This window comes from Pseudomonas sp. ZL2 (assembly GCF_054788455.1).
The window spans coordinates 114689-170562 of record NZ_JBGOGX010000005.1; the positions used below are offsets into that span (position 1 = coordinate 114689).

The following is a 55874-nucleotide window of genomic DNA, read 5'->3' on the forward strand; positions in this document are numbered from 1 at the left end:
CTGGACCTGCCAGCGCCTGCCCGGCAGCTACCACGGCTCCGGCTGCACCCTGGCCAGCACCCTGGCCGGCCGCCTGGCCCTTGGCGAACAACTGCAGAGCGCCGTGCGCACAGCCCTGGACTACACCTGGCGAACCCTGCGCGACGCCGAGCAACTGGGCAAAGGCCAGTTCGTGCCGCGCCGCCTGCCCCTGGATTTCTGTTCCTGATCTTCGCTTGAGGTCTACACCATGAAGTTACGCGGCCTGTATGCCATCACTGACAGCCAGTTGCTGGCCGGCAAGTTTCTGCCCTATGTCGAAGCGGCCCTCGAAGGCGGCGTGACCTTGCTGCAGTACCGTGACAAGAGCCAGGACGAGTCCCGCCGGCTGCGCGAAGCGGAGGCCCTGGCCGAGCTGTGTGCACGCTACAACACTCAGTTGATCATCAACGATGACGCCGAGCTGGCCGCGCGCCTGGGCGTCGGCGTCCACCTGGGCCAGACCGACGGGCCGTTGACCCCGGCGCGAGCCTTGCTCGGGCGCAACGCCATCATCGGTTCCACCTGCCACGCGCAAATTGACCTGGCCGAGCAGGCCGCCCGTGAAGGCGCCAGCTACGTCGCCTTCGGCCGCTTCTTCAACTCGGTGACCAAGCCGGGCGCACCCGCCGCCGACATCGCCCTGCTGGAGCAAGCGCACGACCGCATCCATCTGCCGATCTGCGTGATCGGCGGCATCACCCTCGACAACGCCGCCCCGCTGGTCGCCCACGGCGCCAGCCTGCTTGCGGTGATTCATGGCCTGTTCGGCGCCGACAGCACGCAGGAAGTCACCCGTCGTGCCCGCGCCTTCAACGCCCTGTTCGCATCTGCCTGATTGAGAGAGCCCATCATGTCTCGTTCCGAAACCCTGTTTGCCAACGCCCAGAAACACATCCCCGGTGGCGTCAACTCGCCGGTGCGGGCGTTCAAGAGCGTTGGCGGCACGCCGCTGTTCTTCAAGCACGCCGCCGGTGCCTATGTCACTGACGAAGACGACAAGCGCTACGTGGACTACGTCGGCTCCTGGGGCCCGATGATTCTCGGCCATAGCCACCCGGACGTGCTCGAGTCGGTACGCAAGCAACTGGAGCACGGCCTGTCCTACGGCGCCCCCACCGCCATGGAAACCGAAATGGCCGACCTGGTCTGCTCGATCGTGCCATCGATGGAAATGGTGCGCATGGTCAGCTCCGGCACCGAAGCGACCATGAGCGCCATCCGCCTGGCCCGTGGCTACACCGGCCGCGACAGCATCATCAAGTTCGAGGGCTGCTACCACGGCCACTCCGACAGCCTGCTGGTAAAAGCCGGTTCCGGCCTGCTGACCCAGGGCGTGCCAAGCTCCGCTGGCGTTCCGGCAGCCTTTGCCAAACACACCCTGACCCTGCCGTTCAACGACATCGACGCGGTCGAGAAGATGCTTGCTGACGTCGGCCAGGAAGTCGCCTGCATCATCGTCGAGCCGGTCGCCGGCAACATGAACTGCGTGCCGCCGGCGCCTGGTTTCCTCGAGGGCCTGCGCACACTGTGCGACCAGCACGGCGTGGTGCTGATCTTCGACGAAGTGATGACCGGTTTTCGCGTCGCCCTGGGTGGCGCCCAGGCGCACTACGGGGTCACCCCCGACCTGTCGACCTTCGGCAAGATCGTCGGCGGCGGCATGCCGGTGGGCTGCTTCGGCGGCAAGCGCACGATCATGGAACAGATCGCGCCGCTGGGCCCGGTCTACCAGGCCGGTACCCTGTCGGGCAACCCGCTGGCCATGGCCGCCGGCCTGACCACCCTCAAGCTGATCAGCCGCCCGGGCTTCCATGACGAGCTGAGCGCCTTCACCAGCCGCCTGCTCGATGGCCTGCAACAGCGCGCCGATGCCGCTGGCATCCCGTTCGTCACCACCCAGGCTGGCGGCATGTTCGGCCTGTACTTCAGTGGCGCCGACGATATCGTCACCTTCGATGACGTCATGGCCAGCGATGCCGAACGCTTCAAGCGCTTCTTCCACCTCATGCTCGAAGGTGGCGTGTACCTGGCGCCAAGCGCCTTCGAGGCAGGTTTTACCTCGATTGCCCACGGTGAAACCGAGCTGCAGATCACCCTGGATGCGGCTGAGCGAGCGTTCGCCAAGCTCTGATTTTTGCAGCCCTCGCGGGGCAAGCCCGCCCCCACAGTGATCATTGTGGGAGCGGGCTTGCCCCGCAATGGGGCCTTGCAAAGCAGAAAATCGAGTAAAGACTTTGTAAGGTAGGCGCTGCTTATCCCATAATGTGCCACCAGACACTTTGGCCGCAGCTTTGCAGAGGTATGTCGATCCCCATGAACCGCACCGGCCGCGCCCTTGCCCTGGGCTGCCTGTTGCTTCTTCAGCCCCTGCTGGCCACGGCAGGCGGTAACTCGTTGCTGATTCCAGCAACGGGCCGCTGCACCCTCGATTCCCAGCCCGAAGACCTGCCGCAAGCCCTCGCCGCCTGCCAGGACGCGGCCAAGTCCGGGGATGCCCAGGCCCAGTACGAGCTGGGTGAGTTCTATTACGAAGGCACCCATACCCCACGTGACCTCAACCAGGCCCTGAGCTACTTCGAGCAAGCCTCGCTGCAAGGCCACGCCGAGGCTCAATACCGCCTGGGCACCATGTTCTACAAGGGTGAAGGTGTGGCAGCCAACAATGTGCAGGCCTACATCGTGCTGAAGATGGCCGCGGTCAACGGCGCAGAAGACGCGCTGGACATGGCCGACGAGGTGTCTGCCAAGATGCCCCGCGATGAGCTGGAAGTCGCTACCCAGGTGCTCGGGCAGATTTTCCGCAAATACCTGCTGGAGCTGCAGACCGCCGAAGGTCGCACGCCCTTCTCACCGCTGCCCTGAAACGCTCGCCTACTTCTCCGGCATTGGCATCGGGAACGGCATTACATTGCCAGTACCGCGCGCCTCGCTGATCTTGGGCGTGCCCAGACGCTCGACCTCGTCGATGCGCACGATCGAATGCATTGGCACAAAGCTGCGCACCACGCCTTCGAACTGGGCCTTGAGCTTTTCTTCGCTCGGGTCGACCACCACCTGGGTGCGCTCGCCAAAGACAAATTCCTCGACTTCAAGGAAGCCCCACAGATCGCTTTGATAGATCTGTTTGGCGTACATCTCGTACACCTGGCCCTGGTTGAGAAAGATCACTTTGTAGATCGGAGCTTCGCGTTTGGTCATTTTTGGCGGGGACAATCACGGGTGGTAAAGAAGGCGCAAACTATAACATAGGCACCGGGCCGACAACGCTAGGATCCAAAGCCCCAGGCCCTTATAATGTGCGGTTCTTCGAATCACCAGATGATCTCCCATGGCCAAGAAGCTTTACATCGAAACCCACGGTTGCCAGATGAACGAGTACGACAGCTCGCGCATGGTCGATCTGCTGGGTGAACATCAAGCCCTTGAAGTCACGGCCCGCGCCGAAGACGCCGACGTCATCCTGCTCAACACCTGCTCGATCCGCGAGCGCGCCCAGGACCGGGTGTACTCCCAGCTGGGCCGCTGGCGTGAACTCAAAGACCTGAAGCCGGACATGGTCATCGCCGTCGGCGGCTGCGTGGCCAGCCAGGAAGGTGAGTCGATCCGCAAGCGCGCGCCCTATGTCGACGTGGTCTTCGGCCCGCAGACCCTGCACCGCCTGCCGGAAATGATCGACGCCGCGCGCACCACGCGCCTGCCGCAGGTCGATGTGTCGTTCCCGGAAATCGAGAAGTTCGACCACCTGCCCGAACCGCGCATCGATGGCCCCACCGCTTATGTCTCGGTGATGGAAGGCTGCAGCAAGTACTGCACCTTCTGCGTGGTGCCCTACACCCGTGGCGAGGAAGTCAGCCGGCCGTTCGATGATGTACTGGCCGAGGTCATTCACCTGGCCGAGAACGGCGTGCGTGAAATCACTTTGCTGGGGCAGAACGTCAACGGCTACCGTGGCCAGACCCACGACGGGCGCCTGGCGGACCTTGCCGAGTTGATCCGCGTGGTCGCCGCCGTCGACGGTATCGAGCGCATCCGCTACACCACCTCGCACCCGCTGGAATTTTCCGACAGCCTGATCCAGGCCCACGCCGAGGTGCCGGAGCTGGTCAAGCACCTGCACCTGCCGGTCCAATCGGGCTCCGACCGGGTACTGGCGGCGATGAAGCGCAACCACACCACCCTCGAATACAAGTCCAAGCTGCGCAAACTCAAGGCTGCGGTGCCAGGCATCTGCATCAGCTCGGACTTCATCGTCGGCTTCCCCGGCGAAACCGAGAAAGACTTCGAGCAGACCATGAAGCTGGTGGCCGACGTCGGTTTCGACTTCTCCTACTCGTTCGTCTACAGCCAGCGTCCGGGCACCCCGGCTTCGGACCTGCCGGATGAAACCCCGGAAGAAGTGAAAAAAGAGCGCCTCAAGGCCTTGCAGCATCGCCTCGATACCCAAGGCTTCGAGATCAGCCGACAAATGGTCGGTACCGTCCAGCGCATTCTGGTCACCGACTACTCGCGCCGTGACCCCGGCCAGTTGCAGGGACGCACCGAGAATAACCGTATCGTCAACTTCCGCTGCGACAATCCCAAGCTGATCGGCCAGTTCGTCGACATCCATATCGACGACGCGCGTCCGCACTCGCTGTTCGGCTCGCTGGCCCATTGACCTGTCCTGCCGGGCCTTGTTACAGGCCCGGCGACCCTTGATCGTTTCAGCGCTTTCGCCCTGCAGCGGCTAGGGTTATCCTTGAGACCATATCCTTTGCCGTTGGGCGGCTGAAAAACGACCTTGAACGCACCTATCGAACCACATCGCTTCATCCTAGAGCCCTTCGAGGCCCATCGCTTCGCCAACCTGTGCGGGCAGTTCGACGAGCATCTGCGCCTGATCGAACAGCGCCTGGCCATCGAAATCCGCAACCGCGGCAATCAATTCGAGCTGATCGGCGAACCCAAACACACCTCCTCTGCCGAGCAACTGCTGCGCCGGCTCTATCGCGAAGCCAAGGCCACCGACCTGTCGCCGGAAATGGTCCACCTGTACCTGCAGGAATCGGCCGTCGAAGAGCTGGAAAATCCGGCCGTCAACGAAGTCAGCGTTTCCCTGCGTACACGCAAGGGCATGATTCGTCCTCGCGGGCTGAACCAGCAGCGCTATGTGAAGGAAATCCTCAGCAACGACATCAACTTCGGCATCGGCCCGGCCGGCACCGGCAAGACGTACCTGGCCGTGGCCTGCGCCGTCGATGCCCTGGAGCGTGAACAGGTGCGGCGCATCCTGCTGGTACGCCCGGCAGTCGAAGCGGGCGAAAAGCTCGGCTTCCTGCCTGGCGACCTGGCGCAGAAGATCGATCCGTACCTGCGTCCGCTGTACGACGCGCTGTACGAGATGCTCGGCTTCGAGCACGTGGCCAAGCTGATCGAACGCCAGGTGATCGAGATCGCCCCGCTGGCCTACATGCGCGGCCGTACCCTGAACAACAGCTTCATCATCCTCGACGAAAGCCAGAACACCACGGTCGAGCAGATGAAGATGTTCCTCACCCGTATCGGTTTCGGCTCCACCGCCGTGATCACCGGCGACATCACCCAGGTCGACCTGCCACGTGGCACCAAGTCGGGCCTGACCCAGGTCATCGAGGTGCTCAAGGGTGTGCCGGGCATCAGCTTCACGCACTTCCAGCCCAAGGACGTGGTCCGCCACCCGTTGGTGCAGCGGATTGTCGAAGCCTACGAGCGCTTCGACAGCCAGCAGCAGAACCCGACCGAAGGCAAACAACGCGATGCTTGAGCTCGATCTGCAGCTGGCAAGCGATGCGAACCACCCGAGCGAAGAGCAGTTCCGCCAATGGTGCGAGCTGGCCCTGCGCCAGCGCACGGCCGATTCGGAGCTGACCATTCGTCTGGTCGATGAAGCCGAAGGCCGTGAACTGAATCTCACCTGGCGAGGCAAAGACTACGCCACCAACGTGCTGTCCTTCCCGGCCGACGTGCCTGATGAACTGCTCGACATCCCGCTGCTGGGCGACCTGGTGATCTGCATCGCCGTGGTCGAGCGCGAAGCCGCCGAACAGAGCAAGGCGCTCGACGCCCACTGGGCGCACCTGGTCATCCACGGTTGCCTGCACCTGCTGGGCTACGACCACATCGACGACGATGAGGCCGAGGAAATGGAAGCACTGGAACGCACGTTGCTTGCGGAACTGGGCCATCCGGACCCGTACGCCGACGACGAACACGACGACATTTCAACACTGATATCTGCAAAGGATCACGAGTAACCGCCATGAGCGAAGATCGATCGAGCAACGGGCAAAAGTCCTGGCTGGGCAAACTGACCCAGGCTTTTGCCCACGAGCCGAAAAACCGTCAGGAGCTGCTTGAGCTGCTGCGCGAAGCCCATCAGAACAAGCTGCTCGACAGCGAGGCGCTGACCATTGTCGAGGGCGCCATCCAGGTCGCCGACCTGCAAGTGCGCGACATCATGGTGCCGCGCTCGCAGATGATGAGCATCAAGGCGACCCAGTCGCCACGTGAGTTCCTGCCGGCGGTGATCGACGCCGCGCACTCGCGCTACCCGGTCGTCGGCGAAAGCCATGACGACGTGCTCGGTGTGCTGCTGGCCAAGGACCTGTTGCCGCTGATCCTCAAGGAGAACGGCGACAGCTTCAACATCAAGGACCTGCTGCGCCCGGCCACCTTCGTGCCCGAGTCCAAGCGCCTGAACGTACTGCTGCGTGAATTTCGCGCCAACCATAACCACATGGCCATCGTCATCGACGAATACGGCGGCGTGGCGGGTCTGGTGACCATCGAAGACGTACTTGAGCAGATCGTCGGCGACATCGAAGACGAACACGACGTCGAGGAAGACAGCTACATCAAGCCGCTGCCCAGTGGCGACTTCCTGATCAAGGCGCTGACGCCGATCGAAAACTTCAACGAGTTCTTCGACAGCCAGTTCTCCGACGACGAATTCGACACCGTCGGCGGCCTGGTCATGAGCGCCTTCGGCCACCTGCCCAAGCGTAACGAGACCACCGAGATCGGCCCGTACCGTTTCCGCATTCTCAACGCCGACAGCCGCCGGATTCACCTGCTGCGTCTGACCCCTATTACCCGTTAAGGACAACCATGCGCTGGATCACCCGCCCCGGCTGGCCCGGTAACCTGCTGGCCGTGGCGGCCGGTGCAATCACCACCCTGGCCCTGGCGCCGTTCGACATCTGGCCGCTGGCATTGCTCGCGGCCGGCCTGTTCTACCTCGGCCTGCGCGAGCTTAGCCCGCGCCAGGCCCTGGGCCGCGGCTGGTGCTTCGGTTTTGGCTTGTACGCCGCTGGCACCAGCTGGATCTACGTCAGTATCAACACCTATGGCGGTGCCACGCCGCTGCTGGCCACCGGGCTGTTGCTGGCGTTCTTCGCCGCCATAGCCTGGTTCTTTGCCCTGCCCGCCTGGCTCTGGGCACGCTGGCTGCGCCGCAACGAGGCGCCGTTGGCCGATGCCCTGTGCTTCGCCGCCCTGTGGGTAGGCCAGGAAGCTTTCCGCGGCTGGTTCCTTACCGGTTTCCCCTGGCTGTACTCCGGCTACAGCCAGCTTGACGGCCCCCTGTCGGGCCTGGCACCGCTGGGTGGCATGTGGCTGATCTCCTTCTGCCTGGCCCTGTGCGCGGCGCTGCTGTGCAACCTGCCACGCCTGCGGGCGCGCAAATCGTTCCTGGCGGTGGCCATCGTCCTGCTGCTGGCACCCTGGGCAATCGGCCTGGCGCTGAAGAACCACGCCTGGACAAGCCCTGCGGGCAAGCCGCTGACTGTCGCTGCGCTGCAAGGCAACGTCGAGCAGGAACTTAAATGGAACCCGGAACACATCAACGCCCAGTTGGCTCTGTACCGCGACATGAGCTTCAGCTCGAAACCGGTCGACCTGCTGGTATGGCCGGAAACCGCGGTGCCGATCCTCAAGGAACAAGCCCAGGGTTACCTGGACATGATGGGCAACTTCGCCGCCGAGCGTAATTCGGCGCTGATCACCGGGTTGCCGGTGCGCGAAGTGGTGCACGAGCAACGCCGCTATTACAACGGCATCACCGTAACCGGCGAAGGCGATGGCACTTACCTCAAGCAAAAACTGGTGCCGTTCGGCGAGTACGTGCCGCTGCAGGATATGCTCCGCGGCCTGATCGCCTTCTTCGACCTGCCAATGTCGGACTTTGCCCGCGGGCCGGCTGACCAGCCTCTGCTGCAGGCCAAGGGCTATCAGATCGCGCCATATATCTGCTACGAAGTGGTCTATCCGGAGTTTGCGGCGAGCCTGGCGGCGCGCAGCGATATTCTCCTGACCATCAGTAATGACACCTGGTTCGGCACCTCGATCGGCCCCCTGCAGCACCTGCAGATGGCCCAGATGCGCGCGCTGGAGGCCGGACGCTGGATGATCCGCGCCACCAACAACGGCGTCACCGGCCTGATCGACCCGTTCGGGCGGATCACCGCGCAGATCCCGCAGTTCGAGCGCGGCATCCTCTACGGCGAAGTGGTGCCGATGCAGCAACTCACCCCGTACCTGCAATGGCGCTCCTGGCCACTGGTGATTCTCTGCGCACTGCTGCTGGGCTGGGCCCTGCTGGCCAGCCGGATCGCCAAGACCGTCTAGTAGAACAGTTTGTAGCCGAGCAGGCCGACTGCCTCGTTGAGCAGTTGGCCGCTCTGCCACATGGACTTGCCTTCCGGCAGCCAGCCACCGAAAGGCCGGGCGTGATCGCGGCCGAGAAAGCCCACCGGTGCCGGCACGACTTCAAACCCCGCCTGCTCGAAGCTCCAGCGTGAACGCTGCATGTGCCAGGCCTGGGTTACCACCACCACGCGCTTGATCCCCAGGGGCTGCAACAGCTCGGCGCTCATTTGGGCGTTTTCCCAGGTGGTGCGGCTGCGCTCTTCCTTCCAGCGTACAGTCACGCCCAGGTCACGTTGCAGGGCATCGGCCATCAGTTGCGCTTCGCTGGGTGGCGTATCGTAGTGCAGGCCGCCGCTGGTCAACACGGGCAACCCCGACGCCTTCGCCAACTGCGCGGCGTACCGCATGCGTTCCATGGCAACGCCCGTGGGCTGGTCCTGCGAATCCCAGGCCGGATCGCCGCGTTCGCGGCCGGCGCCGAGGATGACGATGGCATCGGCATGCTGGCTAAGCCCTGCCCACTGGCTGGTGGCCAGTGCCGGTTCGCTTTCCAGTCGATAGGCGGCCTGCTCCACCACGATCGGCAGGCTCATCACCCACAGCCCGCCCAAACCCAGGACGAAGCACAGGGTCGACAGCCGCGGCCAGGACCTGCGCAGCCACCAGGCAACTATAAGTAAGAGCAACAGAATGCCAGGCGGCATGATCATTTGTTTGATGAGATAGCGAAACGGCACAGGACACCTCCTTGGAGGTGCGCAGCCTAAGACGATCGGCACCTGGCAACAATAGCCAGGTGCCGATCAGAGAAGTTATTGACTCAGTGGCGCACTCCGCATTGCGCCGGAAAAACCCGAACGGCTACTTGAATTGCAGCGTCCTGGACTTTGCTGTGGTAGCGGAACGCTTGTCCTTGAGCCAGACGACTCTGGCCGCAGGCGGCGACTCCGGTTGTGGCAATGCGCCGACGCGTCCATGCCCGCCTTCCGGAAGGGATTCCAGATAGGCCTTGATCACTTCGAATTCAGCGCGGCTCAGACCACGCAACTCCAATTCAGCAGGCACTTCATCGCGTAATCGAACGGAAGTTCTGGCGACCTCGAGGGCCAGGCCCAGACGATCGATCAGCCGTTCGTAAAGCTCCGGTTTCGTTGCTTGTTGCTGCGACTCTCCCATCCGTTCACCTCATTGAAGGTAAATGTATCTCCCCCCACACATGAGCTTAGCGTTACTCGTAAAAGCAGCAGGACGCCGCGACCAACGGCCCGCCGCGCCACAGGCGGTGCAATCAGGGTTTCCCTCGATGGACAGGGGTCATGTATGCTAGGCCGTTCACCATACTTGACACCGGATTGCCGATGCAGCGGTTTGATCGCTGCCTGGATAAGGTCTCCCATTTCTCAGCGCAAAGTAGCCATGCACGAACTCTATCAGCCCCGCGAAATCGAAGCCGCCGCCCAGTCTTACTGGGATGAGCGAAAGTCTTTTGAAGTCAGTGAACAGCCAGGCAAGGACACGTACTACTGCCTATCGATGTTCCCGTACCCAAGCGGCAAGCTACATATGGGCCACGTGCGCAACTACACCATCGGTGACGTGATCGCCCGTTACCAGCGCATGCTCGGCAAGAACGTGCTGCAGCCAATGGGTTGGGACGCCTTCGGCATGCCGGCGGAAAACGCCGCGATGAAGAACAACGTCGCCCCGGCCAAGTGGACCTACGAAAACATCGAATACATGAAAACCCAGCTCAAGAGCCTGGGCCTGGCATTCGACTGGTCGCGAGAAGTCACCACCTGCAAGCCGGACTACTACCGCTGGGAACAGTGGCTGTTCACCCGCCTGTTCGAAAAAGGCGTGATCTACCGCAAGAACGGTACCGTGAACTGGGACCCGGCCGACCAGACCGTACTCGCCAACGAGCAGGTCATCGACGGCCGCGGCTGGCGTTCGGGCGCGCTGATCGAGAAGCGCGAAATCCCGATGTACTACTTCAAGATCACCGACTACGCCGACGAGCTGCTGGAAAGCCTCGATGAGCTGCCGGGCTGGCCTGAGCAGGTCAAGACCATGCAGCGCAACTGGATCGGCAAGTCCCGCGGCATGGAAGTGCAGTTCCCCTACGATCAGGCCAGCATCGGCCACGCCGGGGCCCTGAAGGTCTTCACCACCCGTCCGGACACCCTGATGGGCGCCACCTACGTGGCCGTTGCCGCCGAACACCCGCTGGCCACCCAGGCCGCCCAGGGCAACCCCGAGCTGCAAGCCTTCATCGATGAGTGCAAGAGCGGCAGCGTCGCTGAAGCCGACATCGCCACCCAGGAGAAAAAGGGCCTGGCCACTTCGCTGTTCGTGGAGCACCCGCTGACCGGCGAAAAACTGCCGGTGTGGGTCGCCAACTACGTGTTGATGCACTACGGCGACGGTGCGGTCATGGCTGTTCCGGCTCACGACGAACGCGATTTCGAGTTCGCCCACAAGTACAACCTGCCGGTCAAGGCGGTGATCCGTACCAGCGCTGGCGATGAAGTCGGCAGCGAGTGGCTGGTCGCCTACGGCGAGCATGGCCAGCTGATCAATTCCGGCGCATTCGACGGCCTGGACTTCCAGGGCGCCTTCGACGCCATCGAAGTGGCACTGATCAAGAAAGAGCTGGGTAAATCCCGCACCCAGTTCCGCCTGCGCGACTGGGGCATCAGCCGTCAGCGTTACTGGGGCTGCCCGATCCCGATCATCCACTGCCCAGCCTGTGGCGATGTTCCAGTACCGGAAGACCAATTGCCGGTCACCCTGCCAGAAAACGTCGTCCCCGATGGCGCCGGCTCGCCGCTCGCGCGCATGCCCGAGTTCTACGAGTGCAGCTGCCCTAAATGCGGCACCGCGGCCAAGCGCGAAACCGACACCATGGACACCTTCGTCGAGTCGTCCTGGTACTTCGCCCGCTACGCCTCGCCTAACTACGAAGGCGGCATGGTCGACCCGAAAGCGGCCAACCACTGGCTGCCGGTCGACCAGTACATCGGCGGTATCGAACACGCGATCCTGCACCTGCTGTACGCGCGCTTCTTCCACAAGCTGATGCGCGACGAAGGCCTGGTCACTTCCAACGAGCCGTTCAAGAACCTGCTGACCCAGGGCATGGTCGTCGCCGAAACCTACTACCGCGTTGCCAGCAATGGCGGCAAGGACTGGTTCAACCCGGCCGACGTCGAAATCGAGCGCGATGCCAAGGCCAAGATCATCGGCGCCACGCTGAAGACCGACGGTCTGCCGGTCGAGATCGGCGGCACCGAGAAGATGTCCAAGTCCAAGAACAACGGCGTTGACCCGCAGGCGATGATCGAAGCCTACGGCGCCGACACCTGCCGCCTGTTCATGATGTTCGCCTCGCCACCGGACATGAGCCTGGAATGGTCCGACTCCGGTGTCGAAGGTGCCAACCGCTTCCTGCGCCGCGTCTGGCGCCTGGCTCAGGCCCACGTAGCCCAGGGTCTGCCGGGCAAGCTGGACATCGCCAGCCTCGATGACGGGCAAAAAGTGATCCGCCGCGCCATCCACGCTGCCATCAAGCAGGCCAGCACCGATGTCGGTCAGTTCCACAAGTTCAACACCGCCATCGCCCAGGTGATGACCCTGATGAACGTGCTGGAAAAGGCCCCGCAAGCCAGCGAACAGGACCGCGCCCTGCTGCACGAAGGCCTGGAAGCCGTCGCCCTGCTGCTGGCACCGATCACCCCGCACATCAGCCATGAGCTGTGGCAGCGACTGGGTCACCAGGGCGCCGTGATCGACGCCGCCTGGCCGGTGCTGGACGAAAGCGCCCTGGTCCAGGACAGCATCGTCCTGGTCATCCAGGTCAACGGCAAGCTGCGTGGCCAGATCGAAATGCCGGCCGCGGCCAGCCGCGAGGAAGTCGAAGCCGCCGCCCGCAGCAACGAGAACGTGCTGCGCTTCACCGAAGGCCTGAGCATCCGCAAGGTCATCGTGGTACCGGGCAAGCTGGTCAACATCGTCGCCAACTGACAGGAAACGCCGGCCCGCCATAGCGCGGGCCGGCGCACAGAATCGGCCCACAAGGGAGCTACAACATGATCAAACGCAATCTGCTGGTAATGGGCCTGGCCGTCATGCTCAGCGCCTGCGGTTTCCAGCTGCGCGGTACTGGCAACACGGAACTGGCGATAAAGGAACTGGACCTGAGCGCGCGTAACGCCTACGGCGAAACCGTGACCCAGCTGCGTCAGGCCCTGCAGAGCAGTGGCGTCAACGTCCACGCCGGCGCTCCTTACAAGCTGGTGCTGACCAACGAAGCCGAGAGCCAGCGTGCCGCTACCTATGCCGGTGGTTCAGGTCGGTCCGCCGAGTATGAGCTGACCACCGTGCTGAGCTACAGCATCGAAGGCCACAACAACACCAACCTGCTCAACGACAAGCTCGAAGTGCGCAAAATCTATGTGCATGACGGCAACAACATCACCGGATCGCAACAGGAAGCTACGCAAGCCCGTGGCGAAATGCGTCGCGATCTGGTGCAGAACATGGTCGTGCGCCTGCAGTTGCTGACCCCGAGCCAGCTCGACAGCCTGCAGCAAAAGGCTGACGAACGCGCCAAGGCCGAAGCCGACGCCCTGGAAGCCGCCCGCCGTGCCCAGGACGAAACGCCTCAGCAATCGCCGCTGCAACTGCCGGTCAACTGAGAATGAACGGGGCACTTCGGTGCCCCGTCTGCCATCATGAAACTCACTCCCGCCCAGCTCAACAAACACCTGCAAGGCAGCCTCGCGCCGGTCTACGTGATCAGTGGCGATGACCCGCTGCTGTGCCAGGAAGCCGCCGATGCCGTGCGTGCCGCGGCACGCCAGCAAGGTTTCGATGAACGCCAGGTGTTCAGCGCCGATGCCAACTTCGACTGGGGCACCCTGCTCCAGGCCGGGGCCAGCCTGTCGCTGTTTGCCCAGCGCCGTGTGCTCGAACTGCGTTTACCCTCCGGCAAGCCCGGCGACAAAGGCGCGGCGGCGCTGATCGAATACTGCTCCAACCCCGCTGAAGACACCCTGCTGCTGATCAGCCTGCCCAAACTCGATGGCAGCGCGCAGAAGACCAAGTGGGGCAAGGCACTGATCGAAGGCCAACACGCCCAGTTCGTACAGATCTGGCCGGTAGACAGCCACCAGCTGCCGCAATGGATCAGCCAGCGCCTGTCCCAGGCCGGGTTGAGCGCCCAGCGCGACGCAGTTGACCTGATCGCCGCCCGGGTTGAAGGCAACCTGCTGGCGGCGGCCCAGGAGATCGAGAAGCTCAAGCTGCTGGCCGAAGGCAATCAGATCACGGTCGAAACGGTGCAGGCGGCGGTAGCCGACAGCGCCCGTTTCGATGTTTTCGGCCTGGTCGATGCGATTCTCAATGGCGAGGCGGCCCACGCCTTGCGCATGCTTGAGGGATTGCGCGGCGAAGGTGTCGAGCCACCCGTGATTCTCTGGGCCCTGGCCCGGGAGCTGCGCCTGCTGGCCGGACTTGCCCAGCAGTTCAGCCAGGGCGTGCCGCTGGACAAGGCTTTCAGCCAGGCCCGGCCACCGGTCTGGGACAAGCGCAAGCCATTGATGAGCAAGGCCCTGCAACGCCATTCGGCGCAGCGTTGGAGTCAGTTGCTGCAAGATGCCCAGCGTATCGACGCACAGATCAAGGGCCAGGCACAGGGTTCGGCCTGGACCAGCCTGGCGCGCTTGTCGTTGTTGATGGCCGGGCAGCGCCTGGCGTTGCCGGCGGAGTGAAGCCGGGGGCTGCTTTGCAGCCCATCGCTGGCAAGCCAGCTCCCACGACCGTCCCTGTGGGAGCTGGCTTGCCAGCGATGGCTTCAACGCCTATATTGCGCCCCACACCCACCCCAGCAGGATTCCCTGTCATGAGCAAAAAACCCGCAAAACCCGGGCCCAACAAGGCCAAATCAATCGTTGCCCAGCCTCTGTTCCGTAGCCGCCAGGAACCCGCAGGCAAAGGCAAAGGCAGCTACCGCCGCGAAGCCTTCCAATCGAGAGATTGGGAGGCTTCTTACTTTTTGGCCGCATAAAGGCAAGAATTCGGCAGGCATGGTATGGTCGACACCTGACCTGAAATACCTGGACCTGTGCATGCCCCTTTGTCTTTCCCGTCGCTGGCAACCTCGTCAGCTGATTGCCGCCTCCAGCCTCATCCTGCTTGTCGCCTGCGCGGAAAAACCCACCGCCGCCGATGCACTGCCGCTGGCCCCTGCCCAGCCTGCTCCGGTAGTCACCCTGCCCAACCCCGCCGTCGACACCAGCACTGAAATCCAGCCGCTGCAAACTTTTGCCCAATGGCAGGCAGGCTTCCGTCAGCAAGCCCTGCAAGCGGGCATCAACGCCAGCACCTTCGACAGCGCCTTCCTCGGCGTCACGCCTGACATGGACGTGATCAAGGCTGACCGCAGCCAGCCGGAGTTCACCCGGCCGGTATGGGAATACCTCGATGGCGCGCTGTCGCCGCTGCGCGTTCGCAATGGCAAGGGCCTGCTGGAAAAACACGCTGAACTGCTGAGCCAGATCGAACAACGCTATGGCGTTGATCGCAACGTGCTGGTGTCGGTGTGGGGCATGGAAAGCAACTTCGGCCAGTTCCAGGGCAACAAATCGGTGATCCGCTCCCTGGCCACCTTGGCTTATGAAGGCCGCCGCCCGGCTTTTGCCCAGGCGCAGCTGATCGCGGCCCTGCAGATCCTGCAAAACGGTGATATCCAGCCCGACGCCATGAAAGGCTCGTGGGCCGGCGCCATGGGCCAGACCCAGTTCATCCCCACCACCTACAACACCCATGCCGTGGACTTCGATGGCGATGGCCGTCGCGATATCTGGAACAGCTCGGCTGACGCCCTGGCCTCCACTGCCCACTACCTGCAGAGCTCCGGCTGGAAACGCGGCGAGCCTTGGGGTTTTGAGGTGCAGCTGGCGCCTGGCTTCGATTACTGGCTGGCGGATGGCAGCCAGCGCAAGACAGTCTCCGAATGGCTGCAACTGGGGCTGAAACTGCCTGCCGGCGTACGTCTGCCTACCGGTAGCGAGCAGCTCTCTGCCGCCCTGTTGCTGCCGGCCGGTTATCGCGGCCCGGCGTTCCTGGTGCTGGACAACTTCCGCGCGATCCTCAAGTACAACAACTCGTCGTCCTACGCCATGGCCGTCGGCCTGCTTGGCCAACGGTTCGACGGCTCGGGTTACATCGCCGGATCCTGGCCCAAGGACGACTTGCCGCTGAGCCGCAGCGAGCGGGTCGAATTGCAGACCCTGCTCAGCGCCCGCAACTACGACGCCGGGGCCGCCGACGGCATTATCGGCGCCAACACCCGCAAGGCCATTCGCAGCGCCCAGCAGGCGATGGGCTGGCCTGCCGACGGCTATCCGACGCACAAGCTGCTGGATAGCCTGCGCCAGCGTTGATCCCTAATCGCGGGGCAAGCCCGCTCCTACACAGGTAGGAGCGGGTTTGCCCCGCGGATGGCGCTCAAACAGATCCTGCTCAAGGCGCAAACACTTGCCATCGGCATCCAGACACACCCTGGCCCCCATCGGCAAGGTCAGGTTCGGGTCGCAATGACCACTGCGCCATCCCCCCAACACCGGCACCTGCAACGGCTCGAAGAACTGACGCATCAAGGGCGCCAGCGCCTGCAGCGTGATCCCGGCAAAATCCCCGACCAGCACGCCACGAATGCCTTCAAGCTTGCCCGCCAGGCGCAACTGGGTCAGCAGGCGATCGACCCGGTACAGCGGTTCGTTAACGTCTTCAACAAACAGGATACCGCCGCCACACTGTATTTCTGCGGGTGTCCCCAGGGTCGCGCACAACAGTGACAGATTACCGCCCAGCAAGGGCCCGCTGGCCGCGCCTGGCAGGATGGTGGTCAACGGCCAGGCCTGCGGATGCTCAATGACATCGCCAGCGCTCAAACGGCCGCTGAGCTGCTCGAACAGCGACGCCAGGGTCGGTTCCTGCTTGTTACCCAGCAATTCCGACTTGAGCATGGCGCCGTGGAACGACACGAACCCGGCATGACGGGCAATGGCCGTGTGCAGCGCGGTGATGTCGCTGTAGCCGACCAAAGGCTTGGGGTGACGGCGCAGCAGGCCAAAATCGATGTTGTCCAACAGGCGCATGCTGCCGTAGCCACCGCGCAGGCAGATGATGGCATCGACATCCTCGGCAGCGAAGGCGCTGTGCAGATCTTGCAACCGCTGCGCATCGCTACCGGCCAGGTAGCCCTCGGCGGCGGTCACCCCCGGGTAGATCCGGCAACGATAGCCGCGCGCCTCGAACCACTGGTTGACCTTGAGCGTATCGACCTGGGCAGGACCTGCCGGGGCAATGATTGCAATCAGCCCACCTGCCGGCAAGGCCGCCGGCAGGGGCTGGGCATTCGTCAACAGGCCGGCCTGTTGCGTGAAGGGAAGGTTCATCCAGACGACTCCTTGTGTGGACTGATCCGTCCACAGTAAATCAACGATCCGTTCGACGGCGCAAGGAAGCCTTGCCGCAAACAAAAATGCCGATGCCGCAGGGTAGCGGGCATCGGCATTGAGGCACGGCGGCGTCGATCAGAGCTTGATCTTGGCCTCGTGCGCTTGCTGGTCAGCATGGTACGAAGAACGCACCAGCGGGCCGGAGGCGACGTTCTTGAAGCCCATCTTGTAGCCTTCTTCGGCGAACCAGGCGAAGGTGTCCGGGTGCACGAAACGCTGCACCGGCAAGTGGCTACGCGACGGCTGCAGGTACTGGCCGAGGGTCAGCATGTCGATGTTGTGCTCGCGCATGCGGTGCATCACTTCGATCACTTCTTCGTCGGTTTCGCCAAGGCCCAGCATCAGCCCGGACTTGGTCGGTACATGCGGCACCAGTTCCTTGAACTTCTGCAGCAGGGTCAGCGACCACTGGTAGTCCGAACCCGGACGCGCAGCCTTGTACAGGCGAGGCACGGTTTCGAGGTTGTGGTTGAACACATCCGGCGGGGTCTCGGCGGTGATCGCCAGGGCCACATCCATGCGCCCGCGGTAGTCCGGCACCAGGGTCTCGAGCTGGACGCCCGGCGACAGTGCGCGAATTTCACGAATGCAGTCGGCAAAGTGCTGGGCACCGCCATCACGCAGGTCGTCGCGGTCCACCGAAGTGATCACCACGTACTTCAGGCGCAGGTCGGCGATGGCCACGGCAAGGTTCTTTGGCTCGTCGACGTCCAGAGGCTTGGGCCGGCCATGGCCGACGTCGCAGAACGGGCAACGGCGGGTGCAGATGTCACCCATGATCATGAAGGTGGCGGTGCCGCCAGAGAAGCATTCGCCCAGGTTCGGGCACGAGGCTTCTTCGCAGACGCTGTGCAACTTGTGTTTGCGCAGCAGTTGCTTGATACGGTCGACTTCCGGCGAAACCGGAATACGCACGCGAATCCAGTCAGGCTTTTTTGGCAGCTCGTCGGTGGGGATGATCTTCACCGGGATACGCGCGACTTTTTCCGCGCCACGCAGTTTGACACCCGCCTCGACCTTCGGCCGTGGCGCTGGCGTCACGCTTTGCACTGGTTCTTGCACAACAGTAGTCATATTCAGAAGATTCCGCCCGTAAGGGTCGTCTGCTCAGCATAGTCGAGGTGCTTGACCAGCTGCCCGCGCAGCCTTGCCCTTACCTCAGAGAGTTCGATCGAGCCTGCCTGATCGCGCAGCTGGGTCATGGCCAGCCCCGCATACCCGCAGGGGTTAATCCGGCGGAATGGCGCAAGGTCCATGTCCACGTTCAGGGCAAGGCCGTGGAACGAACAGCCATTGCGAATCCGCAAGCCGAGGGAGGCGATTTTCGCCCCTTCGACATAGACGCCCGGCGCATCGGCCTTGGCCGCCGCCTCGACGTTATAACTGGCCAACAGCTCGATCAGGCAGCGCTCAATGCGGCTGACCAGATCGCGCACGCCAAAGCCCAGGCGGCGCACATCCAGCAACAAGTACGCCACCAGCTGGCCCGGGCCGTGATAGGTCACCTGGCCGCCGCGATCGGTCTGCACCACCGGGATGTCACCCGGTACCAGCAGATGCTCGGCCTTGCCGGCCTGACCCTGGGTAAACACCGCCGGGTGTTCAACCAGCCATACCTCATCCGCCGTGCCGGGGCCACGCTGGTCGGTGAACCGACGCATGGCCTCCAGCACCGGCTCGTAAGGCAGCAGGCCGAGGTCGCGAAAGCCGAGGCAATCGGGCATCAGAGCACCATTTTCACGATTCCGGTCGCGCGCAGGGCGCTGTTGATATCGTGCAGCTGGTCTTCACCGGTGGCGACGATGTGCAGTTGCACCGTGGTGTACTTGCCTTCCTTGCTCTGGCGTTCGGCCAGGGTATTCATGTCGACCGTGGCGTACTTCTTCAGGATCTCGATCACCGTGTCCTTGAAATTGACCACGGTGTCACCGATGACCTTGATCGGGTAATCGGCGCAGGGGAATTCGATTTTGTGCGATTTGTCAGCTTCGGTCATGGCAGTAACGGCCTCGTAAGCCGTGGCAACAACAACGCCCCCGCGTGAGTGGGCGGGGGCGTGGCAGGTCACGATATCAGTTGAACAACCCGTAGAAGAATAGCCGAATGCTATCCCACACACGACGGAAGAAACCACCTTCCTCGACGCCATCCAGCGCGATCAGGTCGGCACTGTGGACAACCTTGTCATCCAGTTTGACTTCCACTTTACCGATCACGTCACCTTTGTTGATCGGAGCGATCAATTGCGGGTTCATGGTCATGCTTGCGGCCAGCTTTTTCAATTGGCCTTTAGGCAAAGTCATGCTCAGATCCTGAGCCAGACCGGCTTTGACCTGGTTGGTCGCCCCTTTCCATACCGGCGCCTGGGCCAGTTCGGTACCCTTCTGGTAGAAAGTCTGGGTTTCGAAGAAGCGGAAGCCGTAAGTCAGCAGTTTCTGGGTTTCGGCCGCACGCGATTGCTCGCTGTTGGTACCGAAGACCACGGCGATCAGGCGCATGCCGTCACGTACCGCCGAAGACACCATGCAGTAGCCGGCTTCGTCGGTGTGGCCGGTTTTCAGGCCGTCGACGGTCTTGTCGCGCCACAGCAGCAGGTTGCGGTTAGGTTGCTTGATGTTGTTCCAGAAGAACTCCTTCTGCGAGTAGATCGCGTAGTGAGCCGGGTCTTCGTGGATGATCGCGCGTGCCAGCACCGCCATGTCGTGAGCCGACGAGTAGTGCTCGGGGTTCGGCAGGCCGGTCGGGTTCATGAAGTGGCTGTTGCTCATGCCAAGATCGGTAGCGGTCTTGTTCATCATGTCGGCGAAAGCGTCTTCGCTGCCGGCGATGTGCTCGGCCAGGGCGACGCTGGCGTCGTTACCCGACTGGATGATGATACCGTGCAGCAGGTCGCTGACGCTGACCTGGGTGCCAACCTTGATGAACATCCGCGAACCGCCGGTACGCCAGGCGTTTTCGCTGACGGTGACCGGGTCGTTTTCGCCGATCTGCCCGCGACGGATATCCAGGGTCGCGATGTAGGCGGTCATCAGCTTGGTCAGGCTCGCCGGAGGCAGACGCTGGTCACCATTGTTCTCGACCAGGATGTTGCCGCTGGAGGCTTCCATGAGCACGTAGGACTTGGCAGCCAGTTGCGGCGGCGACGGCATCATCTGCTCTGCCGCGAAGGCGGCAGGGGCAATCATCAGCGGTACAAGCAGGCAAAGGCGTTTGGCAAAGCTGGTTATGTTCATCCGTCTCTCGAAATGGCTAATGGGCTCATGCCCTCATGGGCAAAACGTTTACAGGCGCATGGCCTGACGGGCAAAACCGCCATTGTACATGGCGGCTGCGCCCGGCTGCATGACAAACCGATCAGTCCCCCCGATCAGTCTGCCGTGACGACTTTGGGCTGCCCCAGATTGGCCAGCCGCACGCTGTCCTGCATCTGCTGGGCTTCGCCCTGGCTGTTGATCGGCCCCAGGCGGACCCGATGCAGGGTCTGCTGGTTACGCACCACCGAACTGATGAAGACCGGCGCGCTGACCATGCTGCTGAGCTTGGAGCGCAGCAGTTCGGCGGCGTCCGGGTTGGCAAAGGCGCCGACCTGCAAGTAAAGACCATTGCTGGCCAGGCCATTATTGCTGGCGACCTGTACCGGGACCACGGCGGCGGCGTGCTGCTGCGGTGGCGGAGTCCATTGTTCGACCGTACCGGTGCTGGCCGGCAGGGCCTGGGTCTGGGCCACTTGCGGCTGGTCGAGCACCATCGGCGCCGCTTGGCCACGCTGAGCCCACCATTGTTTCGGGTCGATACCCTCGACGCGCACCCGCGCGGTACCGGTTTCGGCATAGCCGAGCTTCTTCGCCGCCGCGTAGGACAGGTCGATGATGCGGTCGGAATAGAACGGTCCGCGGTCGTTGACCCGCAGGATCACGCTACGGTGGTTGTCGAGGTTGGTGACCTTGACGTAGGCCGGCAGCGGCAGGGTCTTGTGCGCCGCGCTCATGCCGTAGAGGTCATAGACCTCGCCGTTGGCGGTGTTCTGGCCGTGGAACTTGGTGCCGTACCAGGACGCCGTGCCCTCGGCGCGGTAGTTGCGCGAGTCGGGGATCGGGAAGTAGGTCTTACCCAGTACGGTGTAGGGGTTGGCCTTGTAGTTGCCGGTGTGCACGGTCGGCGTGGCATCGGGGATCTTCGAGACATCGACATCCCACCAGGGCGCGCCGTCCTTGTGGGCCCGGTTGATGTCCAGCCCGGGCTTGGCCCGCACCACATTGGCATTACCCTGGGTAGAGGTGCTCGGGCGGCTGCTCGAGCAGCTCACCAGCACCAGGCCCAGGGCGGCGCAACCAAGCATTTTCAGCGATGTAGCGGAGAACATTACACGCATTACTTGGCGCCCCGTGCTTGAACCAGCAGGTCCGAGAGCTGATGCACTGCCATGGCATACATCACGCTGCGGTTATAGCGAGTGATCGCGTAGAAGTTTTTCAGGCCCAGCCAGTATTCGGGGCCATTGTCGCCTTCGAGCCGGAAGGCGGTGACCGGCAGATCATCGCGCAGCGCATCATGACTCGACCAGCCCAGTGCCCGCAACTCCCCGACCGTCTTGACCGCGTCGATACCCGGGCTCAGGCCCTCATCGACACGTTCGCCACGTACCGTGGCACGGCTGACCACCTGCTCGCCAGCGACCCAGCCATGGCGCTTGAAGTAGCTGGCAACGCTGCCAATGGCATCGTCCGGGTTGTTCCAGATATTGATGTGGCCGTCGCCGTCAAAGTCCACGGCGTAGGCGCGAAAGCTGCTCGGCATGAACTGCGGCAGGCCCATGGCGCCAGCATAGGAGCCTTTGAGGGTCAGCGGGTCGACCTGCTCTTCACGGGCCAGCAGCAGGTATTCGCGCAGCTCCTTGCGGAAGAATTCGGCGCGCGGCGGGTAATCGAAGCCCAGGGTCGACAGCGCGTCGATCACCCGGTAGTTGCCGGTGTTGCGGCCAAAGAAGGTCTCGACACCGATGATCGAAACGATCACCTGGGCCGGCACGCCGTATTCCTGCTCGGCGCGGGCCAGGGTGGCCTCATGCTGGCGCCAGAAGTCGACGCCACGGGCGACCCGGGCGTCGGTGAGGAACATCGGCCGGTAGTCCTTCCAGGGTTTTACCCGTTCGGCCGGACGCGAGATCGCATCGAGGATCGACTGCTTGCGCTGAACCTCGCGAAACACCCCCATCAGCTGCTCACCGGCAAAACCGTAGTCGCGGGTCATTTCGCCGACGAACTCGGCCACCTGGGGCGAGCCGTCATAGTCGCCGGCAGAGGCACCCTGCACCCCGCCGAACAAACCCAGAAAGCCGACCCAAGGCGCGCAACGAGCCGCCCAGCCACGCATTGCTTGCATGTAATTCTTCACCTTATTCAAACCTGCGCAATCCATTTGCGATGCGTATGGATCGACATTAAAACTCCAAACGCTGACAGCAGCGTCACCAACGAAGTTCCGCCATAACTAATGAAGGGCAGCGGCACACCCACTACAGGCAACAAGCCGCTGACCATTCCGATATTGACGAACACATAAACAAAGAAGGTCATGGTCAGGCTGCCGGCCAGCAACTTGCCGTAGAGCGTCTGGGCCTGGGCAGTAATCACCAGGCCACGGCCGATCAACAGCAGGTAGATGAGAAGCAGCGCGCAGATGCCGACCAGGCCGAACTCTTCGCCGAGCACGGCGATGATGAAGTCGGTGTGGCTTTCCGGCAGAAAGTCCAGGTGCGACTGGGTGCCCAGCAGCCAGCCCTTGCCGAACACCCCGCCCGAGCCGATCGCCGCTTTCGACTGGATGATGTTCCAGCCGGTGCCCAGCGGGTCGCTTTCCGGGTCGAGGAAGGTCAGTACCCGTTGCTTCTGATAGTCGTGCATGACGAAGAACCACATGGCCACCGCCACCGGTACCGCCGCCGCCACCACGCTAAGGATCCAGCGCCAGCGCAGGCCGCCCATGAACAGCACGAAGGCGCCGGAGGCCAGGATCAGCAAGGCGGTGCCGAGGTCTGGCTGACGCACGATCAGGATGAACGGCACGCCGATCATGATCAGGCTGATCATCACGTGCTTGAGGTGCGGCGGTAGCGAACGCTTGGCCAGGTACCAGGCGATGGTCGCCGGCATGATGATCTTCATGAATTCCGAGGGCTGGAAGCGGATCACCCCGGGGATGTTGATCCAGCGCGTGGCGCCCATGGCGTTGTGGCCCATGACGTCGACCACCACCAGCAGGATCACCCCGACCACGTAGGCCAGGGGCACCCAGCGCGCCATGAAGCGCGGTTCGAGCTGGGCAATGACGAACATCGATACCAGGCCGATGCCGAAGGAACTGGCCTGCTTGAGCAGCAGGTCCCAGTTCTTGCCGCTGGCCGAATAGAGGACGAACAGGCTGCCGGCCGCCAGGGTCAGCAGCAGGATCAGCAACGGTCCGTCGACATGGATACGCTGCAGGAAGCTGGCGCGACGACGCATCACGTCCTCGCTGGAAAGCATGCGATCGAAATTGTTCTTCACTGGGCCGACTCCTGAACAACGGTGGCGGGAGCGAACTCGGATTTGAGCCGGCCGTTCTCGTCGAGCAGCCAGGCGTCCATCACCTGCCGCATCACTGGCGCTGCGACGCGACCACCGGCCTCGCCGTTTTCGATCATGACCGAGACCACGATCTTCGGGTTCTCTGCCGGGGCGAAGCCGACGAACAGGGCGTGGTCACGGTGGCGTTCCTGAACCTTGTTGCGGTCGTACTTCTCGCCCTGCTTGATCGCTACCACCTGGGCGGTGCCGCTCTTGCCGGCAATCCGGTACTGGGCCCCGGCGGCGGCGGCGCGTGCGGTACCGCGGGCGTTGTGCATCACCTGCTCCATGCCGTGGGTGACCCTGGCCCAGTCGGACTTGTCGCGCAGCACAATGTCTTCCATCGGGTTGTCGTCCACCGGCGGCTGGCCTTCGATGGTCTTGGCCAGGTGCGGACGGTACCACTTGCCCTTGCTGGCGATCAGCGCGATGGCCTGGGCCATCTGCAACGGCGTGGTCTGCATGTAGCCCTGGCCGATACCGAGGATCAGCGTCTCACCCGGGAACCAGGCCTGGCGGCGGGTGGCGCGCTTCCATTCGCGGGTCGGCATCAGGCCGGCGGACTCCTCGAACATGTCGAGGGAGACCTTCTGCCCGAGACCGAACTTGTTCATGTAGCTGGACAGACGGTCGATGCCCATCTTGTGCGCCAGGTCGTAGAAGTAAGTGTCGTTGGAGCGCATGATCGCCAGGTCCAGGTCGACCCAACCGTCGCCGCTGCGGTTCCAGTTGCGGTACTTGTGGTCATAGTTGGGCAACTGGTAGTAGCCCGGGTCGAACACCCGGCTGCTGGCCGTGACCACGCCACTGTCGAGGCCGGCGATGGCCACTGCCGGCTTGATGGTCGAACCCGGTGGGTACAGCCCACGCAGCACGCGGTTGAACAGCGGGCGGTCGATCGAATCGCGCAGGTCGGCGTAGGCCTTGAAGCTGATACCGGTGACGAATGGGTTAGGGTCGAAGCTCGGCTGGCTGACCATCGCCAGCACTTCGCCGGTATTCGGATCGAGCGCGACGATAGCACCGCGTCGCCCGCCCAGTGCGGCTTCGGCGGCCTCCTGCAGCTTGATGTCGAGGCTCAGGACGATGTCCTTGCCGGGGATCGGGTCGGTGCGCTTGAGCACCCGCAACACCCGGCCACGGGCATTGGTCTCGACCTCTTCGTAACCCACCTGGCCGTGCAGCTCCGGCTCGTAGAAGCGCTCGATGCCGGTCTTGCCGATATGGTGAGTGCCGCTGTAATTGACCGGATCGAGGGTTTTCAGCTCTTTCTCGTTGATCCGCCCAACATAGCCGACCGAGTGGGCAAAGTGCGCACCCTGCGGGTAATGGCGCACCAGCTGGGCAACCACCTCAACACCCGGCAAGCGGAACTGGTTCACCGCAATACGGGCGATCTGCTCTTCGGTCAACTCGAACAGGATCGGCACCGGCTCGAACGGCCGGCGCCCCTGGCGCATGCGCTTTTCGAACAGGGTGCGGTCATCCGGGGTCAGTTCCAGCACCTCGACGATTACGTCGAGCACCTGCTGCCAGTCGCCGGAGCGCTCGCGGGTCATGCTCAGGCTGAAGCTTGGCCGGTTGTCGGCGACAATCACCCCGTTGCGGTCGAAGATCAGCCCGCGGGTCGGCGGAATCGGCTGCACATGCACCCGGTTGTTTTCCGACAGGGTCGAGTGATAGTCGTACTGGATCACCTGCAGGTAATACAGGCGGACGATCAACACGCAGATCAGCAGGACGATCGCCACTGCACCGACCACGACGCGGCTACGCACCAGACGGGCGTCTTTCTCGTGATCCTTGAGGCGAATCGGCTGCGACATTGAAAAGGCTTAAGGCTTATTTATGGTAGGGGTGCCCGGACAGTACGGTCCAGGCGCGGTACAGCTGTTCGCCGATCAGTATCCTTACCAACGGGTGGGGCAGTGTCAGTGGCGACAGCGACCAGCGCTGCTCGGCCCGCGCGCAGACTTCCGGCGCCAGCCCTTCGGGGCCGCCAACCATGAAGTTGACAGTACGCGAGTCCAGGCGCCAGCGGTCCAGCTCGACCGCCAGTTGCTCGGTACTCCAGGGCTTGCCATGGACCTCCAGAGTGACAATCCGTTCCCCTGGCTGGACCTTGGCGAGCATGGCCTCGCCCTCCTGACGAATCAGGCGGGCGACGTCGGCATTCTTGCCCCGGGTATTGAGCGGTATTTCCACCAGCTCCAACGACAGCTCAGAGGGCAGGCGCTTGGCATATTCATGCCAACCGTCCTCAACCCACTTGGGCATGCGCGAGCCGACCGCGATCAAACGCAGACGCACGAGCCTTCCTTATTCCCGATCTTTCAGCTTGTCTGAAAACTCGTGGGCATGATCCGGGCTGTGGTGTTTGCCATCAGCTGAGCGGCTCTGCTCCGCACCCAGCCACAGGCGCTCGAGATCGTAGAACTGACGGGCAGCGGCGGTCATCATGTGGACGATGACGTCGTTCAGGTCGAGCAGGACCCAGTCGCTGTCGCCCTTGCCTTCTTCGCCCAGCGGCTGCACGCCCTTGGCCTTGACCTGCTCGCGGACCTTTTCCAGCATCGCGCTGATCTGGCGGTTGGAGGTACCGGTGGCGATGATCATGTAATCGGTCAGGCTGTGCTTTTCACGCACGTCGATAACCTGGATGTCCTGGGCCTTGACGTCTTCCAGGGCGGATTTGGTCAGTTCGACCAGCTCTTCGGCGCTGACGGCGTTGTGTTTTTGCTTGGTCATATAAAACTCATTCAACTCAATAGTATGAGGCGCTTTTCAGCGCCCTCAGTTCGGCGCACGGTAAAGGTTGTGCGCATCGATGTAGGCCAGTACTGCGTCCGGCACCAGAAACCGCACCGACTTGCCGCTGGCCAGCAGCTGTCGGATCTGCGTGGCTGACACCGCAAGCGGCGTCTGCCAGACGAATGCAATATTCCCGGCAGGCCCTTCGAGGGCCTGCGGATCACTGACCGAGCGTGCGGCCAGCAGGTTGCGCAAGGCATCCGGCGGCTCGACGTCGGCATCCGGGCGTTGCAGCACCAGGATGTGACAATGTTGCAGCAATTCTTCCCAACGGTGCCAACCGGGCAGGCCGCAGAACGCATCCCAGCCCAGCAGCAGAAACAGTTGCTCCGAGGCGGCCATTTCGGCGCGCATCAGCTCCAGCGTTTCAATGGTGTACGACGGCTTGTCGCGGGCAAGCTCGCGGGCATCGACCGACAGCGTTGGCACACCCTGTACGGCGCACCGGACCATCGCCAGACGGTCCTGGGCCGATACCTGCGGTGTGTCGCGGTGCGGCGGGCGGGCGTTGGGCATCAGCCGCAGCTCGTCCAGCGCCAGCACTTCAGCTACCTCCAGCGCACTGCGCAGGTGGCCGATGTGCACGGGGTCGAATGTCCCGCCGAGCACGCCGATGCGCCGGGCGGGCGACAGCGTCGAAACGTGGGCGGGCGGTTTGCGCTCGGCCAAGTCAGAGCGACTCCTGTCCGCGCAGTTGACCATCGCCGATCACCACGTACTTCTCGCAGGTCAGGCCTTCCAGGCCAACCGGGCCGCGGGCGTGCAGCTTGTCGGTGGAAATACCGATCTCCGCGCCCAGGCCGTACTCGAAACCGTCGGCAAAGCAGGTCGGGGTGTTGATCATCACCGAGGACGAATCGACCTCGGCCATGAACTGGCGAGCCTGCGCCTGATGTTCGGTCACGATGGAATCGGTATGGTGCGAGCCATAGTGATTGATATGTTCGATGGCCTGGTCCAGGCCGTCGACCACGCGAATCGACAGAATCGCCGCGAGGTATTCAGTGTTCCAGTCCGCCTCGGTCGCCGGCACCGCCTCGATAATCTCGAGGGTGCGCTCGCAACCACGCAGTTCGACACCTTTTTCCCGAAATTGGCGGGCCATTTCCGGCAAGAATTCGGCCGCTACCGACTGATCGACCAGCAGGGTTTCCATCGCCCCGCAGATGCCGTAGCGGTAGGTCTTGGCGTTGAAGGCGATGCGCCGGGCCTTGTCCAGCTCTGCATGCTCGGCCACATAGACGTGGCAGATGCCGTCCAGGTGCTTGATCACCGGCACCCGCGCGTCGCGGCTGATGCGCTCGATCAGGCCCTTGCCGCCACGCGGCACGATGACATCGACAAACTCCGGCATGCTGATCAGCGCGCCGACCGCTTCGCGATCGGTGGTTTCCACCACTTGTACCACCGCCGCCGGCAAGCCGGCCTCGGCCAGCCCGCGCTGGATGCAGGCGGCAATAGCACGGTTGGAGTGGATGGCCTCGGAGCCGCCACGCAGGATGGTGGCGTTGCCGGACTTGAGGCACAGGCTGGCGGCGTCGATGGTCACGTTCGGACGCGACTCGTAAATGATGCCGATTACACCCAGCGGTACGCGCATCTTGCCAACCTGGATACCCGATGGCCGGTAGCTCATGTCGCGGATCGCGCCGACCGGGTCCGGCAGGCTGGCCACCTGGCGCAGGCCGACAATCATGCCGTCGATGCGCGCCGGGGTCAGTGCCAGGCGCTCGAGCATGGCCGGTTCCAGGCCGTTGGCCCGGCCAGCGGCCAGGTCCAGCTCATTGGCGGCGGTCAGCTCGGCGCGGGCAGCGTCCAGCGCGTTGGCGGCGGCTTGCAGGGCGCGGTTCTTCTGCGCGGTGCTGGCACGGCCGATCACGCGCGACGCCGCGCGGGCAGCGCGACCCAGGCGGGTCATGTAGTCAAGAACGGACTCAGTCATGGGCTCAGTGGTCTTGGCGAAGGGGAAAATCGGATGATTATAACTGTCGCGTGGTCCCACGCCCAGCGGTGACAGGCGGATGGTCGAAAAGAGTGCTGATATTGGCCATTCAGGGTTGGTTAAGACAGAAATTGCTATCATCGCCCACCTGCCCACCCGCGAACCCCGCCAGCATGCCCGATTCTGCCCCCTGCCCGCTCAAGGCCTTGCCCGACAGTTTCTTCGACCGCGACGCCGGGGAACTGGCCAGGGCTCTGCTGGGCAAGGTCATCCGCCACCGTCACGGCCCGTACTGGCTGGCGGCGCGGATCATCGAGACCGAGGCCTACTACCTCACCGACAAGGGCAGCCACGCCTCGCTCGGTTACACCGAGAAACGCAAGGCGCTGTTCCTCGACGGCGGGCACATTTACATGTACTACGCCCGCGGCGGCGACTCGCTGAACTTCAGCGCCCACGGGCCGGGCAATGCTGTGCTGATCAAGTCGGCCTACCCCTTCGTCGACGCCCTTTCGGATGACAACAGCCTGGCGCAAATGCAACTGAACAACCCCGACGCCAGCGGCCAGGCGCGCCCGCCCGAGCGCCTGTGCGCCGGGCAGACCCTGCTGTGCAAGGCCCTGGGCCTGAAAGTTCCGCATTGGGACGGCAAACGCTTCGATGCCGAGCAGCTGTTTGTCGAGGACTGCGGTATCAAAGTGAAACAAATTATCCAGACCACCCGCCTGGGGATTCCCCACGGCCGTGATGAACATCTGCCCTACCGGTTCGTCGACGCCGACTTCGCCCGCCATTGCACACGGAACCCGCTGCGCCGGGGCCAAGTCGAAGGCCGGGATTACTTCTTACTGACACAAGGAAACTGACACGATGGGCCCATGGCTCGACAGCCTGACCACTTGGCTCAGCGCCAACCCGCAATGGCTGGGATTGGCGATTTTTCTGGTGGCCTGCGTGGAATGCCTGGCAATAGCCGGGATCATCGTCCCCGGCACCGTCCTGTTGTTCGCCGTCGCGGTACTGGCTGGCAGCGGCGCCCTGACGCTGGGTGAAACCCTGCTGCTGGGCTTTGCCGGTGGCCTGCTCGGTGACGCGATCTCCTACACCCTGGGCCGGCGCTTTCACCAGAACATCCGCCGCTTGCCGCTGCTGCGCCATCATCCTGAATGGATCGGCAGCGCCGAGACCTATTTCCAGCGCTACGGTATCGCCAGCCTGCTGGTCGGGCGCTTCATCGGCCCGCTGCGGCCAATGCTGCCCATGGTCGCCGGCATGTTCGACATGCCGCTGCCACGCTTTATCGCGGTAAGCCTGATCGCCGGGGCCGGCTGGGCGGTGGCTTACCTGCTGCCAGGCTGGGCCACGGGAGCAGCCATGCGCCTGCCGCTGCCGGAAGGCTTCTGGCCACAGGCCGGAGTGGTCGTCGGCGGCCTGGCGTTGCTGATCGGCCTGAGCATCAACAGCAGCCTGCGCAGCATGCGCCGCGGCACCCGACTGATTGCCGGGATGAGCCTGCTGGCCCTGACCGGGCTGTTTTTCGGCTGGCCGTACCTGACCCAGTTCGACCAGGGCCTGATGACCCTGATCCAGGAAAACCGCAGTCGCGCCATCGACGGCACGGTGGTGCTGATCACCCGCCTCGGCGATTTCCGTACCCAGTTTTTCCTTGGCGGCCTGCTCACTGGCCTGCTGCTGCTGGCCCGGCAATGGCGCCCGGCGATTTTCGCCGGCAGCACCCTGATCGGCACGGCACTGGCCAACGGCAGCCTTAAATGGCTATTTGCCCGGGCGCGCCCGGAAGTACTGACCGATCCGCTGACCACCTATAGCATGCCCAGCGGCCACAGTTCGGCGTCGTTTGCGTTCTTTCTGGTGCTGGCAGTACTGGCCGGGCGCGGACAACCGCCGCGCATGCGCCTGACCTGGATCCTGCTGGGCTGCATTCCGGCGCTGTCGATCGCGCTGTCACGGGTCTATCTGGGCGCGCACTGGCCGACCGACATTCTCGCCGGCGCCATGCTCGCCTGCTGCGTGTGTGCCACCAGCCTGACCCTGACCCAGCAGCGTCAACCGCTCACGGCCCTGCCGCTGCGGGTGTGGTGGCTGATCCTGCCGGCGTGCGTCGCGCTGCTGGCATTCTTCGCCCTGCACGCGCTGCCCCACGCCCTGCTGCGCTACCAGTACTGAGGGCTCAGGCGAACAGCTCGCCCTGCAGCCGATCGAGCAGCGCCTGGATAGCCTCCAGGCGTTTGTGCGGCGAATCGATGGCCAACAGGTCGAGCTTGTCTTCTTCGACGAAGGGCAGCAGGTAGGCCAACTGATTGGCCAGTGCCTGCTGGCCCGTCACGGGTACCGGCATGCCCAAGGCTTCGACCATCGGGTGCTCGCCCAGCGCCTGCAGCAGCGCCAGCAAGTCGTGGTGGTCATCTTCCAGCGATTCATCGGCAAGTTCAGGCAGCCAGGACACATCAGCAACCAGCAACTGATCCTTCTGCACCTCGAACGGCCCGACGCGAAAGCGTCGGGTACCCTCGACGCGAATACCCAGCAGGCCGTTGTCCTGCTGCTGGAAATCACGAATCAGCGCCTCGCAGCCGACCTGCGAGAAACCGCTCGGCGCACTGCCAACCTGCTCGCCTTCAAGAATGCACACCACACCAAAGCCGCCGCCCTGCTTCATGATGCGGCCGATCATGTCCAGGTAGCGCGCCTCGAATATCTGCAAATCGAGAAAGCAGCCTGGAAACAGCACGGTATTGAGCGGAAACAGGGGTAACGTCATTGCAACTCCTCAAGCAACCAGGCTAACCGCCAGGGGCAGGAACACCGCCGTGGCAACCCCCATCAGGCTCATCGCCAGGGCCGCGAAGGCCCCGCATTCTTCACTTTCCTGCAGCGCCACCGAAGTGCCCACCGCATGCGCAGTAACGCCGAGGGCCATGCCCCGCGCCTCGGGGCTGTGCACGCCACAGCGCGACAGCAGCGCCGGACCGAAAATCGCCCCGATCACCCCGGTGATCAGTACGAACACCGCCGCCAGCGCGGCCACGCCGCCAATCTGCTCGGCCACCAACATGGCAATCGGCGAAGTCACCGATTTTGGCGCCATGGTCATCAGGATCATGTGCTCGGCGCCGAACCACCAGCCCAGCAACAGGCAGGCGCCGGTGGCGAACACCCCTCCGATTACCAGCGTAGTAAAAGTCGGCCAGAACAGCTGGCGAATGCGCCGAAGGTTGAGGTAGAGCGGTACCGCCAGAGCCACGGTCGCCGGGCCCAGGAGGATGTTCATGATCTCGGTGCTTTTACGGTACTCGCTGTAGGTCAGGCCACAGGTGAGCAGTACGCCAATGACCACCAGCATCGACACCAGCACCGGTTGCAGGAAGATCCAGCGGGTCTTCTCATAGGCAGCCAGCACCAGTTGATAGGCGCCCAGGGTGATGCCGATGCCGAACAGCGGATGGTGAATGACGGCGTCGACGGCGCCGCTCCAGTCCAGGCTCATGGCTGCTCCTTGTGGGTGCCCTGGCGGGCCATCAGCTTGTGCATCAGCACACCGACAAACACCAGGGTGAGCAACGCCGACAGCACCAGGGCGCCGACGATGGCCCAGAAGTCCGCGGCAATATCCGCGGCATAGACCATCACCCCCACCGCCGGCGGCACCAGCAAGAGAGGCAGGTAGCGCAGCAGACTGTTGGCCGCCTCGCTCAGGGGCGCGCCCACTTCGCCGCGCAGCATCAGGAACACCAGCAGCAACAGCAGACCGATGATCGGCCCCGGAAGGATCGGCACGAACAGGTGATTGATCGCCGTCCCGAACAACTGGAACAGCACCAGCCAGGTCAAACCACGCAACAGCATAAGCATCTCCTTGAAGCCCGGCGGCCATTATAAGCACGCTAACGACCGGCATATAAGCCGATATTCGCCGACTTGACCGCACCCTGCAGGCGTGCTGATCTTAGGTCTTCGAATCTGCCGAAGTCATAAGAAACCAAAGACAATCTGGAGAGTCACAATGCCCTATGTACCTGTTGCAGAGCTTTCGCAGTACGTTGGAAAGGAACTTGGACGTTCCGAATGGCTGACCATCGATCAACAACGCATCAACCTGTTCGCCGAGGCCACCGGCGACTTCCAGTTCATCCACGTCGACCCGGACAAGGCGGCAAAAACGCCATTTGGCAGCACCATCGCTCACGGTTTTCTCACCCTGTCGCTGATTCCCAAGTTGATGGAAGGCATTCTGGTTGTGCCTGAAGGCCTGAAGATGGCTGTCAACTATGGCCTGGACAGCGTGCGTTTCATCCAGCCGGTGAAGGTCGACAGCAAGGTGCGGCTCAAGGTCGACCTGACTGACGCCACCGAGAAGAAGCCCGGGCAATGGCTGCTCAAGGTCACCGCCACCCTGGAAATCGAAGGCCAGGAAAAACCTGCCTACATTGCCGAACCGCTGTCGCTCTGCTTCGTCTGAGCCAGGCAATGGGTGAAACCGTCCTGGCGACTGTTTCACCCGCCGCATTCTGCGGCATACTCGGGGCCTCACTCGTCCGGACCCCGCCATGCGCCCACTCGTTCCTCTTGCCCTGACCCTGCTACTGGCCGCTTGCGGTGACGGCGAGCCGTTGTCGCCACCCGATGCGCGCCTGCCCGATGGCGGCCGCTATCGAGGCGAGGTGGTCGATGGTCTGTTGCAAGGTGCCGGGCGCATCGACTACCCCAATGGCAGCTGGTATGAAGGCAACTTCCTCAATGGCCAATGGCACGGCCAGGGTGAATGGCACGGCAGCAATGGCGAGGTCTACCGGGGCCAGTTCCAGCAGGGCCTGTTCCACGGCCTGGGCACCCTGAAGACGCCGGGTAGCAGCTACACCGGCGGCTTCAAGCTTGGCCGCCGTGATGGCGAAGGCACCCTGAAAGAACCCGGCCTGCTCTACCGTGGCCAGTTCAAGGACGACCAGTACAACGGCGCCGGCCACCTTGAACTGGCTGACGGCAGCCAGTACCAGGGCCTGTTCGCCCGGGGCAAGCCCAACGGCGAAGGCATTCGCAGCGATGCCAGCGGCAACCAGTTCAGCGGCCATTTCGTCAACGGCCAGCTCGAAGGCAGCGGCACCTTCAACAGCGCCGAAGGCGATCAGTACATCGGCGCCTTTCACGACAACCGCCTGGAAGGACGGGGTCGTTATGAAAACGCCGACGGCGACGTGTGGATCGGTCAGTTCAAGGACGGCTCGCTCAGCGGCAAGGGCGAACTGATCGGCAGTGACGGCAGCCACTACAAAGGTAATTTCAGCGACTGGCGCTTTTCCGGTAACGGCCGCCTGCAGTTGCCTGACGGCAGTGTCTATGTCGGCGGCTTCGAGAACGACACCTACCAGGGCAATGGCCGCCTGACCCTGGTCGACGGGCGCAGCGAAAGCGGCCTGTGGCTCAATGGCCAGCGCGTGCGCGACGAGCATGGCAAGCTGCTGCCCGACCCGCTGGAACTGGCACTGCTCAACCAGGGCAGCCTGCTTGACCAAGCGCTGACCAAGGTGCCGGCTTCGACCGCACAAATCGAACTCTACAGCCTGGCTCTGGGTGGCGATGGCAAGCAGAGCGTATTCCTGCGTGAAGCCGATTACGTCAGCAACATGCTCAAGAGCCGCTTCGGCGCGGTCGGCCAGGTCAGCCTGGTCAACCACCGCGACCACCTCGCCGACCGGCCCATGGCCACCCGCGAGAACCTTGCCCGCGCCGTGCGCACCCTGGCCGAACGCAGCGGCCCGGAAGACCTGGTGTTCATCTATCTGACCAGCCACGGCAGCCATGAGCATGAACTGGTGCTCGACCAACCGCGCCTGCAACTGGCCGACCTGCCCGCCGATGCCCTGGCTGCCACCCTGGCGCCATTAAAAGACCGCGACAAGATCATTGTCATCTCGGCCTGTTATTCAGGGGGCTATATCGCTCCGCTCAAGGACGACAGGACCCTGATCATGACCGCTTCGCGCGCCGACCGGGTGTCGTTCGGCTGCTCGGAAGAGGCGGACTTCACCTACTTCGGCGACGCGCTGTTTGCCCAGGCCTTGAACCAGACCGACGACCTGCAACAAGCCTTTGAACGAGCCAGGGCCGCCGTCTCGGAGCGCGAGGCGATCGAAGGTTTCGATGCCTCCGAACCACAGATCTGGGCGCCCAAAGGCGTACTCGATCACTGGCAGCGCCTGCGCCAGCAACAAGCGCGCAAAGCCCTGCAAAGTGATACGGGCAAGCAACAGGCCGAGCATGCAAAAAATGCCGGTAACCACTAAGCTGACTGTATCAAGGGAGAGACATCATGTACTTGACGCCTCAGCATATCCTGCTTGCCGGAGCCACCGGTCTTACCGGTGAACACTTACTTGATCGGCTGCTCAACGAGCCCACCGTCAGCCGCGTATTGGCCCCAACCCGTCGCCCACTGGCCGAACACCCACACCTGGAAAACCCGGTGGGTGACCCGGCGGTGTTCCTCCCACAACTGGCAGGCCGCGTCGACATCGCCTTCTGCTGCCTGGGCACCACCATCAAGCAGGCCGGATCGGAGCCGGCCTTTCGCGCAGTCGACCTGGACATGGTCGTCGCCTTCGGCAAACGCGCCCGGGAGATGGGCGCGCGGCATTTGCTGGTGGTCAGCGCCCTGGGTGCCGACCGTAGATCGCCGATCTTCTACAACCGGGTCAAAGGCGAAATGGAGGCCGCATTGAAGGCCCAGGACTGGCCGCAACTGACCATTGCCCGGCCTTCGCTGCTGCTGGGCGATCGCGTCGAACCGCGGCTATCGGAGAGGCTGGCCGGGCCACTGTCCAAGCTGATTCCGGGCAAGTATCGAGGGATCGAGGCATGCCAGCTGGCCCGGGCACTGTGGCGTCTGGCGCTGGAAGAGCAGGATGGAATTCGGATTGTCGAGTCCGATGAGTTGCGCAGGCTGGGCAAGTAGAACCTGGGGCTGCTTTGCAGCCCATCGCTGGCAAGGCCAGCTCTCACAAGGATCTACATTCTCCCTGTGGGAGCCGGCGTTGCCGGCGATGAGGCCAGCCGCTACAACCCGCCAGTCGCCTGAAACCCAACCCCCAGCGCGGTCAATACCGACAGCGGCAACAGCAAGGTATCGAGCAAGGCACTGCCCGGCAGATCCAGCCCGGGATACTTCGGCGCCTCGGCACCGAAGCGGTCCATGGCGCAACAGCCACCCTGCATGGCATACAGATCCAGGCGCGTACCGGCATACACCAGCGGCGCACCCGGCTTGGCCGCGTCCAGGGTGCGCACGCTGGCGCAACCGCTAGCCACCAAGCACAGCGTCATCACGCCAAGCAGTCGCTTCATTCATCCGCGCCGAAATGATGCTCGCCCCAACGTGGCAGCATGTCCTGGGGAATGTTCAGCAGGTTGAGAATCCGCGCGACAACGAAGTCGATCAGGTCATCGATGGTCTGCGGCTGATGATAAAAGCCCGGCGCCGCCGGCAGGATCACCGCGCCCATGTTCGACAGCTTGAGCATGTTCTCCAGGTGGATGGTCGAGAATGGCGCTTCACGCGGCACCAGGATCAGCTGCCGACGCTCCTTCAAGGTGACATCCGCAGCCCGCTCGATGAGGTTGTTGCAGGCGCCGGTGGCGATCGCCGACAAGGTACCGGTAGAGCACGGCACCACCACCATCGCCGCCGGCGCGCCGGAGCCCGAGGCCACTGGCGACATCCAGTCTTCCTTGCCATACACGCGAATCTGCCCGGCCGCAGCGCCGGTGTATTCGGTGAGGAAGGCTTGCATGGCTTGCGGTTTGGCCGGCAGCAACACATCAGTCTCGGTGGCCATCACCAGTTGCGCGGCCTTGGAGATCAGAAAATGCACCTCGCGGTCTTCGCGCACCAGGCAATCGAGCAGGCGCAGCCCATACTGCGCCCCCGAAGCCCCGGTCATGGCCAGGGTGATGCGTTCCGGCCCGCTCATTTCAGGGCCTCGGCCAACTTGCCGTGCAGGCCGCCGAAGCCGCCGTTGCTCATGATCACCACCTGGGTGCCGGGCTTGGCTTGGCTCTTGACCCGTTCGATGATGGCTTCAAGACTGTCAGCGACCACAGCAGGTACCTTGCATTCGGCAGCGGTGGCGGCCAGGTCCCAGCCCAGGTTCGGCGGTGCGTACCAGATAACCTGGTCGGCATCGTTGACGCTTTCCGGCAGGCCATCGCGGTGGGCACCGAGTTTCATCGAATTGGAACGCGGCTCGATCACGGCAATCAGCGGCGCATCGCCGATGCGCTTGCGCAGGCCGTCCAGAGTGGTGGCGATGGCGGTCGGGTGGTGGGCGAAATCATCATAGATGGTCACGCCTTGCACTTCAGCGACCTTTTCCATACGGCGTTTGACGCTCTTGAAAGCGCTCAACGCGGCAATGCCCATAGCTGGCACTACACCAACATGACGCGCGGCCGCCAGGGTGGCCAGGGCGTTGGCGACGTTGTGCTGACCGGTCAGCTCCCACTCGACCACGCCCTGGGTTTCGCCCTCGAAGCTGACCTCGAAACGCGAACCATCGGCGCTGAGCAGCTTGACCTGCCACTGCCCGCCCTCACCGGTGGTCTGCACCGGCGTCCAGCAGCCCATCTTGATCACCCGCTCCAGAGCAGGTTCGGTGGTCGGATGAATCACCAGCCCTTCGCTCGGAATGGTCCGCACCAAGTGGTGGAACTGCCGCTCGATCGCTGCCAGGTCAGGGAAGATATCCGCATGATCGAACTCAAGGTTGTTGAGGATCGCGGTGCGTGGGCGGTAATGAACGAACTTCGAACGTTTGTCGAAGAAGGCGCTGTCGTACTCATCGGCCTCGACCACGAAGAACGGCGTGCCGCCCAAACGTGCCGATACCGAGAAATTCTGCGGCACGCCGCCGATCAAAAAGCCCGGGCTCATGCCGGCGTGCTCCAGCACCCAGGCGAGCATGCTGCTGGTGGTGGTCTTGCCATGGGTACCGGCAACCGCCAGCACCCAGCGGCCTTGCAGCACATGGTCGGCCAGCCACTGAGGCCCCGACACATACGGCAGGCCCTTGTTCAACACGTATTCCACTGCCGGGTTGCCCCGCGACAGGGCGTTGCCGATCACCACCAGGTCCGGTGCCGGGTCCAACTGGGCGGCGTCATAGCCCTGGGTCAGTTCGATGCCCTGGGCTTGAAGCTGAGTGCTCATCGGTGGGTAGACGTTGGCATCGGAGCCGGTGACCCGATGGCCCAGCTCCTTGGCCAGGACGGCCAGCGAACCCATGAAAGTGCCGCAAATACCGAGAATATGAATGTGCATGATCGACCTCGCAAAACGTCGAGGCAGGGTAGCCTAGGGCGCGACAAATCGCATCCTGTGTTTCGCTCAGGCGTCCCGGGCGATGCCGTGTTTGCGAAGTTTTCGATACAAGGTATTGCGGCTGACCCCCAACTGCGCCGCGACATGGGTCATGTGCCAGCGTTGTTGCTCCAGCACCGTCAGCAAGGCATTGCGTTCGGCGCTGTCCAGCGGCGGAGCGGGGTTATCCACAGGCGGATTGCTTTTGATAAGGACCGGTGCCTGGCGCACCACGGCTGGCAGGTCGGTAAACTCGATGCGCCCGTCTTCGCACAGGGCCACCAAGGTGCGCAGGACGTTACGCAACTGGCGCACGTTGCCCGGCCAGTTGAAGTCGAGCAACGCCCGGCGCGCCGAAGGCTCAAGGGCAACCGTTTGCTCGCCGGCCTCTTCAGCCAGGATGAAATCGAGCAGCTGGGATTTGTCGCTACGCTCGCGCAAGGCCGGCAGGTCGATTTCCAGGCCGTTGAGGCGGTAGTAAAGGTCTTCCCGGAAACTGCCATCCTCGACCCGCTCCAGCAGGTTGCGGTGGCTGGCGCTGATGATGCGCACGTTGACCGCTTGTGGCTCGCCACCGATGGGCACCACCATGCGGTCTTCCAGCACCCGTAGCAAACGGGTCTGCAGAGCCAGTGGCATGTCGCCGATCTCGTCCAGCAGCAGCGTGCCGCCATCGGCCTGCTGCAACTTGCCGCGCATGCCTTCCTTGCGCGCGCCGGTAAAGCTGCCGCCGCGATAACCGAACAGTTCGCTCTCGATCAGGCTTTCAGGGATCGACGCACAGTTGAGAGCGACAAACGCCTTGCTGCTGCGTTGACTGGCCTGGTGCACGGCTTTGGCGAAAGCCTCCTTGCCGCAGCCGGTCTCGCCGCTGAGCAGCAACGGCACATCGCGCTCGAACACGCGTACGGCGCGGCGAAAGTCGTTCTGCAGGGCCGGATCGACCAGGCAGATGCCACCGGGCTGCGCGGTTTTGGCCGGAGCAACAAAGGGCGCCGCCGCAGGCACCACCGAACGCACCTGCCCGCGCACACTGGCGAACAACACGCGGCCATCCCGGGTGCGCAGCGGCCAGCTGGTGTTGGCCTGGGCGGTGGCGCGGCTGAACAGCTCGTCCTGGGCGCAATCGAAGAACATATCCACAGGCTTGCCGAGCACACCACCGCGGATGGTGCCCAACAGGTTCAAGGCGCTCTGGTTGACCGCACAGATTCGCCCGTCGCCATCAAAAGCCAGCAGCCCTTCACTGAACATCCCGACCGATTCGGCCTGCAGATGAAAGCGCAGGAGGAACTGGTTGTCGAAATAACGCAGGAAGTAACTGCTCTCGATCATCTTCGCCGAGAGGTTGACCAGCGCCATGGTGTGAAACTGGCTCTGGCGCGATACATCAGCCCGCGCCGACGACACATCGAGCACCGCCAGCAATTCACCGTGCGGGTCGAACACCGGGCTGGCCGAGCAGGTCAGCCCGGTATGGCGGCCACGAAAGTGCTCATCCTGATGAATGGTCACCGCCTGACGTTCGACTAGGCAGGTGCCGATGCCATTGGTGCCTTCGCGCGCCTCGCTCCAGTCGGCACCGAGCCACAGCCCGGCGCGTTCGAAAATGCGTCGCTCGCTGGGCGCGGTGACGCAGTTGAGGATCACCCCACGGGCGTCGGTGAGCAGCACGGCATGGCCGGCGCCGGAAAGTTGCTGGTGCAGGCTGTTCATCTCGTTGCCGGCGATTTGCAGCACCTGTTGCAAGCGCTCGCGGCTTTCCAGCACGCGGCCGTGTTCGAGCACGGTCGGCGCCATGCTCTGGGCCGGGTCCAGGTGATAGTCCTCGAGGCAACGCAGCCAGGAACGGGCGATCGACGGATCGCTACCGGGGCCCTGGGCCAGGGCCTTGCCCTGGGTCACGGTGAGTACTTGCCGGGCGTGCCGGCTGAGGTGATTGCTCTGCACTTTTTATTGTTCTCCGCAGACGAGATAGGCCCAGCATCCTCCACCCGTCGGCGCAATGCAATGCTGGCTTGACCGTAGGGTCACGCTTTGTGTCAGTAACGGTACAAAGTGTCACCCAGGCTGTACCGCAGCCGCTACAGCCCCTCGCCTGCGCCCCCGCAAAAACCTGCCAAGCCCTTGATTTAACTGGGCCCGGCCACACTGGCCCAACCCTTGCTCTATGCTTTACATCCTCCCCAACAAGCACAATAGCCAGGAGACACACCATGCGTTATGCACATCCCGGTACCGAAGGCGCCAAGGTTTCCTTCAAGAGCCGTTACGGGAACTACATCGGTGGCGAGTTCGTCGCTCCAGTCAAAGGCCAGTACTTCGAAAACACCTCGCCGGTGAACGGCCAACTGATTGCTGAATTCCCCCGCTCCTCTGCCGAAGACATCGAAAAAGCCCTGGATGCCGCCCATGCCGCCGCAGATGCCTGGGGCGCAACGTCGGTGCAGGCACGCTCGCTGATCCTGCTGAAAATCGCCGACCGTATCGAACAGAACCTCGAACTGCTGGCCATCACCGAAACCTGGGACAACGGCAAGGCCGTGCGCGAAACCCTCAACGCCGACATCCCGCTGGCTGCCGACCATTTCCGCTACTTCGCCGGCTGCCTGCGCGCCCAGGAAGGCGGCGCCGCCGAGATCGACGGCAACACCGTGGCCTACCATATCCATGAACCGCTGGGCGTGGTCGGGCAGATCATCCCCTGGAACTTCCCGATCCTGATGGCCGCGTGGAAACTCGCCCCGGCCCTGGCTGCCGGCAACTGCGTGGTACTCAAGCCCGCCGAGCAAACCCCGCTGGGCATCACGGTGCTGCTGGAAGTGATCGGCGACCTGCTGCCACCCGGCGTGCTCAACGTGGTGCAAGGCTACGGCCGTGAAGCCGGTGAAGCCTTGGCCACCAGCAAGCGCATCGCCAAGATCGCCTTCACCGGCTCCACCCCGGTCGGCTCGCACATCATGAAATGCGCCGCCGAGAACATCATCCCGTCCACCGTCGAGCTGGGCGGCAAGTCGCCGAACATCTTCTTCGAAGACATCATGCAGGCCGAACAGAGCTTCATCGAAAAAGCGGCTGAAGGCCTGGTGCTGGCGTTCTTCAACCAGGGCGAAGTGTGCACCTGCCCATCCCGCGCGCTGGTGCAGGAATCGATCTACCCGGCGTTCATGCAAGAGGTGATGAAGAAGATTAAGCAGATCAAGCGCGGCGACCCGCTGGACACCGACACCATGGTCGGCGCCCAGGCCTCCGAGCAACAGTTCGACAAGATCCTCTCGTACCTGGAAATCGCCGAGAAGGAAGGCGCCGAGCTGCTCACCGGCGGCAAAGTGGAAAAACTCGAAGGCAGCCTGTCGACCGGTTACTACATCCAGCCGACCCTGCTCAAGGGCACCAACAAGATGCGCGTGTTCCAGGAAGAAATCTTCGGGCCAGTGGTGAGCATCACCACCTTCAAGGACGAAGCCGAAGCCCTGGCGATTGCCAACGACACCGAGTTCGGCCTCGGCGCCGGTGTCTGGACCCGCGACATCAACCGCGCCTACCGCATGGGTCGCGGCATCAAGGCCGGCCGCGTATGGACCAACTGCTACCACCTGTACCCGGCCCACGCCGCGTTCGGTGGCTACAAGAAGTCCGGCGTCGGCCGTGAGACCCACAAAATGATGCTCGACCACTACCAGCAAACCAAGAACCTGCTGGTCAGCTACGACATCAACCCGCTGGGCTTCTTCTAAACGGGCAACAGGGCGGTCCCGACCCGGGGCCGCTCTGGCTCGCTTCCTGCAAGACCATCACCAGACAAACCGGCACCCGCCGGGATTGATAAAAAGAACAGGTGAACCCTATGCCAAGCGATCATACCGGCAGCGTGCCGGCAGGCTCTTCTGTCGACTTCGAAAAGGTCGGCTCCGATTACTTCCAACAACGTGAACTGAAAAAGGGCGCCGCCGGCTGGGTTTTGCTGGTGGGCCTGGGCGTCGCCTACGTGATTTCCGGCGACTACGCCGGCTGGAACTTCGGCCTGGCCCAGGGTGGCTGGGGTGGCATGTTCCTCGCCACCTTGCTGATGGCGACCATGTACCTGTGCATGTGTTTCTCGCTGGCTGAACTGTCGTCGATGATCCCCACCGCCGGTGGCGGCTACGGCTTTGCCCGCAGCGCATTCGGGCCCTGGGGCGGGTTTCTTACCGGTACGGCGATCCTCATCGAATACGCGATTGCCCCGGCGGCCATTGCCGTGTTCATCGGCGCCTATTGCCAGTCACTGTTCGGCATCGGCGGCTGGATGATCTACCTGGCCTTCTACATCATCTTCATCGGTATCCACATCTTCGGTGTCGGTGAAGCGCTCAAGCTGATGTTCATCATCACCGCCGTGGCTGCCATTGCCCTGGGCGTGTTCCTGGTGGCGATGGTCCCGCACTTCGACGTCAACAACCTGTTCGATATCGCCCAGACCGACGCTGTCGGCGCCAGCAGCTTCCTGCCGTTCGGCTATGTCGGGGTGTGGGCGGCGATCCCTTACGCCATTTGGTTCTTCCTCGCCGTCGAAGGCGTGCCGCTGGCCGCCGAAGAAACCAAGAACCCCAAACGCGACCTGCCCCGCGGCCTGATCGGCGCCATGCTGGTTTTGCTGGCCTTCGCCCTGCTGATCCTTGTGGTCGGCCCTGGCGGCGCCGGTGCCGAAGCGCTGAAAGCCTCCGGCAACCCGCTGGTTGAAGCGCTGTCGAAAGCCTACGGCGGATCGACCTGGATGGGCGGCTTCGTCAACCTGGTGGGCCTGGCCGGCCTGATCGCCAGCTTCTTCTCGATCATCTACGCCTATTCGCGGCAGATCTTTGCCTTGTCGCGTGCCGGCTACCTGCCGCGCAAGTTGTCGGAAACCAACAAGAGCAAGGCCCCGGTGCTGGCCCTGGTAATCCCCGGGATCATCGGCTTCGCCCTGTCGCTGACCGGCCAGGGTGACCTGCTGATCCTGGTCGCGGTGTTCGGCGCTACGCTGTCTTATGTACTGATGATGGCTGCGCACATCACCTTGCGCATCCGCCGGCCGAAAATGGAGCGTCCTTATCGTACCCCTGGCGGTATCTTCACTTCGGGCGTGGCCCTGGTGCTGGCCTGCATCGCCGTGGTGGCGGGTTTCCTGGTCGACCCACGGGTAGTGATTGGCGCCGCAGTGATTTATGCGGTATTGATTGCCTACTTTGCTTTCTACAGCCGGCACCACCTGGTCGCCGGGACCCCGGAAGAAGAATTCGCCGCGATCCAGAAGGCCGAAGAGGCCCTGCACTGATCAACGCCACCTACGCCGCAGGCCAGCCCTGCGGCGTTCTGGAGATTCTGTATGGCAAGTTTTGTACACACGGCAGGCAACCAGACCTACCGTTTCGACAGCCTGAAAGAAGTCATGGCCAAAGCCAGCCCGGCGCGCTCGGGGGACTTTCTCGCCGGTGTCGCCGCCAGCAACGATGGCGAACGGGTGGCGGCGCAGATGGCCCTGGCCGATATCCCGCTCAAGCACTTTCTGACTGAAGCACTGATCCCTTACGAAGACGATGAAGTCACCCGGCTGATCATCGACACCCATGATGCCAATGCCTTCGCCGCCGTCAGCCACCTGACCGTCGGCGGTCTGCGCGACTGGCTGCTCAGCGAGGCCGCCGACGAAGACAGCCTGCGCGCCCTCGCCCCGGGCCTGACCCCGGAAATGGCCGCGGCAGTCTCAAAGATCATGCGTGTGCAGGACCTGGTGCTGGTGGCGCAGAAGATCCGCGTGGTCACCCGCTTTCGCGGCACCATGGGCCTGCGCGGGCGCCTGTCGACCCGCCTGCAGCCCAACCACCCCACCGACGAGCCGGCCGGCATTGCCGCGAGCATCCTCGACGGCCTGCTCTACGGCAACGGCGATGCCATGATCGGCATCAACCCGGCCACCGACAGCATCGCCTCGATCTGCGCGCTGCTGGAAATGCTCGACGCCATCATCCAGCGCTATGACATCCCGACCCAGGCCTGCGTGCTCACCCACGTCACCACCTCGATTGAGGCGATCAACCGTGGCGTACCGCTGGACCTGGTGTTCCAGTCGATCGCCGGCACTGAAGCGGCCAACGCCAGCTTCGGCATCAACCTCAATGTGCTCAAGGAGGGCTACGACGCCGGCCTGAGCCTCAACCGCGGCACCCTCGGGCAGAACCTGATGTACTTCGAGACCGGCCAGGGCAGCGCCCTGTCGGCCAATGCCCACCATGGCGTCGACCAGCAGACCTGCGAAACCCGCGCTTACGCCGTGGCCCGGCACTTCAAGCCGTTCCTGGTCAATACCGTGGTCGGCTTCATCGGCCCCGAGTACCTGTACAACGGCAAACAGATCATCCGCGCCGGCCTTGAGGATCACTTCTGCGGCAAGCTGCTCGGCGTGCCCATGGGTTGCGACATCTGCTACACCAACCATGCCGAAGCCGACCAGGACGACATGGACATGCTCCTGACCCTGCTGGGTGTTGCCGGAATCAACTTCATCATGGGCATCCCCGGCTCCGACGACATCATGCTCAACTACCAGACCACCTCGTTCCACGATGCGCTCTACGCCCGGCAAACCCTGGGCCTGAAACCTGCGCCGGAGTTCGAGGGTTGGCTGGCGCGCATGGGCATCTTCACCCAGGCCGACGGCCGGGTGCGTTTCGGTAACAACCTGCCACCGGCCTTCCGCCAGGCCCTGGCGCAACTGGGATAAGCGAGTCGACTATGGCCAACACCCCACAACACGACAACAGCGCCAATCCCTGGCTGGAGCTGCGCCGCCTGACCCCGGCGCGCATCGCCCTGGGCCGCACCGGCACCAGCCTGCCCACCGGCGCCCAGCTCGACTTTCAGTTCGCTCACGCCCAGGCCCGCGATGCCGTGCACCTGGCCTTCGACCATGCCGGCCTGCGCGAGCAGTTGAGCGAGCGCGGGCGTGACAGCCTGTTGCTGCACAGCGCCGCCGCCGATCGCCACAGCTACCTGCAGCGCCCCGATCTGGGGCGCCGGCTGCACGAAGATTCAGCACAACGGCTGCGCGAGCATGCCCAGGCCAACCCCGGTGGCGTTGACCTGGCCATCGTCGTCGCCGACGGCCTCTCGGCCCTGGCCGTGCACCGCCACACCCTGCCGTTTCTCGCCCGCCTGGAAGAACAGAGCGCCGCCGACGGCTGGTCAACATCACCGGTGGTATTGGTGGAACAAGGCCGGGTGGCAGTAGCCGATGAGGTGGGTGAACTGCTCGGGGCGAAAATGACCGTGATCCTGATCGGCGAACGCCCGGGCCTGAGCTCACCGGATAGCCTCGGGCTGTACTTCACCTACAATCCCAAGGTCGGCCTCACCGACGCCTACCGCAACTGCATCTCCAACGTGCGCCTGGAAGGCCTGAGCTACGGCATGGCTGCCCATCGCCTGTTGTACCTGATGCGCGAGGCCTGTCGGCGGCAGCTGTCGGGGGTCAATCTGAAGGATGAAGCCCAGGTGCAAACACTTGAGTCAGATTCGGATACGCCGAAAAGCGGAAATTTCCTGCTGAGTAAACCTTGAGATCCTAGATTGCGTTTTCTAATTGCTTTCAGGCAGCATCTACCAAGGCTGTCGGCGACTTGCCGTAAACTCCCATGGACTCTGAGGCCTGCTTATGCGAATCATCCAAGCAACCCTGGAACACCTGGACATACTGGTTCCGCTGTTCGTCAGATACCGCGAGTTCTACGGCCAGTTGCCCTACCCGGACTCCTCGCGCTCGTTCCTCGAGAAACGCCTGGAGCGTGGCGAGTCGATCATCTACCTGGCCCTGCCGGACGATGACGAGAGCAAGCTGATGGGTTTCTGCCAGCTCTATCCGAGCTTCTCGTCGCTGTCGCTCAAGCGCGTGTGGATCCTCAACGATATCTATGTCGCCGAAGACTCCCGGCGCATGCTGGTGGCCGACCACCTGATGCGCGCAGCCAAGAAGCTGGCCAAGGAAACCAACGCCGTGCGCCTGCGGGTGTCCACCAGCAGCGACAACGAAGTGGCGATGAAAACCTACGAATCCATCGGTTTTCACGAAGACACCGAGTTCAAGAGCTACATCCTGCCTATCAACTCGGACTGATCCGAGCGCAACGGCAGGCACCATGCCTGCCGTTCACATCCATTCGACATCCGCCGCTACAAACTGCGCAGGCACAATCTGTTCGTAGCCGTATAATGCGCCTCTTCATTGTGTGTGAAACTTTACCCATCTTCCGGGTAGCGACCGTCCGCATTCGCACTGCCAGCCATCGCAAGCCCGTCGCTCGGGTCAAGAACACAGGTGCTGTACATGGATTTCAACCCGCTGGACCTTATTCTGCATCTCGACGCCTACCTGGACCTGTTGGTCAACAACTACGGCCCGTGGATCTACGCGATCCTGTTCCTGGTGATCTTTTGCGAGACCGGTCTGGTGGTCATGCCGTTCCTGCCGGGTGATTCCCTGCTGTTCATCGCCGGCGCCGTGGCTGCGGGCGGCGGCATGGACCCGGTGCTGCTCGGCGGCCTGCTGATGGCTGCGGCCATTCTCGGCGACAGCACCAACTACGTGATTGGCCGAACGGCGGGCGAACGCTTGTTCCGCAACCCCAACTCGAAGATCTTCCGCCGCGACTACCTGCAGCAGACCCACGATTTCTACGAGCGTCATGGTGGCAAGACCGTGACCCTGGCGCGCTTCCTGCCGATCCTGCGCACTTTCGCACCGTTCGTCGCCGGCATCGCGAAAATGCACTACCCGCGCTTTCTCGGCTTCAGCGTCGCCGGCACCGTACTGTGGGTCGGCGGCCTGGTCACCCTCGGCTACTTCTTCGGCAACGTGCCGTTCATCAAGCAGAACCTGTCGCTGATGATCGTCGCCATCATCCTGCTGTCGCTGGTGCCGATGATCATCGGTGTAGTGCGCAGCCGCATGGGCCGCAATGAAGCCAAGGTTCACTAAGCCCGGTTTATGTGGTCGCTGAGCGCCTGGCGCCGTCGTCGCACCCTGGCCCGACATCCGCTCGACGCGCAGCGCTGGCAGCGGGTGCGCGAGCGCCTGCCGATGCTCGATGGCCTCAGCGACGAGGAAGACCAGTGGCTGCGTGAAGCCTGCGTGTTGTTCCTGCACGACAAGCACCTCAGCGCCCTGCCCGGGGTCGAGCTGGACGGCGAGCAGCGGCTGTTTCTCGCCGCCCAGGCGCAACTGCCGTTGCTGCACCTGGGCGAGCTGAACTGGTACCAGGGTTTTCACGAAATCATCCTCTACCCCGACGACTTCGTAAGCCCGCAGCGCCATCGCGACGCCAGCGGTATCGAGCACGAGTGGGACGGCGAGCACAGCGGCGAAGCCTGGCAACAGGGGCCGGTGATCCTCGCCTGGCCGGGGGTGCTGGCCAGCGGCGGCTGGGAAGGCTACAACCTGGTGATCCACGAACTGGCGCACAAGCTCGACATGCTCAATGGCGACGCCAACGGCCTGCCGCCGCTGCACAGCGACCTGCGCGTCAGCGACTGGGCCCAAGCCATGCAGGAAGCCTTCGACGACCTCAACCGGCAGCTCGACCGCAACCCCGATGCCGAGACCGCCATCGACCCCTATGCCGCGGAAAACCCGGCAGAATTCTTCGCCGTCACCAGCGAATACTTCTTCAGCGCCCCGGACCTGCTCAACGACGCCTACCCCGCGGTGTACCAGCAATTGCGCGGCTTCTACCGCCAGGACCCGCTCGCCCGCCTGCAGCAGCTGCAGCACCATCACCCGCATTACCAGGACGCGCAGGACTGAGCCTGCCGGACATCCGGCCGGGCGTGGCAAGCGCGCTGGAATGTGCCTATAATCGCGACCAATTTTTGGCCAAACATGGGGGCACTGCCCAATGAGCTACAGCAAGATTCCGGCTGGCAAAGACCTGCCGAACGACATCTACGTCGCCATCGAGATTCCAGCCAACCACGCGCCGATCAAATACGAGATCGACAAGGACAGCGACTGCCTGTTCGTTGACCGTTTCATGGCCACCCCGATGTTCTACCCGGCCAACTACGGCTACATCCCCAACACCCTGGCCGACGACGGTGATCCCCTCGACGTGCTGGTTGTTACCCCGTACCCGGTTGCTCCAGGCTCGGTAATCCGCGCCCGTCCGGTCGGCATCCTGAACATGACCGACGACGGCGGCGGCGACGCCAAAGTCATCGCCGTACCGCACGACAAACTGTCGCAACTGTACGTCGACGTCAAAGAATACACCGACCTGCCTGCCCTGCTGATCCAGCAGATCGAGCACTTCTTCGCGAACTACAAAGATCTCGAGAAAGGCAAGTGGGTCAAGATCGAAGGCTGGGATGGCGCTGACGCCGCTCGCGCCGCGATCACCAAGTCGGTTGCAGCTTACAAAGGCTAAGCAACCCTCAACAAAAAGCCCCGCAAATGCGGGGCTTTTTGTTTCAGGGCAAGAACACCCCATCAAGCCCGCTCCCACAGCAAAGGCAGCTACCTTCTCAAGCCCTATTCATTCCCAAACCCACATCACCAACAATCGCCTTGGCGAACCCGCTCAGATAAAAAGCGGCCCACATCATGTCGCCGTCTTCATCCATAACCCCGGCCCGGGTCAGCTTGTGCACACATCCCAGCAGGGTTGAAGCCTGCTCCAGCGCGTAATCACACGGCACGCCTGGCGTAATCCGAAACAGCCCCATGGGCAATTGCTGGCTGCTGATAAAGCTTGTGACACCTACCGTCTCGTCGCACGAATCCTCGTTCATGCCACTACTCCCTCTTCCACGGCCTGCAGCTTGCGCAACGCATGCTCGACCAGCGCCCTGGCCATCTCGGCCGAATGCAGCACATTCATCAGCATGCCCTGACCAGGTTCATTGACGTGGGTTCGGCAGAATTCGTCGGTGGTTTCGTGAATACCGCGCAGCAGTTCGCTGGCGTAGGCCAGGGAATCAGGAGGGATCAGGTCGCTGTGAATGGAGAAATAAGGGGTGGTGAAGCTATTGCGGGAAATATCGGAATACGGTGGATCGGGGACGATCTTCTTCATGGCTTAACTCCCAGTCAATTCAGGAGCCTCCACCTCAATCCTTCTCACAAGATTAGGGTGGCAGCTGTACGCGGGGTGAGAAACCGAGGACATAGGAAACTCGGCCAGACCGAAGTCTGCCCGCGCACAGCCGCCATAACATGGCTGCTCTAATGTCATCGGGTTTCTCACGCCCGGTCGCCCACAAGCGACCCGAGGAAGTTAGACCCGATGCATTTTTCGAACAACAGTGAAAAGGCAGCAGCGTGCGTAGGATAGTTCCGAACGCCATTTAAGTGGATTTTTTTGCCGCGAAACCTCCTACACCAGCCTAAGCAAACACCTGTAAGCCAGACAATTTCCCGCCCTCAAAATGAACCTCGCGTTTATAGCCCGGGCTATGCAAGCCCACTAGACTCGGGCCTCATGAATACATCCGGTGATCGTCTCAAAGCGCTCCTGAGCGAGTGCAACCTGTCCCCTTCCGACTTTGCCGCACAGCGCAAGGTCACGCCGCAGCATGTCAACAACTGGTTCAAACGCGGCGTGCCCCTGGCGCGCCTGGATGAAATCGCCGAACTGCTGTGCGTGCGCAGCCGCTGGCTGCGCAACGGCGAAGGCCCCAAGCACCCCAACCCCTTGCCGCGCCTCAACAGCCAGGCCGCCCGCCCGGGCGTCGAAGGCCCCGATGCCAGCCTGCTGGCGGCGCACAACTACAACGACATCCAGCTGCCGTTCTACGGTATCCAGGCCCGCCAGCTGAAACCGCTTGATGACCGCTACCTGCGCTTGCCGATCCGCGCCCTCGACGCCCTGGGAGTCGACCCTGGCGACGCCCTGTGCCTGAGCATGCCCGGGCACAACATGAGCCCGCTGCTGCCACGCGGCACCACCCTGGCCGTCGACCGCAGCCTCACCCGCGTGGTCGAAGGCGAAATCTACGCCCTGCTGCACAACGGCCGCCTGCGCATCAACAGCCTCAGCCGCCGCGCCAACGGCGCCTTGCGCCTGCACAGTCAGGACAGCGACGAATACCCGACCGAAACCTACAGCCCGGCGCAACTCAAGACCCAGCGCCTGGAAGTACTCGGCTGGGTTTTCTGGTGGGGCCACCTGCGCGACAGCCGCCCGGCTTGAGCGTCGGGGGTGATTTTTTGCTGGGCATCGCCGGCCAATCCCAGTATGCTACGCCGCACATTTAGCCCGGCGGCCCAGCCCGCCCGCGGCCCTGGCGCGGCACCCCACAGCTTGCCCGCCACCTCCCGGCCCCAGCGCCGGAGCAACGATTTTAAGGCGGTTGCGGCTTACCAAAAATTAGCCAAGCCCGTCCCCGGAAGCCGGCCACAAGCCGGCTTTTTAATGCCTGCGATTCCACGCCCCCGCCCCTGCTGAATATGCCCGGAAGACATTCATCTCCAAGGCTACCGGTACGCTTTCATTTTTCAGGAACATCCCCGGCACTACATTAAATTCGACGGCTAAATCGCAAAAATCATTTAAAACCTCATTAATACAGGCGCGAACTCCTCTTAATCTTTAATCAACAACTTACGGAGGCGCCACCATGCTGATTTTCTTCAAATCATTGATCATCGGACTCTGCATCGCCGCGCCCGTCGGACCGATCGGCCTGCTGTGCATTCAACGCAGTCTTTCCCAGGGTTGGCGCGCAGGCTTTGCCACTGGCCTGGGCGCGGCGACCGCCGACTCGATCTACGGCTTTATCGGGGCGCTCGGCATTACTGCGCTCATTGCCACGCTGGTCAGCTGGAAACCCTGGTTGTGTATCTTCGGCGGCGCGTTCCTTGCGTATGTGGGGTATCAGATAATCAGATCGAAAGACAAAGCCGAGTCCCTGACGGGAGAGCGAAGCAACATGCTCACGGCCTATACCACCACCTTGTTCCTGACGCTGTCGAACCCGATGACGATCCTGTCCTTCATCGCCATATTTGCCGCCATGAGTGACGGTATCGGCGGCGAGCAAGGCAGTACCCTGTCAGTGGCACTGATGGTCGCCGGAATCTTTCTCGGTTCTGCGGCATGGTGGCTGGGGTTGAGCGGCTTCTCCTCCGCCTTCAAAGCCAGGATGTCCGGCGCAAAGCTGCGACTGATCAACTACTGCTCAGGCACCGCGATCAGCCTGCTCGGCGCGTATCAGATCGTCAGTGGCGTGATGCTCAGTAGCGCTGCGTGAACCGCAACCGAGCTGTGTATCGACGTAGGCGCCAAAGCGTTCGATGGCAACGCGGATCTGCTCGAGCGACACATTGCTGAAGGACAAGCGGACTTCCCGGGTGCCGTGTCCCAACAATGAGAACAACGCGACCGGAAAAACGATGACCCTGAAGGCGATGGCACACTCTTTCATCTGCGCCTGGGTAAATTCAAAGGGCAGTTTCAGATTGATGAAAAAGCCGCCTGCCGGGCGATTCCACGACACCCCGGGCTGATCGGCGAATGCCTGTGCAAGGCACTCAAGCATGTAATCGCGCTTGCGTGCATAGGCCGCCACGCGAGCGGCGTTCAACTGCACCAGGGAAAACTGGTTATCCAGCAGCAAACCGCCGACGACCGCCTGGCACAGCGCCGGTGTATGCACGCTCACCAGGCTTTTGCTTTTACACAATCTGGCCGTCCACTCGGGTGCATGAACGCCTTGCGGTGCAACCACATAGCCCATGCGCAAGCCGGGGAAGATCGATTTTGCAAACGAGCCAAGATAAAAGACCCGCTCGCTGTCGAGTGCCTTCATCGCAGGCAGCCGATCGCCTTCGTACCTGAAGTAACGGTAGGCATTGTCTTCCAGCACATAGAAATCGCACGCCCGGGCGATGTCCAGCATGGCCTGCCGGGCATCGAAGGACAGGCTGTCGGCAGTCGGATTACTGAAGTCAGGAATGGCATAAATCGCCCGCACCTTACGCCCCTGACACTGCACGGTGCTGATGAAATGGCGCAACGCGCGCGGGTCGAGAAAAGTGGCCATGGGTACGGCAACAACCTCGATCTTCAACAGTTTGGCAATCCCGGTTATGCCGGAAAACACCGGGTCAGGCACCAATAGCACCCCACCCTTGTCGAACAGTGCCAGCAGCGCCAGTGTCACTGCTTCCTGAAAACCCTGACACACCACCAGGCAGTCCGGATCAACCGGACACAAGCCTTCGTCGACCCGCAGGTGCTCGGCCAGTAACTCGTTGATGATCCCTGCCGTTGCCGAGTACTGGCACAGCAATGTCGCCACCGATGCAGGTTGATCGAGATACCGCGTGTAACTGGCCAGGCCACGCTCGATCAACGCCGGATCGCATTGCTCATCGTCCGGACGGCCAGAGGCCAGTGAAATTGCCTGCGGATGCTCGCCCGTCAATGAGTTCAACAAATGAATGACATTCAACACTGGCTCATCAAAAACAGAAGATTCACTGATAGTCGACACCTTGTCGCTCCTGTAAAAAAACAACGGGCCACCTGAGCCCGTTGTTCAATTGCCGACACTTTTGCGCGCTATTGGCGTGTCGCTTGCTCAGCCGTCTGAAACGCTTGCAGCAGGTCATCCTGGAGGTCTTCCAGCGCTTCCAGACCAAAGCACAAGCGCACCAACCCCTGGCCAATGCCCATCAGCGCTTTTTCTTCGTCAGTCATTGACGCATGGCTGCCGCTAAAGGGTTGGGCAACCATCGACGTGACACACGCCATGCCTGTACCGGTTCCGAACCATCTGAGCGAGCGTGTGAAGGTTTTATAGACCGGCACCAGGTCACGGCGAATATCGACAAACACGATCCCGCCATAGCCTGTCAGCTGCTTGCCATCGATGTGCGGGTAGTAAACCCGCTCGATATAGGGGAGGTCCTTCAGATAGTTGAGCATTTGCACGGTGGTCTTGCCGTGCCGCTCCATGCGCAACTCAAAGGTCTGCATGCTTCTGCGCAACAACCAGGCGCTATGGGGCGTCAGGATTGAACCCGAATAAAAGCGCCCTTCCAGCAAGCGCTGGTAAAGTGCCGGGTCATTGACCATTACCAGCCCACCCATGACATCGCTGTGCCCTGAGAAGTACTTGGTGGCGCTGTACAGCGAAATATCCGCGCCCCAGGCCAACGGCTTTTGAAACAACGGCGTCGCCCAGGTGTTGTCGACCACGATCAACGCCTGGGGATTGATGCTCTTGACCGCCGTCGAAACAGCCTGGATGTCGATATCCTTCAAGAACGGATTGGTCGGTGTTTCAAATATCACCATGTCGACCTTCGCCGGCAAGGCTGCCAATCCCTGCGCACAGCTCAGGTCGAGGATGCTCAATTGCACACCCAGGCGTGCTGCGTAACGCTGGAAAAGTTTGTACGAACAACCGTAGATAAGCCTGTTGATCACCAGCGAATCGCCCGGTTTGAGCAGTTCGAGCACCATGTAGAGTGCACTCATGCCCGTGGCGTAGGCCAGGGCATGTTCGCTCCCTTCAAGGGCCGCAACGACTTGTTCAAGCTCGCTGACGTTGGGATTCGCCTTTCTCGAATAGAAAAATGCCGAGTCGGCGCTGAAAGCACTGCATTGATAAAGGGGCGTGACCGCGGGTTGAGCGCCATGGTCATCCACCCGGATGTGCAACATCTCGGTCGAAATGTTCATGCCTTGCTCACCAGTTTGATGACTTGCTCATACATGTTCTGTTTGCCTTCATAGCCGACGGCTGGCGTGATGTCGTTTTGCGCTATGCCGATTTCCTCGATCGATTCAGTGGGAAAATGGGCGCGGTCAAACACTTCATGCAGGTTGGAATTCACCCCCGCTGGCAGCCAGACTTCAGGGCCCAACTCGTCCACTCGAGCCTTCGCGATGATGAACCGATAGCTTTCAAACGGCCGCAGCGTCAGGGTTTTCCACTCGCTGCTGTGGCCATCGGCATAGTTTCGACGCAGGTACACGCTTTGCTCCCGGTCAAGGGTGTTGAGAACCTGGGCGTGCAATGAAACGATGTCGCCGTGCCATCCAAACTTCCTTTTCTCGTACGCAGTCAACGCCTCCTCGCGCAACTCGACCGGCTGGCCAGCGGGCAGCTCGGGCAACAACCTGAAGTGGGCATCATGACCGCATTGAGTACAGCAACCCTGGCTATCCAGGCCGATATTCCTGGCGTTCAGCCCGTAGCGGGTGACCAGCAAGGCGCTGCAGTTGTTGCAACTGGTATTGGTACCGTCGACATCATTCACGTTGCCCAGATAGACATGCTCGACCCCCATCGACCGGGCAACGTCCCTGGCCTTGAGTAACCGGTCAACCGGTGTGCGGATGCTGTTGCTCATCTTGTAGTCGGGGTGGAAGCGCACAAAGTGCAACGGCACCTCTGGGCCCAGCTCATCCAGGACCCACTGGCTGATCGTGCGTGCGGTGTCTTCGTCATCACTGATATCGGTCACCATCAACGTGCTGACTTCGACATACTTGCCCGCGTCATAGACTTTCTTGATACCCGCCAGCACCGGCTCGACCCAGCCGGTGGTGACCTTGCGGTAATACTCGGGAGAAATGGACTTCAGCGAGATCGAGAAAATATCGATGACCGGCAACAGTTCATCGATCGCTTCCTCGCTGATGAAAAAGGCCGATTTGTACAGGTTGATCAAGCCAGCTTCTTTGGCCAGCTTGGCCGTGTCCAGAATAAACTCATGCCAGACCACTGGATCATTGTAGGTCCACGACAGTACGCGAATACCGTGCTGCAACGCGGTTTCCACGACCTGTTCGGGGGTGTAGTAATAAACGTCCTTATCGGTAACGTATTTAGCCTGCGAGGTTTTCCAGTTATGGCAGTAGCCACAATTGAGCATACAGCCGATATTACCCAGCGAGAGAATCCGCTCACCGGGCGCGAAGTGGAAAACAGCCTCGGTTTCGATGGTCTCCTCGGTACTATGAACACCCTTGCCATAGTTCAATGTAACTAAGCGTCCGCCGCGATTGCCACGCACCTTGCAAAAGCCGAGCTTGCCTTCCTGAATGACACAGTTGCGCGGAGAAAGATGACACTTTACTGCGCCGTCCGGCAACAGCTCTTCCAACTTGGCCGGGGTGCTTTGCAGGGTCCAGGTTTTATTATTGAGATCGTTCACTGTTTATTCCTCATCCATCAGCACAGTAGTTACATCATCGGTTAAGTACGCAGCCGCTCGCGCGCCAGTCACTGACTGCCGAGGAGGGTTGTTGTTATGGTTTTAAATCAGGAGGCGCTGGCCAGGCCGTGATTGGTCAGCGAAAAATGCCGGGCATTGATGGTCATGAATGGTTGAATCAACGGACCGATCACCAGCAGGAACAGAAGCGTCCCGACACCAAACGGACCGCCCAGCAACCAGCCGGTTGAAAAGATACCGATTTCAATGAACATCTTGGCCTGGGTGAATGACCAGCGCCATTTGGCGACCATGGTCAATACCACCAGGTCCATGATGCGAATACCAACGCCGCTCATGATGATCAGCGCCGAGGCATAGGCACAAAGCAGTAAACCCAGGGCCAACATGGCATAGGCATTAAGGTGGGGGACCACATGGCCCTCCAGGTCGAGCACCGTCCACAGATCGATCAACAACCCCGTCAGGGTGGTCGTGATGAACGGGCTGATCGGCGGATATTTCTTGTTCCAGAGCATCCACCAGGTCAGGAAGATCAGCGACACAATCGCCGAGCAGACGCCCATGCCGACCATCAGGATTTGATTGAAGGCAATAATAAGCACATCCAGCGGGTCGGTTCCGAGGTGACTCATAATGAACAACTTGGCACCCAGCGAGAACAGGCCGACACCGACCAGATACATGCACACCTGATCAACTTTCAAGTGGCGAAAGCCAAATAATTGCCCGGTGA

Annotated in this window: 58 protein-coding genes (2 of these 58 running past the window's edge); 29 read left to right on the forward strand and 29 right to left on the reverse strand. The window is 62.4% G+C overall.

Features of this window, described 5'->3' with window-relative positions; translation table 11 throughout:
* The 4 genes from ABM562_RS08145 to ABM562_RS08160 all read left to right on the forward strand — a co-directional run.
* Positions 1 to 208: the 3' portion of a hydroxymethylpyrimidine/phosphomethylpyrimidine kinase gene (locus ABM562_RS08145; protein ID WP_115085176.1), read on the forward strand. 590 nt of this gene lie to the left of the window's left edge; the window shows 208 of its 798 coding nt (coding positions 591-798); its start codon lies off the left edge, out of view; its stop codon occupies positions 206 to 208.
* A 21-nt stretch (positions 209 to 229) separates the two neighbouring features.
* Positions 230 to 856 carry a thiamine phosphate synthase gene (gene thiE / locus ABM562_RS08150; protein WP_115085175.1) on the forward strand — a complete coding sequence of 209 codons (627 nt, stop codon included), beginning with the start codon at positions 230 to 232 and terminating at the stop codon, positions 854 to 856.
* A 15-nt stretch (positions 857 to 871) separates the two neighbouring features.
* Complete coding sequence (gene hemL, locus ABM562_RS08155) at positions 872 to 2152, forward strand: glutamate-1-semialdehyde 2,1-aminomutase (RefSeq protein WP_115085174.1); 1281 nt, start codon at positions 872 to 874, stop codon at positions 2150 to 2152.
* 182 nt (positions 2153 to 2334) lie between these two features.
* Positions 2335 to 2883 (forward strand): tetratricopeptide repeat protein, encoded by a 549-nt coding sequence (locus ABM562_RS08160; protein ID WP_115085173.1) that lies wholly within the window; start codon positions 2335 to 2337, stop codon positions 2881 to 2883.
* A 9-nt stretch (positions 2884 to 2892) separates the two neighbouring features.
* On the opposite strand, the gene ABM562_RS08165 is transcribed toward ABM562_RS08160, so the two are convergent.
* A complete protein-coding gene (locus ABM562_RS08165; protein WP_010222917.1) occupies positions 2893 to 3219 on the reverse strand; it encodes a DUF1820 family protein in 327 nt (108 codons plus the stop codon).
* A gap of 130 nt (positions 3220 to 3349) precedes the next feature.
* On the opposite strand from ABM562_RS08165, the gene miaB reads away from it, so the two are divergent.
* The 5 genes from miaB to lnt all read left to right on the forward strand — a co-directional run bounded on the left by miaB (position 3350) and on the right by lnt (position 8664).
* Complete coding sequence (gene miaB, locus ABM562_RS08170; RefSeq protein ID WP_115085172.1) at positions 3350 to 4678, forward strand: tRNA (N6-isopentenyl adenosine(37)-C2)-methylthiotransferase MiaB; 1329 nt, start codon at positions 3350 to 3352, stop codon at positions 4676 to 4678.
* 123 nt (positions 4679 to 4801) lie between these two features.
* Complete coding sequence (locus ABM562_RS08175; RefSeq protein WP_115085171.1) at positions 4802 to 5803, forward strand: PhoH family protein; 1002 nt, start codon at positions 4802 to 4804, stop codon at positions 5801 to 5803.
* The gene (gene ybeY / locus ABM562_RS08180) at positions 5796 to 6293 is read left to right on the forward strand and encodes an rRNA maturation RNase YbeY (RefSeq protein ID WP_115085170.1); all 498 of its coding nucleotides are present in this window, start codon (positions 5796 to 5798) and stop codon (positions 6291 to 6293) included. Before ABM562_RS08175 ends, ybeY begins: the two co-directional genes overlap by 8 nt.
* 5 nt (positions 6294 to 6298) lie before the next feature.
* Positions 6299 to 7138 (forward strand): HlyC/CorC family transporter, encoded by an 840-nt coding sequence (locus ABM562_RS08185; protein ID WP_010222913.1) that lies wholly within the window; start codon positions 6299 to 6301, stop codon positions 7136 to 7138.
* Positions 7139 to 7146: 8 nt separating this feature from the next.
* Positions 7147 to 8664, forward strand: a complete 1518-nt coding sequence (gene lnt / locus ABM562_RS08190) for an apolipoprotein N-acyltransferase (protein ID WP_115085169.1) — start codon at positions 7147 to 7149, stop codon at positions 8662 to 8664.
* Here lnt and ABM562_RS08195 read toward each other — a convergent pair.
* Both ABM562_RS08195 and ABM562_RS08200 read right to left on the reverse strand, forming a co-directional pair.
* Positions 8661 to 9422 (reverse strand): YdcF family protein, encoded by a 762-nt coding sequence (locus tag ABM562_RS08195; protein ID WP_233674444.1) that lies wholly within the window; start codon positions 9420 to 9422, stop codon positions 8661 to 8663. The genes lnt and ABM562_RS08195 overlap by 4 nt on opposite strands.
* Before the next feature lie 124 nt (positions 9423 to 9546).
* Positions 9547 to 9861: a hypothetical protein gene (locus ABM562_RS08200; protein WP_115085167.1), complete on the reverse strand. Its 315-nt coding sequence runs from the start codon at positions 9859 to 9861 to the stop codon at positions 9547 to 9549.
* 240 nt (positions 9862 to 10101) lie between these two features.
* Between ABM562_RS08200 and leuS the strand changes: the two genes are divergently transcribed.
* From leuS to ABM562_RS08225, 5 genes are all read left to right on the forward strand, one after another.
* Positions 10102 to 12708 (forward strand): leucine--tRNA ligase, encoded by a 2607-nt coding sequence (gene leuS / locus ABM562_RS08205; RefSeq protein WP_460421381.1) that lies wholly within the window; start codon positions 10102 to 10104, stop codon positions 12706 to 12708.
* A 65-nt stretch (positions 12709 to 12773) separates the two neighbouring features.
* A complete protein-coding gene (locus ABM562_RS08210) occupies positions 12774 to 13382 on the forward strand; it encodes an LPS-assembly lipoprotein LptE (protein WP_346617147.1) in 609 nt (202 codons plus the stop codon).
* A 36-nt stretch (positions 13383 to 13418) separates the two neighbouring features.
* Positions 13419 to 14456: a DNA polymerase III subunit delta gene (gene holA, locus ABM562_RS08215; RefSeq protein ID WP_115085164.1), complete on the forward strand. Its 1038-nt coding sequence runs from the start codon at positions 13419 to 13421 to the stop codon at positions 14454 to 14456.
* A 131-nt stretch (positions 14457 to 14587) separates the two neighbouring features.
* Entirely contained in the window at positions 14588 to 14752 is a 165-nt protein-coding gene (gene arfA, locus ABM562_RS08220) for an alternative ribosome rescue factor ArfA (protein ID WP_038998593.1), read from the forward strand.
* Positions 14753 to 14813: 61 nt separating this feature from the next.
* Complete coding sequence (locus ABM562_RS08225) at positions 14814 to 16130, forward strand: lytic murein transglycosylase (RefSeq protein WP_115085269.1); 1317 nt, start codon at positions 14814 to 14816, stop codon at positions 16128 to 16130.
* 3 nt (positions 16131 to 16133) lie between these two features.
* Here the strand turns inward: ABM562_RS08225 and ABM562_RS08230 are convergent, their stop codons facing one another.
* The 13 genes from ABM562_RS08230 to ABM562_RS08290 all read right to left on the reverse strand — a co-directional run bounded on the left by ABM562_RS08230 (position 16134) and on the right by ABM562_RS08290 (position 28568).
* Positions 16134 to 17147 carry a S66 peptidase family protein gene (locus tag ABM562_RS08230; RefSeq protein WP_346617148.1) on the reverse strand — a complete coding sequence of 338 codons (1014 nt, stop codon included), beginning with the start codon at positions 17145 to 17147 and terminating at the stop codon, positions 16134 to 16136.
* A gap of 138 nt (positions 17148 to 17285) precedes the next feature.
* Positions 17286 to 18284 (reverse strand): lipoyl synthase, encoded by a 999-nt coding sequence (gene lipA, locus ABM562_RS08235; protein ID WP_010222903.1) that lies wholly within the window; start codon positions 18282 to 18284, stop codon positions 17286 to 17288.
* 2 nt (positions 18285 to 18286) lie between these two features.
* The gene (gene lipB, locus ABM562_RS08240; RefSeq protein ID WP_115085162.1) at positions 18287 to 18934 is read right to left on the reverse strand and encodes a lipoyl(octanoyl) transferase LipB; all 648 of its coding nucleotides are present in this window, start codon (positions 18932 to 18934) and stop codon (positions 18287 to 18289) included.
* Positions 18934 to 19206 carry a DUF493 domain-containing protein gene (locus tag ABM562_RS08245; protein ID WP_460421384.1) on the reverse strand — a complete coding sequence of 91 codons (273 nt, stop codon included), beginning with the start codon at positions 19204 to 19206 and terminating at the stop codon, positions 18934 to 18936. Before ABM562_RS08245 ends, lipB begins: the two co-directional genes overlap by 1 nt.
* A 76-nt stretch (positions 19207 to 19282) precedes the next feature.
* Positions 19283 to 20443, reverse strand: a complete 1161-nt coding sequence (locus ABM562_RS08250) for a D-alanyl-D-alanine carboxypeptidase family protein (RefSeq protein ID WP_100782774.1) — start codon at positions 20441 to 20443, stop codon at positions 19283 to 19285.
* Between the two features lie 134 nt (positions 20444 to 20577).
* Positions 20578 to 21582: a septal ring lytic transglycosylase RlpA family protein gene (locus tag ABM562_RS08255; protein WP_115085160.1), complete on the reverse strand. Its 1005-nt coding sequence runs from the start codon at positions 21580 to 21582 to the stop codon at positions 20578 to 20580.
* On the reverse strand, positions 21582 to 22592 hold the full coding sequence (gene mltB / locus ABM562_RS08260; protein ID WP_233674441.1) for a lytic murein transglycosylase B: 1011 nt from the start codon (positions 22590 to 22592) through the stop codon (positions 21582 to 21584). Before mltB ends, ABM562_RS08255 begins: the two co-directional genes overlap by 1 nt.
* A 17-nt stretch (positions 22593 to 22609) precedes the next feature.
* Complete coding sequence (rodA, locus tag ABM562_RS08265) at positions 22610 to 23713, reverse strand: rod shape-determining protein RodA (RefSeq protein ID WP_166675638.1); 1104 nt, start codon at positions 23711 to 23713, stop codon at positions 22610 to 22612.
* Positions 23714 to 23751: 38 nt separating this feature from the next.
* On the reverse strand, positions 23752 to 25641 hold the full coding sequence (mrdA, locus tag ABM562_RS08270) for a penicillin-binding protein 2 (RefSeq protein WP_115085158.1): 1890 nt from the start codon (positions 25639 to 25641) through the stop codon (positions 23752 to 23754).
* A gap of 16 nt (positions 25642 to 25657) precedes the next feature.
* Positions 25658 to 26125: a 23S rRNA (pseudouridine(1915)-N(3))-methyltransferase RlmH gene (rlmH, locus tag ABM562_RS08275; protein WP_010222895.1), complete on the reverse strand. Its 468-nt coding sequence runs from the start codon at positions 26123 to 26125 to the stop codon at positions 25658 to 25660.
* Positions 26126 to 26134: 9 nt separating this feature from the next.
* A complete protein-coding gene (gene rsfS / locus ABM562_RS08280) occupies positions 26135 to 26563 on the reverse strand; it encodes a ribosome silencing factor (RefSeq protein ID WP_115085156.1) in 429 nt (142 codons plus the stop codon).
* Positions 26564 to 26608: 45 nt separating this feature from the next.
* On the reverse strand, positions 26609 to 27328 hold the full coding sequence (nadD, locus tag ABM562_RS08285) for a nicotinate-nucleotide adenylyltransferase (RefSeq protein ID WP_460421388.1): 720 nt from the start codon (positions 27326 to 27328) through the stop codon (positions 26609 to 26611).
* A complete protein-coding gene (locus ABM562_RS08290; protein ID WP_115085154.1) occupies positions 27297 to 28568 on the reverse strand; it encodes a glutamate-5-semialdehyde dehydrogenase in 1272 nt (423 codons plus the stop codon). The genes nadD and ABM562_RS08290 overlap by 32 nt, the downstream gene beginning before the upstream one ends.
* Before the next feature lie 173 nt (positions 28569 to 28741).
* Here ABM562_RS08290 and ABM562_RS08295 point away from each other — a divergent pair, with 173 nt between their 5' ends.
* A complete protein-coding gene (locus tag ABM562_RS08295) occupies positions 28742 to 29434 on the forward strand; it encodes a DNA-3-methyladenine glycosylase (RefSeq protein WP_115085153.1) in 693 nt (230 codons plus the stop codon).
* Between the two features lie 4 nt (positions 29435 to 29438).
* Entirely contained in the window at positions 29439 to 30755 is a 1317-nt protein-coding gene (locus tag ABM562_RS08300; RefSeq protein WP_233674440.1) for a bifunctional DedA family/phosphatase PAP2 family protein, read from the forward strand.
* Positions 30756 to 30759: 4 nt separating this feature from the next.
* Here ABM562_RS08300 and ABM562_RS08305 read toward each other — a convergent pair whose 3' ends face one another.
* From ABM562_RS08305 to ABM562_RS08315, 3 genes are read right to left on the reverse strand one after another with little or no spacing between them, the layout of a single operon-like run.
* On the reverse strand, positions 30760 to 31350 hold the full coding sequence (locus ABM562_RS08305) for an LON peptidase substrate-binding domain-containing protein (protein ID WP_134061318.1): 591 nt from the start codon (positions 31348 to 31350) through the stop codon (positions 30760 to 30762).
* A 9-nt stretch (positions 31351 to 31359) separates the two neighbouring features.
* Complete coding sequence (locus ABM562_RS08310) at positions 31360 to 32076, reverse strand: LrgB family protein (protein ID WP_115085150.1); 717 nt, start codon at positions 32074 to 32076, stop codon at positions 31360 to 31362.
* The gene (locus tag ABM562_RS08315) at positions 32073 to 32435 is read right to left on the reverse strand and encodes a CidA/LrgA family protein (protein WP_115085149.1); all 363 of its coding nucleotides are present in this window, start codon (positions 32433 to 32435) and stop codon (positions 32073 to 32075) included. Before ABM562_RS08315 ends, ABM562_RS08310 begins: the two co-directional genes overlap by 4 nt.
* Before the next feature lie 157 nt (positions 32436 to 32592).
* Between ABM562_RS08315 and ABM562_RS08320 the strand changes: the two genes are divergently transcribed.
* The 3 genes from ABM562_RS08320 to ABM562_RS08330 all read left to right on the forward strand — a co-directional run bounded on the left by ABM562_RS08320 (position 32593) and on the right by ABM562_RS08330 (position 35538).
* Entirely contained in the window at positions 32593 to 33048 is a 456-nt protein-coding gene (locus ABM562_RS08320) for a MaoC family dehydratase (RefSeq protein WP_115085148.1), read from the forward strand.
* 88 nt (positions 33049 to 33136) lie between these two features.
* The gene (locus ABM562_RS08325) at positions 33137 to 34870 is read left to right on the forward strand and encodes a C13 family peptidase (RefSeq protein WP_115085147.1); all 1734 of its coding nucleotides are present in this window, start codon (positions 33137 to 33139) and stop codon (positions 34868 to 34870) included.
* Positions 34871 to 34896: 26 nt separating this feature from the next.
* On the forward strand, positions 34897 to 35538 hold the full coding sequence (locus ABM562_RS08330; protein WP_115085146.1) for an oxidoreductase: 642 nt from the start codon (positions 34897 to 34899) through the stop codon (positions 35536 to 35538).
* 101 nt (positions 35539 to 35639) lie between these two features.
* On the opposite strand, the gene ABM562_RS08335 is transcribed toward ABM562_RS08330, so the two are convergent.
* From ABM562_RS08335 to ABM562_RS08350, 4 genes are all read right to left on the reverse strand, one after another.
* Complete coding sequence (locus ABM562_RS08335) at positions 35640 to 35927, reverse strand: YceK/YidQ family lipoprotein (RefSeq protein WP_115085145.1); 288 nt, start codon at positions 35925 to 35927, stop codon at positions 35640 to 35642.
* Positions 35924 to 36553, reverse strand: a complete 630-nt coding sequence (gene ubiX / locus ABM562_RS08340; protein ID WP_115085144.1) for a flavin prenyltransferase UbiX — start codon at positions 36551 to 36553, stop codon at positions 35924 to 35926. Before ubiX ends, ABM562_RS08335 begins: the two co-directional genes overlap by 4 nt.
* A complete protein-coding gene (gene mpl / locus ABM562_RS08345) occupies positions 36550 to 37899 on the reverse strand; it encodes a UDP-N-acetylmuramate:L-alanyl-gamma-D-glutamyl-meso-diaminopimelate ligase (RefSeq protein WP_010222881.1) in 1350 nt (449 codons plus the stop codon). Before mpl ends, ubiX begins: the two co-directional genes overlap by 4 nt.
* Positions 37900 to 37965: 66 nt before the next feature.
* Entirely contained in the window at positions 37966 to 39888 is a 1923-nt protein-coding gene (locus ABM562_RS08350) for a sigma-54-dependent Fis family transcriptional regulator (RefSeq protein ID WP_346617152.1), read from the reverse strand.
* A 266-nt stretch (positions 39889 to 40154) separates the two neighbouring features.
* On the opposite strand from ABM562_RS08350, the gene exaC reads away from it, so the two are divergent.
* The 8 genes from exaC to ppa all read left to right on the forward strand — a co-directional run bounded on the left by exaC (position 40155) and on the right by ppa (position 48374).
* On the forward strand, positions 40155 to 41675 hold the full coding sequence (gene exaC / locus ABM562_RS08355; RefSeq protein WP_460421393.1) for an acetaldehyde dehydrogenase ExaC: 1521 nt from the start codon (positions 40155 to 40157) through the stop codon (positions 41673 to 41675).
* A gap of 110 nt (positions 41676 to 41785) precedes the next feature.
* Positions 41786 to 43234, forward strand: a complete 1449-nt coding sequence (eat, locus tag ABM562_RS08360; RefSeq protein WP_134061315.1) for an ethanolamine permease — start codon at positions 41786 to 41788, stop codon at positions 43232 to 43234.
* Between the two features lie 51 nt (positions 43235 to 43285).
* Positions 43286 to 44680 (forward strand): ethanolamine ammonia-lyase subunit EutB, encoded by a 1395-nt coding sequence (locus ABM562_RS08365; RefSeq protein WP_460421395.1) that lies wholly within the window; start codon positions 43286 to 43288, stop codon positions 44678 to 44680.
* An 11-nt stretch (positions 44681 to 44691) separates the two neighbouring features.
* Positions 44692 to 45516 carry an ethanolamine ammonia-lyase subunit EutC gene (gene eutC, locus ABM562_RS08370; RefSeq protein WP_115085138.1) on the forward strand — a complete coding sequence of 275 codons (825 nt, stop codon included), beginning with the start codon at positions 44692 to 44694 and terminating at the stop codon, positions 45514 to 45516.
* 94 nt (positions 45517 to 45610) lie between these two features.
* Positions 45611 to 46069: a GNAT family N-acetyltransferase gene (locus tag ABM562_RS08375; RefSeq protein ID WP_115085137.1), complete on the forward strand. Its 459-nt coding sequence runs from the start codon at positions 45611 to 45613 to the stop codon at positions 46067 to 46069.
* A 210-nt stretch (positions 46070 to 46279) separates the two neighbouring features.
* On the forward strand, positions 46280 to 46930 hold the full coding sequence (locus ABM562_RS08380) for a DedA family protein (RefSeq protein WP_115085136.1): 651 nt from the start codon (positions 46280 to 46282) through the stop codon (positions 46928 to 46930).
* A 9-nt stretch (positions 46931 to 46939) separates the two neighbouring features.
* The gene (locus ABM562_RS08385) at positions 46940 to 47755 is read left to right on the forward strand and encodes a M90 family metallopeptidase (RefSeq protein ID WP_460421397.1); all 816 of its coding nucleotides are present in this window, start codon (positions 46940 to 46942) and stop codon (positions 47753 to 47755) included.
* A 91-nt stretch (positions 47756 to 47846) separates the two neighbouring features.
* Positions 47847 to 48374 (forward strand): inorganic diphosphatase, encoded by a 528-nt coding sequence (gene ppa, locus ABM562_RS08390; protein ID WP_007933577.1) that lies wholly within the window; start codon positions 47847 to 47849, stop codon positions 48372 to 48374.
* A 97-nt stretch (positions 48375 to 48471) separates the two neighbouring features.
* On the opposite strand, the gene ABM562_RS08395 is transcribed toward ppa, so the two are convergent.
* Positions 48472 to 48738: a DUF3077 domain-containing protein gene (locus tag ABM562_RS08395; RefSeq protein ID WP_115085134.1), complete on the reverse strand. Its 267-nt coding sequence runs from the start codon at positions 48736 to 48738 to the stop codon at positions 48472 to 48474.
* Positions 48735 to 49022, reverse strand: coding sequence for a hypothetical protein (locus ABM562_RS08400; protein ID WP_115085133.1), 288 nt, complete (start codon positions 49020 to 49022; stop codon positions 48735 to 48737). The genes ABM562_RS08395 and ABM562_RS08400 overlap by 4 nt, the downstream gene beginning before the upstream one ends.
* Positions 49023 to 49427: 405 nt before the next feature.
* Between ABM562_RS08400 and ABM562_RS08405 the strand changes: the two genes are divergently transcribed.
* Together ABM562_RS08405 and ABM562_RS08410 are read left to right on the forward strand one after the other, a co-directional pair.
* Positions 49428 to 50138 (forward strand): LexA family transcriptional regulator, encoded by a 711-nt coding sequence (locus ABM562_RS08405; protein WP_115085132.1) that lies wholly within the window; start codon positions 49428 to 49430, stop codon positions 50136 to 50138.
* Positions 50139 to 50565: 427 nt separating this feature from the next.
* Positions 50566 to 51198, forward strand: coding sequence for a LysE family translocator (locus ABM562_RS08410; protein WP_115085131.1), 633 nt, complete (start codon positions 50566 to 50568; stop codon positions 51196 to 51198).
* On the opposite strand, the gene ABM562_RS08415 is transcribed toward ABM562_RS08410, so the two are convergent.
* From ABM562_RS08415 to ABM562_RS08430, 4 genes are all read right to left on the reverse strand, one after another.
* Entirely contained in the window at positions 51127 to 52443 is a 1317-nt protein-coding gene (locus ABM562_RS08415; RefSeq protein ID WP_460421401.1) for an aminotransferase-like domain-containing protein, read from the reverse strand. The two genes, ABM562_RS08410 and ABM562_RS08415, sit on opposite strands and share 72 nt — an antisense overlap.
* Positions 52444 to 52511: 68 nt before the next feature.
* Positions 52512 to 53636 carry a trans-sulfuration enzyme family protein gene (locus ABM562_RS08420; RefSeq protein WP_460421403.1) on the reverse strand — a complete coding sequence of 375 codons (1125 nt, stop codon included), beginning with the start codon at positions 53634 to 53636 and terminating at the stop codon, positions 52512 to 52514.
* Positions 53633 to 55117: an AmmeMemoRadiSam system radical SAM enzyme gene (amrS, locus tag ABM562_RS08425; RefSeq protein WP_115085128.1), complete on the reverse strand. Its 1485-nt coding sequence runs from the start codon at positions 55115 to 55117 to the stop codon at positions 53633 to 53635. Before amrS ends, ABM562_RS08420 begins: the two co-directional genes overlap by 4 nt.
* A 107-nt stretch (positions 55118 to 55224) precedes the next feature.
* Positions 55225 to 55874 carry the 3' portion of a YczE/YyaS/YitT family protein gene (locus ABM562_RS08430; RefSeq protein ID WP_115085127.1) on the reverse strand. It continues 58 nt past the right edge of the window, so the window shows 650 of its 708 coding nt (coding positions 59-708); the start codon falls outside the window, past its right edge; its stop codon occupies positions 55225 to 55227.

Bases quoted from the DNA above. Each gene is read 5' to 3' on its own strand.
- thiE (WP_115085175.1), top strand. From the start codon at position 230: ATGAAGTTACGCGGCCTGTATGCCATCACTGACAGCCAGTTGCTGGCC.
- hemL (WP_115085174.1), top strand. From the start codon at position 872: ATGTCTCGTTCCGAAACCCTGTTTGCCAACGCCCAGAAACACATCCCC.
- ABM562_RS08160 (WP_115085173.1), top strand. From the start codon at position 2,335: ATGAACCGCACCGGCCGCGCCCTTGCCCTGGGCTGCCTGTTGCTTCTT.
- ABM562_RS08165 (WP_010222917.1), bottom strand. From the start codon at position 3,219: ATGACCAAACGCGAAGCTCCGATCTACAAAGTGATCTTTCTCAACCAG.
- miaB (WP_115085172.1), top strand. From the start codon at position 3,350: ATGGCCAAGAAGCTTTACATCGAAACCCACGGTTGCCAGATGAACGAG.
- ybeY (WP_115085170.1), top strand. From the start codon at position 5,796: ATGCTTGAGCTCGATCTGCAGCTGGCAAGCGATGCGAACCACCCGAGC.
- ABM562_RS08185 (WP_010222913.1), top strand. From the start codon at position 6,299: ATGAGCGAAGATCGATCGAGCAACGGGCAAAAGTCCTGGCTGGGCAAA.
- lnt (WP_115085169.1), top strand. From the start codon at position 7,147: ATGCGCTGGATCACCCGCCCCGGCTGGCCCGGTAACCTGCTGGCCGTG.
- ABM562_RS08200 (WP_115085167.1), bottom strand. From the start codon at position 9,861: ATGGGAGAGTCGCAGCAACAAGCAACGAAACCGGAGCTTTACGAACGG.
- leuS (WP_460421381.1), top strand. From the start codon at position 10,102: ATGCACGAACTCTATCAGCCCCGCGAAATCGAAGCCGCCGCCCAGTCT.
- ABM562_RS08210 (WP_346617147.1), top strand. From the start codon at position 12,774: ATGATCAAACGCAATCTGCTGGTAATGGGCCTGGCCGTCATGCTCAGC.
- holA (WP_115085164.1), top strand. From the start codon at position 13,419: ATGAAACTCACTCCCGCCCAGCTCAACAAACACCTGCAAGGCAGCCTC.
- arfA (WP_038998593.1), top strand. From the start codon at position 14,588: ATGAGCAAAAAACCCGCAAAACCCGGGCCCAACAAGGCCAAATCAATC.
- ABM562_RS08225 (WP_115085269.1), top strand. From the start codon at position 14,814: ATGCCCCTTTGTCTTTCCCGTCGCTGGCAACCTCGTCAGCTGATTGCC.
- ABM562_RS08230 (WP_346617148.1), bottom strand. From the start codon at position 17,147: ATGAACCTTCCCTTCACGCAACAGGCCGGCCTGTTGACGAATGCCCAG.
- lipA (WP_010222903.1), bottom strand. From the start codon at position 18,284: ATGACTACTGTTGTGCAAGAACCAGTGCAAAGCGTGACGCCAGCGCCA.
- lipB (WP_115085162.1), bottom strand. From the start codon at position 18,934: ATGCCCGATTGCCTCGGCTTTCGCGACCTCGGCCTGCTGCCTTACGAG.
- ABM562_RS08245 (WP_460421384.1), bottom strand. From the start codon at position 19,206: ATGACCGAAGCTGACAAATCGCACAAAATCGAATTCCCCTGCGCCGAT.
- ABM562_RS08250 (WP_100782774.1), bottom strand. From the start codon at position 20,443: ATGAACATAACCAGCTTTGCCAAACGCCTTTGCCTGCTTGTACCGCTG.
- ABM562_RS08255 (WP_115085160.1), bottom strand. From the start codon at position 21,582: ATGCGTGTAATGTTCTCCGCTACATCGCTGAAAATGCTTGGTTGCGCC.
- mltB (WP_233674441.1), bottom strand. From the start codon at position 22,592: ATGCAAGCAATGCGTGGCTGGGCGGCTCGTTGCGCGCCTTGGGTCGGC.
- rodA (WP_166675638.1), bottom strand. From the start codon at position 23,713: ATGCGTCGTCGCGCCAGCTTCCTGCAGCGTATCCATGTCGACGGACCG.
- mrdA (WP_115085158.1), bottom strand. From the start codon at position 25,641: ATGTCGCAGCCGATTCGCCTCAAGGATCACGAGAAAGACGCCCGTCTG.
- rsfS (WP_115085156.1), bottom strand. From the start codon at position 26,563: ATGACCAAGCAAAAACACAACGCCGTCAGCGCCGAAGAGCTGGTCGAA.
- nadD (WP_460421388.1), bottom strand. From the start codon at position 27,328: ATGGTCAACTGCGCGGACAGGAGTCGCTCTGACTTGGCCGAGCGCAAA.
- ABM562_RS08290 (WP_115085154.1), bottom strand. From the start codon at position 28,568: ATGACTGAGTCCGTTCTTGACTACATGACCCGCCTGGGTCGCGCTGCC.
- ABM562_RS08295 (WP_115085153.1), top strand. From the start codon at position 28,742: ATGCCCGATTCTGCCCCCTGCCCGCTCAAGGCCTTGCCCGACAGTTTC.
- ABM562_RS08300 (WP_233674440.1), top strand. From the start codon at position 29,439: ATGGGCCCATGGCTCGACAGCCTGACCACTTGGCTCAGCGCCAACCCG.
- ABM562_RS08305 (WP_134061318.1), bottom strand. From the start codon at position 31,350: ATGACGTTACCCCTGTTTCCGCTCAATACCGTGCTGTTTCCAGGCTGC.
- ABM562_RS08310 (WP_115085150.1), bottom strand. From the start codon at position 32,076: ATGAGCCTGGACTGGAGCGGCGCCGTCGACGCCGTCATTCACCATCCG.
- ABM562_RS08315 (WP_115085149.1), bottom strand. From the start codon at position 32,435: ATGCTGTTGCGTGGTTTGACCTGGCTGGTGCTGTTCCAGTTGTTCGGG.
- ABM562_RS08320 (WP_115085148.1), top strand. From the start codon at position 32,593: ATGCCCTATGTACCTGTTGCAGAGCTTTCGCAGTACGTTGGAAAGGAA.
- ABM562_RS08325 (WP_115085147.1), top strand. From the start codon at position 33,137: ATGCGCCCACTCGTTCCTCTTGCCCTGACCCTGCTACTGGCCGCTTGC.
- ABM562_RS08330 (WP_115085146.1), top strand. From the start codon at position 34,897: ATGTACTTGACGCCTCAGCATATCCTGCTTGCCGGAGCCACCGGTCTT.
- ABM562_RS08335 (WP_115085145.1), bottom strand. From the start codon at position 35,927: ATGAAGCGACTGCTTGGCGTGATGACGCTGTGCTTGGTGGCTAGCGGT.
- ubiX (WP_115085144.1), bottom strand. From the start codon at position 36,553: ATGAGCGGGCCGGAACGCATCACCCTGGCCATGACCGGGGCTTCGGGG.
- mpl (WP_010222881.1), bottom strand. From the start codon at position 37,899: ATGCACATTCATATTCTCGGTATTTGCGGCACTTTCATGGGTTCGCTG.
- exaC (WP_460421393.1), top strand. From the start codon at position 40,155: ATGCGTTATGCACATCCCGGTACCGAAGGCGCCAAGGTTTCCTTCAAG.
- eat (WP_134061315.1), top strand. From the start codon at position 41,786: ATGCCAAGCGATCATACCGGCAGCGTGCCGGCAGGCTCTTCTGTCGAC.
- ABM562_RS08365 (WP_460421395.1), top strand. From the start codon at position 43,286: ATGGCAAGTTTTGTACACACGGCAGGCAACCAGACCTACCGTTTCGAC.
- eutC (WP_115085138.1), top strand. From the start codon at position 44,692: ATGGCCAACACCCCACAACACGACAACAGCGCCAATCCCTGGCTGGAG.
- ABM562_RS08375 (WP_115085137.1), top strand. From the start codon at position 45,611: ATGCGAATCATCCAAGCAACCCTGGAACACCTGGACATACTGGTTCCG.
- ABM562_RS08380 (WP_115085136.1), top strand. From the start codon at position 46,280: ATGGATTTCAACCCGCTGGACCTTATTCTGCATCTCGACGCCTACCTG.
- ABM562_RS08385 (WP_460421397.1), top strand. From the start codon at position 46,940: ATGTGGTCGCTGAGCGCCTGGCGCCGTCGTCGCACCCTGGCCCGACAT.
- ppa (WP_007933577.1), top strand. From the start codon at position 47,847: ATGAGCTACAGCAAGATTCCGGCTGGCAAAGACCTGCCGAACGACATC.
- ABM562_RS08395 (WP_115085134.1), bottom strand. From the start codon at position 48,738: ATGAACGAGGATTCGTGCGACGAGACGGTAGGTGTCACAAGCTTTATC.
- ABM562_RS08400 (WP_115085133.1), bottom strand. From the start codon at position 49,022: ATGAAGAAGATCGTCCCCGATCCACCGTATTCCGATATTTCCCGCAAT.
- ABM562_RS08405 (WP_115085132.1), top strand. From the start codon at position 49,428: ATGAATACATCCGGTGATCGTCTCAAAGCGCTCCTGAGCGAGTGCAAC.
- ABM562_RS08410 (WP_115085131.1), top strand. From the start codon at position 50,566: ATGCTGATTTTCTTCAAATCATTGATCATCGGACTCTGCATCGCCGCG.
- ABM562_RS08420 (WP_460421403.1), bottom strand. From the start codon at position 53,636: ATGAACATTTCGACCGAGATGTTGCACATCCGGGTGGATGACCATGGC.